The organism is Bacillus inaquosorum KCTC 13429 (assembly GCF_000332645.1).
GTDB lineage: Bacteria > Bacillota > Bacilli > Bacillales > Bacillaceae > Bacillus > Bacillus inaquosorum.
Genome location: NZ_AMXN01000002.1, coordinates 454752 through 512422 on the forward strand (window position 1 = coordinate 454752; position 57671 = coordinate 512422).

54 protein-coding genes, 1 tRNA gene, 1 riboswitch and 1 other annotated feature (2 of these 57 cut by a window edge) are annotated in these 57671 nt (G+C 45.0%); of the genes, 11 read left to right on the forward strand and 44 right to left on the reverse strand.

The genetic code is table 11. The annotated features are described in order from the left end of the window. Positions 1–38: the end of a hypothetical protein gene (locus BSI_RS14215; protein WP_003237604.1), read on the forward strand. 460 nt of this gene lie to the left of the window's left edge; 38 of the gene's 498 nt are visible here — the last part of the coding sequence; its start codon lies off the left edge, out of view; it ends in the stop codon at positions 36–38. A 23-nt stretch (positions 39–61) separates the two neighbouring features. Here the strand turns inward: BSI_RS14215 and yihA are convergent, their stop codons facing one another. The 13 genes from yihA to ilvB all read right to left on the reverse strand — a co-directional run bounded on the left by yihA (position 62) and on the right by ilvB (position 17154). Next, positions 62–649 (reverse strand): ribosome biogenesis GTP-binding protein YihA/YsxC, encoded by a 588-nt coding sequence (yihA, locus tag BSI_RS14210; protein ID WP_003229621.1) that lies wholly within the window; start codon positions 647–649, stop codon positions 62–64. Beyond that, the gene (gene lon / locus BSI_RS14205; RefSeq protein WP_003237606.1) at positions 646–2970 is read right to left on the reverse strand and encodes an endopeptidase La; all 2325 of its coding nucleotides are present in this window, start codon (positions 2968–2970) and stop codon (positions 646–648) included. The genes yihA and lon overlap by 4 nt, the downstream gene beginning before the upstream one ends. Before the next feature lie 180 nt (positions 2971–3150). Beyond that, positions 3151–4809, reverse strand: coding sequence for an ATP-dependent protease LonB (gene lonB, locus BSI_RS14200; protein WP_003237608.1), 1659 nt, complete (start codon positions 4807–4809; stop codon positions 3151–3153). 153 nt (positions 4810–4962) lie between these two features. Further along, complete coding sequence (clpX, locus tag BSI_RS14195; RefSeq protein ID WP_003222561.1) at positions 4963–6225, reverse strand: ATP-dependent protease ATP-binding subunit ClpX; 1263 nt, start codon at positions 6223–6225, stop codon at positions 4963–4965. 271 nt (positions 6226–6496) lie between these two features. Then, entirely contained in the window at positions 6497–7771 is a 1275-nt protein-coding gene (tig, locus tag BSI_RS14190) for a trigger factor (protein ID WP_003237610.1), read from the reverse strand. A 227-nt stretch (positions 7772–7998) separates the two neighbouring features. Continuing rightward, the gene (ddcA, locus tag BSI_RS14185; RefSeq protein ID WP_003237612.1) at positions 7999–9003 is read right to left on the reverse strand and encodes a DNA damage checkpoint antagonist DdcA; all 1005 of its coding nucleotides are present in this window, start codon (positions 9001–9003) and stop codon (positions 7999–8001) included. A 118-nt stretch (positions 9004–9121) separates the two neighbouring features. Then, a complete protein-coding gene (leuD, locus tag BSI_RS14180) occupies positions 9122–9721 on the reverse strand; it encodes a 3-isopropylmalate dehydratase small subunit (RefSeq protein WP_003237614.1) in 600 nt (199 codons plus the stop codon). Positions 9722–9733: 12 nt separating this feature from the next. Further along, entirely contained in the window at positions 9734–11152 is a 1419-nt protein-coding gene (gene leuC / locus BSI_RS14175; protein ID WP_003237616.1) for a 3-isopropylmalate dehydratase large subunit, read from the reverse strand. Between the two features lie 49 nt (positions 11153–11201). Further along, on the reverse strand, positions 11202–12299 hold the full coding sequence (gene leuB, locus BSI_RS14170) for a 3-isopropylmalate dehydrogenase (protein WP_003237618.1): 1098 nt from the start codon (positions 12297–12299) through the stop codon (positions 11202–11204). Positions 12300–12319: 20 nt separating this feature from the next. After that, positions 12320–13876, reverse strand: a complete 1557-nt coding sequence (locus BSI_RS14165) for a 2-isopropylmalate synthase (protein WP_003237620.1) — start codon at positions 13874–13876, stop codon at positions 12320–12322. Next, the gene (gene ilvC, locus BSI_RS14160) at positions 13863–14891 is read right to left on the reverse strand and encodes a ketol-acid reductoisomerase (RefSeq protein ID WP_003222549.1); all 1029 of its coding nucleotides are present in this window, start codon (positions 14889–14891) and stop codon (positions 13863–13865) included. The genes BSI_RS14165 and ilvC overlap by 14 nt, the downstream gene beginning before the upstream one ends. Positions 14892–14914: 23 nt before the next feature. After that, positions 14915–15433, reverse strand: coding sequence for an acetolactate synthase small subunit (gene ilvN / locus BSI_RS14155; RefSeq protein ID WP_003237622.1), 519 nt, complete (start codon positions 15431–15433; stop codon positions 14915–14917). Continuing rightward, positions 15430–17154, reverse strand: coding sequence for an acetolactate synthase large subunit (gene ilvB / locus BSI_RS14150; protein ID WP_003237624.1), 1725 nt, complete (start codon positions 17152–17154; stop codon positions 15430–15432). Before ilvB ends, ilvN begins: the two co-directional genes overlap by 4 nt. A 122-nt stretch (positions 17155–17276) precedes the next feature. After that, positions 17277–17523: a binding site (T-box leader), on the reverse strand. 445 nt (positions 17524–17968) lie between these two features. On the opposite strand from ilvB, the gene cotQ reads away from it, so the two are divergent. Together cotQ and BSI_RS14140 are read left to right on the forward strand one after the other, a co-directional pair. Further along, entirely contained in the window at positions 17969–18298 is a 330-nt protein-coding gene (gene cotQ / locus BSI_RS14145) for an inner spore coat protein CotQ (RefSeq protein ID WP_003237628.1), read from the forward strand. A gap of 187 nt (positions 18299–18485) precedes the next feature. Continuing rightward, positions 18486–18941 carry a GNAT family N-acetyltransferase gene (locus BSI_RS14140; protein ID WP_003237629.1) on the forward strand — a complete coding sequence of 152 codons (456 nt, stop codon included), beginning with the start codon at positions 18486–18488 and terminating at the stop codon, positions 18939–18941. 141 nt (positions 18942–19082) lie between these two features. Here BSI_RS14140 and BSI_RS14135 read toward each other — a convergent pair whose 3' ends face one another. Then, entirely contained in the window at positions 19083–20387 is a 1305-nt protein-coding gene (locus BSI_RS14135; protein WP_003237631.1) for a Kelch repeat-containing protein, read from the reverse strand. Between the two features lie 220 nt (positions 20388–20607). Here BSI_RS14135 and BSI_RS14130 point away from each other — a divergent pair, with 220 nt between their 5' ends. Then, positions 20608–21420 carry a YsnF/AvaK domain-containing protein gene (locus BSI_RS14130; protein ID WP_003237633.1) on the forward strand — a complete coding sequence of 271 codons (813 nt, stop codon included), beginning with the start codon at positions 20608–20610 and terminating at the stop codon, positions 21418–21420. A gap of 62 nt (positions 21421–21482) precedes the next feature. Here BSI_RS14130 and BSI_RS14125 read toward each other — a convergent pair. The 12 genes from BSI_RS14125 to sdhC all read right to left on the reverse strand — a co-directional run bounded on the left by BSI_RS14125 (position 21483) and on the right by sdhC (position 30410). Then, positions 21483–21556: transfer RNA gene (locus BSI_RS14125), tRNA-Arg, on the reverse strand. A 130-nt stretch (positions 21557–21686) separates the two neighbouring features. Further along, entirely contained in the window at positions 21687–22196 is a 510-nt protein-coding gene (locus BSI_RS14120) for a metallophosphoesterase (protein WP_003237634.1), read from the reverse strand. 15 nt (positions 22197–22211) lie between these two features. Further along, positions 22212–22808 (reverse strand): XTP/dITP diphosphatase, encoded by a 597-nt coding sequence (locus BSI_RS14115; RefSeq protein ID WP_080030799.1) that lies wholly within the window; start codon positions 22806–22808, stop codon positions 22212–22214. A 12-nt stretch (positions 22809–22820) separates the two neighbouring features. Next, positions 22821–23558, reverse strand: coding sequence for a ribonuclease PH (gene rph, locus BSI_RS14110; protein ID WP_003237639.1), 738 nt, complete (start codon positions 23556–23558; stop codon positions 22821–22823). 110 nt (positions 23559–23668) lie between these two features. Next, positions 23669–24769: a spore germination protein GerM gene (gene gerM / locus BSI_RS14105; protein ID WP_003237641.1), complete on the reverse strand. Its 1101-nt coding sequence runs from the start codon at positions 24767–24769 to the stop codon at positions 23669–23671. A gap of 114 nt (positions 24770–24883) precedes the next feature. After that, complete coding sequence (racE, locus tag BSI_RS14100) at positions 24884–25702, reverse strand: glutamate racemase (RefSeq protein WP_080030800.1); 819 nt, start codon at positions 25700–25702, stop codon at positions 24884–24886. Positions 25703–25709: 7 nt separating this feature from the next. After that, complete coding sequence (locus BSI_RS14095; protein WP_003237645.1) at positions 25710–26150, reverse strand: MarR family winged helix-turn-helix transcriptional regulator; 441 nt, start codon at positions 26148–26150, stop codon at positions 25710–25712. A 250-nt stretch (positions 26151–26400) separates the two neighbouring features. Beyond that, a complete protein-coding gene (gene gerE / locus BSI_RS14090) occupies positions 26401–26625 on the reverse strand; it encodes a spore germination transcription factor GerE (RefSeq protein ID WP_003184172.1) in 225 nt (74 codons plus the stop codon). Positions 26626–26740: 115 nt separating this feature from the next. Next, positions 26741–27184, reverse strand: a complete 444-nt coding sequence (locus tag BSI_RS14085) for an acyl-CoA thioesterase (RefSeq protein ID WP_003237647.1) — start codon at positions 27182–27184, stop codon at positions 26741–26743. 59 nt (positions 27185–27243) lie between these two features. Continuing rightward, a complete protein-coding gene (gene sdhB, locus BSI_RS14080) occupies positions 27244–28005 on the reverse strand; it encodes a succinate dehydrogenase iron-sulfur subunit (RefSeq protein ID WP_003222517.1) in 762 nt (253 codons plus the stop codon). 2 nt (positions 28006–28007) lie between these two features. Beyond that, on the reverse strand, positions 28008–29768 hold the full coding sequence (gene sdhA, locus BSI_RS14075; RefSeq protein WP_003237649.1) for a succinate dehydrogenase flavoprotein subunit: 1761 nt from the start codon (positions 29766–29768) through the stop codon (positions 28008–28010). A 33-nt stretch (positions 29769–29801) separates the two neighbouring features. Beyond that, positions 29802–30410, reverse strand: a complete 609-nt coding sequence (gene sdhC, locus BSI_RS14070) for a succinate dehydrogenase cytochrome B558 (RefSeq protein WP_003237652.1) — start codon at positions 30408–30410, stop codon at positions 29802–29804. Positions 30411–30701: 291 nt separating this feature from the next. On the opposite strand from sdhC, the gene BSI_RS14065 reads away from it, so the two are divergent. After that, the gene (locus BSI_RS14065) at positions 30702–31148 is read left to right on the forward strand and encodes a YslB family protein (protein WP_003237653.1); all 447 of its coding nucleotides are present in this window, start codon (positions 30702–30704) and stop codon (positions 31146–31148) included. A 45-nt stretch (positions 31149–31193) separates the two neighbouring features. Here BSI_RS14065 and BSI_RS14060 read toward each other — a convergent pair whose 3' ends face one another. The 14 genes from BSI_RS14060 to zapA form a co-directional block, all read right to left on the reverse strand. After that, positions 31194–32423 (reverse strand): aspartate kinase, encoded by a 1230-nt coding sequence (locus BSI_RS14060; RefSeq protein WP_003237655.1) that lies wholly within the window; start codon positions 32421–32423, stop codon positions 31194–31196. Between the two features lie 127 nt (positions 32424–32550). Next, positions 32551–32730, reverse strand: a riboswitch (Lysine riboswitch). 64 nt (positions 32731–32794) lie between these two features. Further along, entirely contained in the window at positions 32795–34567 is a 1773-nt protein-coding gene (gene uvrC / locus BSI_RS14055; protein ID WP_003237659.1) for an excinuclease ABC subunit UvrC, read from the reverse strand. Between the two features lie 135 nt (positions 34568–34702). After that, positions 34703–35017, reverse strand: coding sequence for a thioredoxin (gene trxA / locus BSI_RS14050; RefSeq protein ID WP_003222500.1), 315 nt, complete (start codon positions 35015–35017; stop codon positions 34703–34705). 326 nt (positions 35018–35343) lie between these two features. Continuing rightward, positions 35344–36831 carry an alpha-L-arabinofuranosidase AbfB gene (abfB, locus tag BSI_RS14045; protein ID WP_003237661.1) on the reverse strand — a complete coding sequence of 496 codons (1488 nt, stop codon included), beginning with the start codon at positions 36829–36831 and terminating at the stop codon, positions 35344–35346. A gap of 213 nt (positions 36832–37044) precedes the next feature. Continuing rightward, on the reverse strand, positions 37045–38022 hold the full coding sequence (etfA, locus tag BSI_RS14040) for an electron transfer flavoprotein subunit alpha (RefSeq protein WP_003237664.1): 978 nt from the start codon (positions 38020–38022) through the stop codon (positions 37045–37047). Positions 38023–38057: 35 nt separating this feature from the next. Continuing rightward, entirely contained in the window at positions 38058–38831 is a 774-nt protein-coding gene (gene etfB, locus BSI_RS14035; RefSeq protein WP_003237666.1) for an electron transfer flavoprotein subunit beta, read from the reverse strand. Between the two features lie 14 nt (positions 38832–38845). Beyond that, complete coding sequence (locus tag BSI_RS14030; RefSeq protein WP_003237668.1) at positions 38846–39622, reverse strand: enoyl-CoA hydratase; 777 nt, start codon at positions 39620–39622, stop codon at positions 38846–38848. Positions 39623–39636: 14 nt separating this feature from the next. Beyond that, positions 39637–40221, reverse strand: a complete 585-nt coding sequence (gene fadR, locus BSI_RS14025) for a fatty acid metabolism transcriptional regulator FadR (protein WP_003237670.1) — start codon at positions 40219–40221, stop codon at positions 39637–39639. A gap of 110 nt (positions 40222–40331) precedes the next feature. Beyond that, a complete protein-coding gene (lcfA, locus tag BSI_RS14020) occupies positions 40332–42014 on the reverse strand; it encodes a long-chain-fatty-acid--CoA ligase LcfA (protein WP_003237672.1) in 1683 nt (560 codons plus the stop codon). 188 nt (positions 42015–42202) lie between these two features. Then, positions 42203–42607: a DUF350 domain-containing protein gene (locus BSI_RS14015; protein ID WP_003237674.1), complete on the reverse strand. Its 405-nt coding sequence runs from the start codon at positions 42605–42607 to the stop codon at positions 42203–42205. 14 nt (positions 42608–42621) lie between these two features. Then, positions 42622–44979, reverse strand: coding sequence for an endonuclease MutS2 (locus BSI_RS14010; protein ID WP_003237676.1), 2358 nt, complete (start codon positions 44977–44979; stop codon positions 42622–42624). 20 nt (positions 44980–44999) lie between these two features. Further along, complete coding sequence (gene polX / locus BSI_RS14005) at positions 45000–46712, reverse strand: DNA polymerase/3'-5' exonuclease PolX (RefSeq protein WP_003237678.1); 1713 nt, start codon at positions 46710–46712, stop codon at positions 45000–45002. Between the two features lie 72 nt (positions 46713–46784). Beyond that, entirely contained in the window at positions 46785–47318 is a 534-nt protein-coding gene (locus BSI_RS14000; protein ID WP_003237680.1) for a CvpA family protein, read from the reverse strand. Between the two features lie 6 nt (positions 47319–47324). Beyond that, the gene (gene zapA / locus BSI_RS13995) at positions 47325–47582 is read right to left on the reverse strand and encodes a cell division protein ZapA (protein WP_003237682.1); all 258 of its coding nucleotides are present in this window, start codon (positions 47580–47582) and stop codon (positions 47325–47327) included. Between the two features lie 133 nt (positions 47583–47715). Between zapA and rnhC the strand changes: the two genes are divergently transcribed. Next, positions 47716–48657, forward strand: coding sequence for a ribonuclease HIII (rnhC, locus tag BSI_RS13990; RefSeq protein WP_003237684.1), 942 nt, complete (start codon positions 47716–47718; stop codon positions 48655–48657). Between the two features lie 35 nt (positions 48658–48692). On the opposite strand, the gene pheT is transcribed toward rnhC, so the two are convergent. Both pheT and pheS read right to left on the reverse strand, forming a co-directional pair. Further along, on the reverse strand, positions 48693–51107 hold the full coding sequence (gene pheT / locus BSI_RS13985) for a phenylalanine--tRNA ligase subunit beta (protein WP_003237686.1): 2415 nt from the start codon (positions 51105–51107) through the stop codon (positions 48693–48695). Between the two features lie 15 nt (positions 51108–51122). Continuing rightward, positions 51123–52157: a phenylalanine--tRNA ligase subunit alpha gene (pheS, locus tag BSI_RS13980; RefSeq protein WP_003237687.1), complete on the reverse strand. Its 1035-nt coding sequence runs from the start codon at positions 52155–52157 to the stop codon at positions 51123–51125. A gap of 81 nt (positions 52158–52238) precedes the next feature. Here pheS and BSI_RS0120950 point away from each other — a divergent pair, with 81 nt between their 5' ends. Next, on the forward strand, positions 52239–52445 hold the full coding sequence (locus BSI_RS0120950; protein ID WP_032731923.1) for a hypothetical protein: 207 nt from the start codon (positions 52239–52241) through the stop codon (positions 52443–52445). Between the two features lie 66 nt (positions 52446–52511). Here the strand turns inward: BSI_RS0120950 and BSI_RS13975 are convergent, their stop codons facing one another. Continuing rightward, positions 52512–53258 carry a TrmH family RNA methyltransferase gene (locus tag BSI_RS13975; RefSeq protein WP_003237689.1) on the reverse strand — a complete coding sequence of 249 codons (747 nt, stop codon included), beginning with the start codon at positions 53256–53258 and terminating at the stop codon, positions 52512–52514. Positions 53259–53377: 119 nt separating this feature from the next. Between BSI_RS13975 and sspI the strand changes: the two genes are divergently transcribed. The 4 genes from sspI (at position 53378) to BSI_RS13955 (ending at position 57613) form a co-directional block, all read left to right on the forward strand. Beyond that, positions 53378–53593 (forward strand): small acid-soluble spore protein SspI, encoded by a 216-nt coding sequence (gene sspI, locus BSI_RS13970; RefSeq protein ID WP_003222464.1) that lies wholly within the window; start codon positions 53378–53380, stop codon positions 53591–53593. A 68-nt stretch (positions 53594–53661) separates the two neighbouring features. After that, a complete protein-coding gene (locus tag BSI_RS13965; protein ID WP_003237691.1) occupies positions 53662–54768 on the forward strand; it encodes a CdaR family transcriptional regulator in 1107 nt (368 codons plus the stop codon). Between the two features lie 101 nt (positions 54769–54869). Further along, positions 54870–56282: a glycolate oxidase subunit GlcD gene (gene glcD / locus BSI_RS13960; protein ID WP_003237693.1), complete on the forward strand. Its 1413-nt coding sequence runs from the start codon at positions 54870–54872 to the stop codon at positions 56280–56282. Continuing rightward, entirely contained in the window at positions 56279–57613 is a 1335-nt protein-coding gene (locus tag BSI_RS13955; protein ID WP_003237696.1) for a (Fe-S)-binding protein, read from the forward strand. Before glcD ends, BSI_RS13955 begins: the two co-directional genes overlap by 4 nt. Positions 57614–57649: 36 nt before the next feature. Here the strand turns inward: BSI_RS13955 and BSI_RS13950 are convergent, their stop codons facing one another. Next, positions 57650–57671, reverse strand: partial view of a VOC family protein gene (locus tag BSI_RS13950; RefSeq protein WP_249033935.1) — the end only. It continues 347 nt past the right edge of the window; only the last 22 of its 369 coding nucleotides appear in the window; its start codon lies beyond the right edge, outside the window; the stop codon is at positions 57650–57652.

Consider the following 57671-nt stretch of genomic DNA (forward strand, 5'->3'; position numbering starts at 1 on the left):
TGTTATTATTGATAAAACGAAAAAAATCTATACGATAAATAAAACCGGCAGAGAGTATTCTCTACCGGTTTATCATTTTTTTGATCGCTCCCCAAGCTTCATCTTTCCCCTTTTTCGTTTCTGAGGAGAAGAGAATCAGTTCGTCTTCCGGATCAATATTTAATGTCTGTCGGACAACCTTCGCGTGTTTGTCCCATTTTCCTTTCGGGATCTTATCCGCCTTTGTAGCGATAACAATAACAGGAATGCCGTAATACTTTAAGAATTCATACATCTGCACATCATCATTAGACGGCGCATGCCGCAAATCAACGATCTGCACCACTGCTTTCAATTCCTCGCGTGTCGTGATGTATGTTTCAATCATTCTGCCCCAAGCTTCACGCTCAGATTTTGACACTTTGGCAAAACCGTAACCCGGTACATCCACAAAATGCAACTCATCATTGATAATGTAGAAATTGAGCGTTTGTGTTTTTCCCGGTTTAGATGATGTTCTCGCAAGATTTTTGCGATTGATTAATGAATTGATAAAAGATGATTTTCCCACGTTCGATCTTCCGGCCAGTGCAATTTCCGGAAGCCCGCCCTCAGGGTACTGTTCCGGCTTAACTGCACTGATCACGATTTCTGACTTTGTGACTTTCATTTCTTCTCTCCTACTAAGGCATGTTCCAAAACTTCGTCTAAGTGGGACGCCAATATAAATGTCAGCCCTTCTCTGACGCTTTCCGGAATATCCTCTATATCTTTTTCATTCTCTTTAGGCGCAATGATGGTCGTTAATCCCGCTCTATGCGCGCCAAGCGCTTTTTCCTTCAATCCGCCGATCGGCAGCACACGTCCGCGTAGCGTGATTTCCCCAGTCATGCCGACTTCGCGTGAAACCGCCCGCCCAGTTAAAGCAGAAACAAGCGCTGTCGCCATCGTAATACCGGCTGACGGACCATCTTTAGGCACCGCACCCTCAGGTACATGTATATGAATATCATACTTCTCATGAAAGTCAGGTTCAATGCCAAGTTCTTCTGTTTTTGAACGCACATAGCTAAATGCAGCCTGAGCTGACTCTCTCATTACATCTCCGAGCTTTCCTGTCAGGATCAATTTTCCTTTCCCCGGAGAAAGCGATACTTCAATAGACAGCGTATCTCCGCCGACGGTTGTATAGGCAAGCCCTGTAACTACACCTATCTGGTCTTCTGTTTCAGCTTGTCCGTATCTGAAAATCCGTTTTCCGATAAAGTCCTGAAGATTCTTCTCAGTGACCGTAATCCGTTTTCGCTCTTCAGCAACAATGGCTTTTGCGGCCTTACGGCAAATCGCGGCAAGCTGGCGTTCAAGACTTCTCACACCCGCTTCTCTCGTATAGTAGCGGATGATATCGAGAATCGCCTGGTCACGAAGCTGCAAGTTGCTTTTCTTGAGCCCGTGTTCCTTGATTTGCTTTGGAAGCAGGTGGTCTTTTACAATTTCGAGCTTTTCTACTTCTGTATAACCCGCAATATTAATAATTTCCATTCTGTCTCTAAGCGGGCCCGGGATCGTGGCCAAATTGTTCGCCGTTGCGATAAACAGCACTTTTGATAAATCAAAGGTTTCTTCAATATAGTGATCACTGAAGGTGCTGTTTTGCTCTGGATCAAGCACTTCAAGCATAGCAGATGACGGGTCGCCTCTGAAATCAGATGACATTTTGTCAATTTCGTCTAATAAGAAGACCGGATTCAGCTTGCCGGCTTTTTTCATGCCTTGAATAATGCGTCCAGGCATTGCTCCGACATAGGTCCGTCTGTGTCCGCGGATCTCTGATTCGTCACGCACGCCGCCGAGTGAGATTCTGACGAATTTCCGGTCCAAGCTTTTTGCAATTGATTTGGCTAAAGACGTTTTCCCGACACCAGGAGGTCCCGCCAAGCAGAGAATCGGACCTTTCAGGGATTTTGTCAGCTTCTGGACAGCCAAATATTCTAAGATACGTTCTTTCACTTTTTCAAGTCCGTGATGCTCTTCGTCCAAGAGGCGTCCTGCCTCTTTCAAATCAAGCTTATCATCTGTCTCATCCGTCCACGGGAGAGCAATCAGCCAGTCGATATAGTTGCGGATGACAGAGCTTTCTGCGGAACTTGACGGAATTTTTTCGTATCTGTTCAATTCCTTAAGCGCGGTTTCCTTCACATGGTCAGGCATGCCTGCTTCTTCGATTTTTTCCGTCAGTGTCTGAACTTCGCCTGTTTTGCCTTCTTTATCGCCAAGCTCTTTTTGGATCGCCTTCATCTGTTCGCGCAAGTAGTATTCCTTCTGCGTACGCTCCATCGAACGTTTGACGCGCTGGCCGATCTTTTTCTCGATCTCAAGCACTTCTTTTTCATTATTAATAAAATCAATAACCTTGTTCAGCCTGTCTTTGACGTCAGCCGTTTCTAAAATATCCTGCTTATCCTTTAGTTTAAGGGGCAGGTGAGAAGCAACGATGTCTGCCATTCTCCCTGGCTCTTCGATATCAGTAACCGCGGCGTATGTTTCGGCCGAGATTTTTTTAGAAATTTTTATGTACTGATCAAAGTGATCTAACAAAGTCCGCATCAATGCTTCGTCTTCTGTATCTTTCGATTCATCTTCATGAATCAGCTGAATGTCGACCGACGTGTAATCCTCATGCTCATTGTATTTGACAATTTGGGCGCGCTTAAGGCCCTCAACTAACACACGAATCGTACCGTTCGGAAGCTTCAGCATTTGCTTAATTTTTGTATAGGTGCCGACAGTAAAAATCTCATCTTCACCCGGTTCGTCTATCGAAATATCCTGCTGAGTGGCTAAAAATATCATATGATCATGCATCATTGCCTGTTCAAGGGCCTGAACCGACTTGTCACGTCCTACATCTAAATGCAAAACCATCGTCGGGTACACTAATAAACCTCTTAAAGGGAGGAGCGGGATGCTGCGTTTTAATTCTTCTGCCATGTGACTGACACCTCCGTGACTTTAGTATGAACCATTATAATACAACTTTTTCATCCTTGTACAATAAACGGCATGGTTCCATTTTCTATAAAACAGTCTCCTCGTAGTATACCCTTTCTTTCTGATATGAAAAAGGAAAAGATGTCCTTCATGAAAAAAACCCTATTTTAAAAAATAGGGTTAAACGGATTCTTTATTGATTTCAATATTAAACGGTTTTTGTTCCGTTGGCGGATTCACTAAAATTTCATCAAGCACTTCCTGGAACGTCTTTACTGCAATAATCGTGATTCCATCAATCTGCTTTAAAATCGACTGCTGATTTTCATATGGGATAATCACCTTTTTCGCACCGGACTGCTTGGCCGCTTTTATTTTCGGAATCACGCCTCCAATGGGTTTCACAAGACCGTTCAAGCTGATTTCACCCGTCATTGCAATGGTATTGTCAATTGGAATTTTGTGAATCGCCGAGAAAATTCCTGCAGCCATCGCGATGCCCGCCGACGGACCGTCAATTGGAATCCCTCCTGGGAAATTGATGTGAATATCATAATCAGACGGCTTCATTCCCATTGTCCGGAGCACGGTTAACACATTTTCAACCGAACCCTTCGCCATGCTTTTTCGCCGGATTGATTTTGATTGGCTGCCGATGCTTTCTTCTTCAGCTATTCCCGTGATATTAATTGACCCTTTATCCTGAGCCGGGGTTACACTCACTTCGATTTCCAGCAGCGACCCGCTGTTAGGTCCATATACGGCAAGCCCATTTACAATGCCGACCTGCGGTTCAGCACCGATTTTCTGCTCGTGCTTTGGAGTAAGCTGGCTGGAATGAATGACCCATTCAATATCCTCAATCGTAATGTCTTTCCGATTCTCCGTTACCGCCATTCCCGCTGCGATTTGAATCATATTAACAGCTTCCCGCCCGTTCCGTGTATAGCTGGTCAGCAGATCCAGGCTTTCATCGGAAATGTTTTTTTCAATTTTATCCGCTGCTGTTTTGGCAACGGTTTTCAGCTCATCCTTTTCAAGCTCACGGAAAAACACCTCTAAACAGCGGGATCGGATAGCTGGCGGAATTTCGTTCGGCATTCTTGTCGTCGCGCCAATCAGACGAAAATCAGCCGGCAGCCCATTTTGAAAAATATCGTGAATATGATTCGGGATTTGTGTGTTTTCCTCACTGTAATACGCACTGTCTAAAAAGACTTTTCTGTCCTCAAGCACCTTCAGCATTTTATTCATTTGAATAGGATGCAGCTCCCCTATTTCATCAATAAACAGCACACCGCCATGGGCATGGGTAACAGCTCCCTGCTTCGGCTGCGGAATCCCCGCCTGTCCCATTGCTCCGGCCCCTTGGTATATGGGGTCATGGACAGAGCCGATGAGCGGATCGGCAATTCCTCTTTCATCAAAACGAGCTGTTGTCGCATCGAGTTCCACAAAAACAGCCTGTTCTTTAAACGGTGATTGTTTATGTTTTTTCGCTTCTTCTAACACAAGCCGTGCAGCAGCTGTTTTCCCGACGCCCGGAGGTCCATAGACAATGACATGCTGTGGATTCGGCCCGCATAAAGCCGCCTTTAATGCTTTAATGCCGTCTTCCTGTCCGACGATATCTTGAAAGCTTTTGGGGCGGACCTTTTCAGATAATGGCTCAGACAAGCTGATAGCGCGCATTTTCCGAAGCTGCTCCATTTCCTTCTTTGATTCCTTATCTATCGTGACCTTTTGTGTCCTTTGATTTTTAAGCAAATTCCAAAAATACAAACCAATGATGATCCCAAAAAACAGCTGAATAAATAACGCGATCCCTGTCCAACTCATGATGGTCCCTCCTGAAAAACAATTTATGTATCCAATTCATTCCTCTGATTGCTAGTATCTCCCATAGAAGACGGGAATAAACGTTTTTCCGGAAGAGTTTGCAGGACAAAAAAACCTCCTGAATGTCACCACTCAGGAGGTTCGTGCTTATCTTTATGCAGATGTTTTATCTTGGCTTACCTCAGTGCCGTCTTTTAATAAGAGGCGAGGAGGCTCTCCGTGTGTTACAGTTGCCCCGGTAATCACACATTTTTCAATGTCATCACGGGAAGGCAGCTCAAACATCACATCAAGCATAATACCTTCAATGATAGAACGGAGTCCGCGCGCTCCAGTCTTGCGTTCAATTGCTTTTTTAGCAATTTCAGAAAGCGCTTCTTCTTCAAACTCAAGTTCAACATTGTCAAGCTCAAGCATTTTCTTGAATTGCTTAACAAGAGCGTTTTTCGGTTTTGTTAAGATCGCAACCAACGCTTCCTCGTCGAGCTTTTCAAGGCTTGCAATAACCGGAAGACGTCCGATAAATTCAGGAATTAACCCGAAGCGAAGCAAGTCTTCAGGAAGCACTTTTGAAAGAAGGTCTTCTTTCTCCAGATCAGCAGCTTTATTGTCCCCACCGAATCCAATCACTTTTTGGCCTAAACGGCGTTTGATGATTTGTTCGATACCATCAAAAGCACCGCCGCAAATGAACAAAATATTTGTTGTGTCAATTTGAATGAATTCTTGATGAGGATGCTTACGTCCTCCTTGAGGCGGCACGCTTGCCACTGTACCCTCAAGAATTTTAAGCAACGCCTGCTGAACACCTTCACCTGACACGTCACGTGTAATAGACGGGTTTTCTGATTTTCTTGCCACTTTATCGATTTCATCAATATAGATAATGCCTTTTTCGGCTTTTTCTACATCATAGTCAGCAGCTTGGATGAGCTTCAAGAGAATATTCTCTACATCTTCACCCACGTATCCAGCTTCAGTCAAAGACGTAGCGTCCGCAATCGCAAACGGCACATTTAAAATGCGAGCCAATGTTTGCGCCAGAAGGGTTTTACCGCTTCCTGTAGGACCGATTAATGAAATATTACTTTTCGAAAGCTCAACATCATCAACTTTGCTGTTGGAGTTAATGCGCTTATAGTGGTTATACACAGCAACAGCGAGTGATTTCTTCGCTTGATCCTGGCCGATGACATATTCATTCAGAATTTCGCGGATTTCCTGAGGCTTCGGTACGTCTTTAAATTCTACTTCTTCTTCAGTTCCGAGTTCTTCTTCCACAATTTCAGTGCAGAGTTCGATACATTCGTCACATATATATACACCAGGTCCGGCTACAAGCTTACGAACCTGATCTTGTGTTTTTCCACAGAACGAGCATTTTAATTGTCCTTTTTCCTCGTTAAATTTAAACATTCTTTCACCCCTTAATCTTGTCTCACTTTTTCTTTTACCGGCAGAGCAAAAGAAAATGATTCTTGAAACGAACGAGTATGTATTGCATTTTACCATACTTTCCAAAAAGACGGTAACAATGTGTTTCTGACTTGCACATTCTATATGTATGACAAAAAACAGCCTTGCATTAACTATCTTGCCCCAAGAAAAAGAGATATATCATAATTGTACAAAACAAGGCACGAATCATTCGCGCCCTGTTTTATTATTACTATTATTATGCACCATATTAACGGTTTTCTACAAGAAAATCAATTGCTTTGCGAACTTTTAAATCTTCCTTCATCGCGTCAGTAGAACCGATGGCTTGTTTAATATTTTCAACAGGCATGTTGTATGCTTCAGCCATTTTAGAAAGCTCAGCATCAACTTCCTCATCTGATACTTCAAGGTTTTCCGCTTTCGCAATCGCCTCAAGAGTCAGGTTAGATTTTACGCGTTTTTCAGCATCTTCTTTCATTTGCTCTTTTAACGCAGCTTCATCTTGGCCTGAGAATTGAGTGTAAAGCTCAAGGTTCATGCCTTGCATTTGCAGACGCTGTTCGAATTCTTTCAGCATGCGGTCAAGCTCAGTGTCGACCATCGCTTGCGGCACATCGATTTCAGCATTTTCAGAAGCTTTCAGAACAAGCTCTTCACGCAATTTAGCGTCAGCTTCGTTTTCTTTTGCTTCTTCTAAACGTTTCTTTGTTTTTTCAGTTAATTCAGCAAGTGTTTCCACTTCTTCATCGATATCTTTTGCGAATTCATCGTCAAGCTCAGGAAGCTCTTTCGCTTTGATTTCGTGAATTTTCACTTTGAACACAGCTGGTTTGCCTGCAAGCTCTTCAGCGTGATACTCTTCAGGGAATGTCACTTCAACATCCTTCTCAGCACCTGCTTCAAGGCCGACTAACTGATCTTCGAAGCCAGGGATGAATGAACCAGAACCAACTTCTAGAGAGTAGTTTTCAGCTTTTCCGCCTTCGAACGCTTCGCCGTCAACGAATCCTTCGAAATCAAGAACAACTGTGTTTCCTTCTTCAACAGCGCCTTCTTCTTTTACAACAAGCTCAGCTTGACGCTCTTGAAGCGATTTTAGTTCATTTTGAACATCTTCGTCAGTTACAGCTGTGTCGTCTTTTTCAATGCCTAAGCCTTTGTAGTCGCCAAGCTTCACTTCAGGTTTTACTGTTACTTTCGCAGTGAAGATTAAGCTTTCGCCTTTTTCGATTTTTTCAACATCGATTTCAGGACGGTCTACCGGCTCGATTCCAGCTTCTTCAACCGCTTTAGGGTATTCTACAGGAAGAAGAATATCCAAAGCATCTTGGTAAAGAGCTTCTACGCCAAAGCGCTGTTCGAATAATCCGCGAGGAATTTTACCTTTACGGAATCCAGGAATTGAAACTTGTTTTACTACTTTTTTAAATGCATCATCAAGTGCTGTTTTAAACGTTTCAGCATCAACTTCAACCGTTAAAACGCCTTCGTTGCCTTCTTGTTTTTCCCATTTTACAGACATGTGTTTCCCTCCAAAAATCTATTCAGGTTGTGTCGGTCTTCCATTCTAAAGCAATCATTCGGCTTCGTCCAACAAAAACAAAGCTGCCAAAGATCAGAATCATTATGTATAGATGTTAATAATGAACTGCAAAGCCTGTCCAACCGTATTTCTTATAACCCGTTATACACAAATACAACCATTATATTATAACATAACACATAGCGCTTTCAACTATATGGCGCGATTTACAAATAAGAAATTTCTTCAATATCTTTTATCATTGTGCACGCTTCATCGAGTTCTCTGTCGGTAAACTCATACATCATATGAAGTTCTTCTCTTTCAATTTCAATCCCGTGCATCTCGTAACCGACTTTATGCAGGGCAGCCGCCCAAAGATCGGCCGATAGCAATTTCGGCTGGAACGGATATAAAACGTACAGATGTCTTCTCCACAGTTCTTCTACTGCCGCGTATAAGGTTGGATTTTCATTTCCAAGCGTCTCATCCAGCACCCGGAGCACACGGTGTAAAATCGGAGCGGCATCAGGCGGGACAATCTCAGACGGTTCAATTGTCAAAGACTCGCCAAATTTAGTAATGTGCACCGGTTTGCTATACTCGTGCTCCGCCAATAGCATGACAATCATCGTTTTGATAATCGGGTGAGCTGAAGGGTCTTGAAGGATTGTTTTCAGCAGTCCTGTATACTTCGCTACATTGCGGTCTTTTAAGGAATGAATTAAATTCATTTGCTCCTCAGGGCTTGCCAGCACTTTCTCAGTGTCAATGGTATCCTCATATTCCTCGGCCCAAGCCTCGTCCTCACGCTCCGGATCAGTCATTTTACGGCTGAAATCAAGCAGCTTATAAAATTGCTCTGCACTTTCTGCAGGCAGCTGGTTTTCTTCTAAAACGGCTTCAATGGTGCTTTTGACTTCTTCGTATTTTTTGAGCTGAATTAAGATGGTCATGTACACCTGCAAAACCGTAAAATAATGGCCATAGCCTTCTTTGAGCATCTTCTCGCACACTCTTTTTGCCTCTTCCAATTCGCCCAGCTCTAAAAAGCAGATGGCCATCCCTAAGTGAAGATCGGATTCAGTATCATCATATTTCATTGCTTCCGAAAACAGCTCAAGCGCTTCTTGATACTTTTTTTCCTTCAGTGATGCCATCCCTTTTTCCACAAGACGGTCTTTCAGATGAGGAAAAGGAATAATTTTTGCGTTCTTCTTGTCATGCGTCATACCTATATTCCTTTCAGGCATTTATTTTGTTCAAGTGTATCAACACCTGTGAACAAACACAAGAAATGAAAGGTTTCATCAGGCAAAAAAAGCCGCCGGACAAATGCCGGCAGCTTTTTCAGGCTTTAAGCCACGAACTTCTTTGTGATTCAAATTCCTTGATTTCGTCTTCAAGCAAAAGCGTTAATGAAATTTCATCATAGCCGTTGATGAGCATCTCTTTCCAATGCGGATCTACTTCGAATGAAATTTGATTGCCTTCCCTATCATGAATAAGCTGATTTTCAAGTTCAACAGTCATCTGTAATGACTGGTTTTCATACTGACCGACAAGCTTTTTCCAATTGTCATATGGCATGCGAATCGGCAGCATACCGTTTTTAAAGCAGTTCTGGTGGAAAATATCAGCAAATGACGGCGCAATAATGATTTTAAATCCATAATCATCAAGTGCCCACGGAGCGTGTTCTCGAGATGATCCGCAGCCGAAGTTTTCTCCTGCTATTAAAATGGAAGCGCCTTGATAAGCCGGCTGGTTTAATTCAAATTCAGGGTTCGGTTCACCGTTCGCATCATATCTCCAGTCAAAGAATGCAAAACGGCCGTAGCCTGTTCTTTCAATCCTCTTCAAAAATTGCTTAGGAATAATTTGGTCAGTGTCAACATTGATTCGATTTAATACGGCCGCTTTCCCCGTATGAGTTTTCAAAGGTTCCATCTCGCGCACTCCTTACACAACTGTTTTTTCCTGATAAAACTTTCTGACATCAACGAAGTGTCCGTGAATGGCGGCCATCGCAGCCATTGCCGGGCTGACGAGATGTGTTCTTGCACCTTTTCCTTGTCTGCCCTCGAAGTTGCGGTTAGAGGTTGACGCACAGCGCTCTCCCTCAGGAACAACGTCATTATTCATGCTTAAACACATGCTGCAGCCTGACTCTCTCCATTCAAATCCAGCTTCCAAGAAAATTTGGTCAATCCCTTCTTTCTCAGCCTGTAGCTTCACGCTTTGAGATCCGGGAACAACAATGGCTCTTACGCTGTCAGCTACCTTCTTCCCTTTGATCATATCAGCAGCCTGGCGAAGGTCAGTCATGCGAGAATTTGTGCAAGAACCGATAAATACGTGCTCCACTTTGATATCTTCTATTTTCTGATGAGGAGTCAGCCCCATATATTCATAAGCGCGAATCGCTTCTTTTTTGTCATCTTCCGCGGAAAAGCTTTCCGGCGCAGGAACCTCGGAATCGACAGGAAGAACCATTCCCGGGTTGATGCCCCATGTCACCATAGGAGAAATGTCGTTGCCGTCAAGGACGATAGATTTATCGTAAACAGCGCCCGGATCTGTGCGCAGCGCCTTCCATTCCTCTACGGCCTTGTCAAATTCTTCGCCTTTTGGCGTGTATTTGCGGTTTTTGCAATATTCAAATGTCACCTCGTCAGGTGCAATCAAACCTGCTCTTGCCCCTGCTTCAATTGACATGTTACAAACGGTCATCCGCTCATCCATCGTCATATTTCTGAATACTTCCCCAGTGTATTCAATGACATAGCCAGTGCCGAATTTCACACCGTATTTGCCGATGACAGCAAGAATGACATCCTTTGCCGTTACCCCTTTTTGAAGCGTTCCGTCTACGCGCACTTCAAGTGTTTTCGGACGCTGCTGCCACAGTGTCTGTGTGGAAAGAACATGTTCAACTTCACTCGTCCCGATTCCAAATGCAAGGGCGCCGAATGCACCATGGGTTGATGTATGGCTGTCGCCGCATACAATCGTTTTCCCCGGAAGTGTTAAGCCCAGTTCAGGACCGACGACATGGACAATCCCTTGATCCACACTGTGAAGATCGGCAAGGCGCACGCCAAATTCTTCACAGTTTCGTTCAAGCGCCGTCACCTGGCGTTTCGCAACTTCATCCTTTATCTCAAAACGATTGACGGTCGGGATGTTGTGGTCCATTGTCGCAAATGTGTTTTGCGGTCTTCTGACCTTCCTTCCCTTTTGTCTCAACCCTTCAAATGCCTGAGGAGACGTCACCTCATGAATAAGATGCAAATCAATATAGAGAAGATCCGGTTTTCCCTCACCATGTTTTACAATATGCTGATCCCAAATCTTTTCGATGATTGTTCGAGGCATCATCTTTTATTTCCTCCCTCTACCTATGAACTAAGACCGCTTAACAAAGCTGTCACACATTAGAAATTGTATTTTCACTCATTATTGCTGCCTTAACTTCCTCTGTAATGGCCTGAGTGCTGCTGAACTCTTCGCCTCGTGCCAAGTCTCTTGTTCTTTTTCCGGAAGCCAAGACTTTGTTAACCGCATCCTCTACAGCTTTCGCTTCCTCTTCAAGCCCGAAAGATGTTCTCAAAAGCATTGCCGCTGACAATATGGCCGCGAATGGATTAGCCATCCCTTTGCCGGCTATGTCAGGCGCGGAGCCATGAACAGGCTCAAACAGATGAAGGCCTGAGCTTGATAGGCTGGCTGACGGGAGCATTCCGAGTGAGCCTGTAAGCATGGACGCTTCATCGCTTAAAATATCACCGAACATATTTTCAGTCACCACGACATCAAATTGATTCGGCGCATAAATCAGCTGCATGGCCGCGTTATCCACAAGCATGTGCTCCAGCTTCACATCAGGAAAATCTTTTGCAACGTCTTCAGCCACTTCACGCCAAAGCCTGCTTGATTCAAGTACGTTCGCTTTATCAACAGAGGTCACTTTGCCTTTTCTGGCTGCCGCCATTTTAAAGCCCTCTCTGATCACGCGTTCAATTTCCGTCCGCTTATAAAACAGCGTATCTACAGCTTCCTGCTCGCCTTCAGTGTTAACATAGCGTTTGCTCGGCTGGCCGAAATACAAGCCGCCTGTCAGCTCACGGACGATAACAAAATCAACGTTATCTATATATTCTTTTTTCAAAGGCGAAGCGTCAGAAAGGCTTTCAAACACCTTCACAGGCCGCAAATTCGCAAACAAATCAAGCTGTTTTCTGATGCTGAGCAGCCCTTTTTCAGGTCTCAGCTCCGAAGGATTTTGATCCCATTTCGGTCCGCCGACAGCGCCAAGCAATATAGCGTCCGCTTTTTTACAAGCCGTAACTGTTTCCTCCGGAAGGGGATTGTTATGTTCATCAATCGCCGCCCCTCCAATCAGGCCATATTCAAATTCAAATTCATGGTTAAAGCGTTCGGCAACACTTTTCAGTACGTCTGTCGCTGATTCTAATACTTCAGGGCCGATCCCGTCTCCGGGCAATAGAGCAATACGTTTCTTCAAGTTAACCGTTCTCCTTTCTTTTATGATCCGACAGCTGTATGGTTTTTAAGTCCGCTCATATTCGACTGAAAAACCAGTTGACGGTTGACTGCATTCAAATAGGCTTTCGCTGAAGCTTCTAATACGTCTTGCGCTATGCCCCGCCCTGCTGATTCTTTTCCGTTCACCAAAACTCTTACATAAACCTGGGCAAATGCGTCTTCGCCTTTTCTGTTGGACTGAATGCGGTAGTCCAAGAGCTCCACGTCTTTATCGATGCAGCGCTCAAGCGTGTTGTAGATCGCTTCCACGCTTCCGGCTCCAGTTGCCGCTTCCTGAATAAGCTCTGCGTTTTCTTGATTTTTCAAAGAGAGTGTAGCCGTAGGAACCTGACTTGTTCCGTAATGTACTTGCAGGGAAAGAAATTCATACCCAATCTTGCGATCTGTTACTTTTTCTTCTAAAATAAGAGAAACAAGATCCTCATCAGTGATTTCTTTTTTCTTCTCAGTCAACTCTTTGAACATCGTAAAGAATTTATTAATCTCTTCACTATCAAATTGGAATCCTAAAGCAGTCAGCCGGTCTTTAAATGCGTGGCGTCCGGAATGTTTCCCTAGGACAAGCGCATCTGCTGTTACGCCGACAAGCTCCGGTGAAATAATTTCATAAGTCGATTTTTCTTTTAAGAAGCCGTCCTGATGGATGCCTGATTCATGAGCAAATGCATTATCGCCCACAACCGCTTTATTGCGCGGAACAGCCATGCCTGTCAGCTTGCTTACTAAATCGCTTGTTCGCTTAATCTCGTTCAATGTAATGCCTGTTTCAACTTGATAGAAATCTTTTCTGATATGAAGGGCAACGGCAATTTCCTCTAATGCCGCGTTTCCGGCTCTTTCACCGATTCCGTTCACAGCGCATTCAATTTGATCAGCGCCATTTTCAATCGCAGCAAGAGAGTTTGCGACTGCCATTCCCAAATCATCATGACAGTGGGCCGAAAGCTTTGCTTGATGAATGTTCGGAACGTTTTCCTTCATATATTTAAAGATATTTCCGTATTCCGCTGGGGCCAGGTAGCCGACCGTGTCCGGAAGATTAATAACACTTGCGCCTGCGTCAATGACTTTCTCAACGATTTCCGCTAAAAACGGCAGTTCAGTGCGGCAGGCATCTTCAGCTGACCATTGCACAACAGGAAAACGTTCTTTTGCGTATTTCACCATTTCAACCGCTCTTTCAATCACTTGCTCACGAGTCATTTTCAGCTTGTGTTTCAAATGAATGCCCGATGTAGCGATAAATACGTGAATTCTAGGGTAAGCACCGTCCTTTAACGCTTCCCAAGCAGCATCAATATCACCTTTTACACAACGGGCAAGACCAGTCACTGAACAATTTTTAATGGTTCTTGCAATTTCCTGAACAGCTAAAAAGTCACCTCGGGACGAAGCGGGAAACCCCGCTTCAATGATATCTGCCCCGAGTCTTTCGAGCTGCTTTGCTATGGCAAGTTTCTCCTGAGTATTTAAGTTCACGCCAGGGGACTGTTCACCATCACGAAGCGTCGTATCGAAAAAATTAATTTTGCGCAACGGAGACCACCGCTTCCTTCTTCTTGCCTTGTTTCACAAACGGCATCATTTCACGAAGCTTTCTTCCCACCACTTCGATTTGATGTTCGTTCTCGCTCGCATTGATGGCGTTGAAACGAGGACGGTTTACTTGGTTTTCGACGATCCACTCTTTTGCGAATGTACCGTTTTGGATGTCTTTTAAAACTTCTTTCATAGATTCTTTTACTTTAGCGTCAACAACGCGAGGTCCTGATACAAAATCTCCCCACTGCGCTGTGTCAGAGATTGAATATCTCATTCCTGCCAGTCCTTCTTCGTACATAAGGTCTACGATTAATTTCAGCTCGTGAAGACACTCGAAGTATGCAAGTTCAGGCTGATAACCCGCTTCAGTTAATGTTTCAAATCCGGCTTTTACAAGTGCACTTAATCCGCCGCAAAGAACTGCTTGCTCACCGAACAAATCTGTTTCTGTTTCTTCTTTAAATGTCGTTTCCAAAACGCCTGCTCTTGCGCCGCCGATTCCTTTTGCATATGCAAGGGCTTTGTCTCTTGCTTCTCCAGTCACATCTTGATAAATCGCGAACAATGCCGGTACGCCAGCTCCTTGCTCATATGTTCTTCTTACCAAGTGTCCCGGACCTTTAGGCGCTACCAAGAATACATCTACATCCGCCGGAGGAACAATTTGATGGAAATGAACGTTAAATCCGTGAGCGAACACCAATGATTTTCCAGCTGTCAATTCATCTTTGATTTCAGCTTCGTATACTTTTTGCTGCTGTTCATCCGGAAGCAGAACCATGATGATTTCGGCTTGAGCTGCCGCTTCTTTTACTGAAAATACTTTATGTCCGTCTTCTTGGGCCTGAGTGAAAGATTTTCCTTGTCTAACACCTACGATAACGTCAACGCCGCTTTCTTTTAGGTTCAGGGCATGCGCGTGGCCTTGCGAACCGTACCCGATAACCGCTACTGTTTTTCCAGCCAATACGTTTTCTTTGATATCACCGTTATAATATACTTTTACCATTTCAATCTCTCCCTTGTTATGTTTTATACAATAGATATTGTTTTATTGGATGACGCCTTTTGCTGGGTTCCCCTCGCAAAAGCCGTTGTACCTGTTCTCGCGATTTCTTTAATACCATAAGGTTTTAACAGTTCAATAAGCGCTTCAATTTTGTTAGATTCGCCTGTCACCTGAACAACGATGCTGTCTCTGCTGACATCAACGACAGAGGCTCTGAACGGCTCTATGATTCCATTTATCTCTGTTCTCGTTGACGGTGCGGAAACGACCTTAATTAAGGCCAGTTCCCTCTGGACAATCGATTGATTAGTGATGTCTGTGACTTTCAGCACATCAATCTGTTTGTTGAGCTGTTTTGTCAGCTGTTCAACATCATTTTCTCCTTCAACGTGAACAACAAAGGTGATTCTGGAAACGCCGGTTGTTTCTGTGTGTCCAACTGTAATGCTTTCAATGTTGTAATGTCTTTTTGTAAATAGACCGGTAATCCGGTTTAACACGCCGGAACGGTTCACTACAGTCAATGTGATAATTCTTTTCAAGGTTTCACCCCCACCATTTCATGCAGCCCTTTTCCCGGAGCCACCATCGGGAATACTTTTTCTTCGCTGGCAACCCGCACGTCAATGACAACCGGTTCTTTTGATGTTAATGCCTCTTCCAGCTTTTCTTTCGCTTCCGCTTCGGATGAAATTCTGATGCCTTTAATGCTGTATGCTTCTGACAATTTGACGAAGTCAGGCTGAGAAGCAAATTTAGACTCTGAATAGCGTTCTTCATAGAAAATTTCTTGCCACTGTCTGACCATTCCGAGACAAGCGTTATTTAAAATCACGACTTTGACGGGAAGATTCAATTCGCGAATGACATCTAGTTCTTGGAGCGTCATTTGAAAACCGCCGTCTCCGAGTACCGCGACTACAGTAGCATTTCTATCTGCCAGCTGTGCGCCAATCGCTGCCGGAAGGCCGAATCCCATCGTTCCAAGTCCGCCTGATGTGACCCATTTATCTGCTTTTTGGAACGGATAAAATTGCGCTGACCACATTTGATGCTGGCCGACATCCGTTGCGACAATGGCCTCGCCATTTGTAAATTGATGAATATATTCAATCAATTTCTGAGGTTTAAAGCCCTCTTCTTCATTATCTACATACCAGAGCGGGTACTCTTCTTTCCATTCGGCAAGCTGTTTTTTCCATTCGCTTGAATCACTTTGTTTGCCGTCTTGTTTGATCAGCTCTTGGAGGACAATTTTGCTGTCTCCGACTACAGGAATTTGTGTTTTCATGATTTTTCCGATTTCAGCCGGATCAATATCGATGTGGGCAATCTTTGCATTTCTTGCAAAGTGCTTCAGGTTTCCTGTGACGCGGTCATCAAAACGGGCGCCGATACTGATTAAAAGATCACAATCATGAAGGGCCATATTGGCTGTATAAGTACCGTGCATTCCGGCCATTCCAAGGAAAAGCGGATGGTCAGCCGGGAAGCCTCCGAGCCCCAAAAGGGTGTGTGCCACAGGGATTTGCTGCTGCTCTGCATAATTTTTTAATTCTTCTGACGCTTTTCCGTGCAGTACGCCCGCACCCGCCAGGATCACCGGTTTCTTTGCGCTGCTTACGGCTTCTACAAGCTTGCGGATCTGCAAATAATTCGGTTCTGTTGTCGGCTGGTATCCCGGGAGATTCATCTCATGATCGTAGCTGAATTCTCCTTCGATTGTTGCTACATCTTTCGGAATATCAATCAGTACAGGTCCGGGTCTCCCAGTTGTTGCAATATGGAACGCTTCTTTAATAATGCGCGGCAGATCTTCCGGCTGGCGAACCTGGTAGCTGTGTTTTGTCACCGGCATGGTAATTCCTAAAATGTCCGCTTCCTGAAATGCATCGCTGCCGATAACGGAGGTCGCTACCTGCCCTGTAAAGACCACTAATGGCAATGAATCAATCATGGCATCCGCAAGGCCTGTAACGAGGTTTGTCGCCCCCGGACCTGACGTGGCAATGACGACACCAGGTTTTCCAGATACTCTTGCGTATCCTTCCGCTGCATGAATCGCACCTTGTTCGTGACGGGGAAGGATATGTACCATCCCTGAATTGTAGAGTTTATCGTAGATCGGAAGCACTGCCCCGCCCGGATAACCGAATATCATTTCTACTTTCTCTTTTTTTAATGATTCAATCAGCATTAATGCTCCGCTCATCGTCTGTGTACATTTGGCAGATGCTGAATCCACCTGTACATTAGTCCCCATTTTCAGTTCCTCCTTTTGGATTTTCATCCTCTAAAGATCATCTTTAAATTAGCTTGATAGCTGATTATTCAATAAAAAAAGCCCTTCCGCCCACAATCAGCCGCGCAGTGAATGCGATAGCTAAAAGGGGCGAAAAGGCTCTTCTTTCCGCGGTACCACCCTTGTTTACGGCCTTAAAATCGGCCGTCTCATGGATATTTCTATCCGCTTTAATAACGAGTGAATCAAGTTCACCCGGCCAAGTCCTACTATGATTTCAGACTGGCACTCTGAGGCGAGTTCACCTTGTAAAGCTTCACCGGTTCTCAGCTAACCCGGTTCTCTGTGGAAAACTTCAGCAAGGCTACTTATCCTCATCTGCGCTTTTCATATTCAGTCTCCTGAACGGCTTTTCAGCAGTTCAAGAGGGTCAATTGTTTTTTGATTTTTCAGAATCATATTGCGATCATTTTTGCTTGTGAAGCTTGCGTTTATCTTTTGTTGAACTCATATTACGCCGCTTTGGACGCAGTGTCAACAGCATTTTTTAAAATTATTAGACAATTTTGATTAATCAATCTATATTGTATACGCTTTCATTATTGGTATGTAAGGAATTGCAAATGTTAAAAGTTTTTATAATTTTTTTATTAATCTATCAAGGATACACCAGAATTTTTCAATCTGATATAAACATGTCATAAAATATGACGTGCTATTATTTCGATGAGATATATGTATGAAAGATCATCTTGCAAACATTTTCAATTCGGATAGGCTCTTTCATCAATTCCCGGCATAGACTGGTGATATCTTGCATAGAAAAGGTGATACGATGAATAAATCATTAGCAGACATCCAAGGATTCCCCGGAGGTTTTCCAAGCTTTCCGCAGCCATATTATCCGACGGCTCCTGCCTTTTATCAGCAAAGCTATCAGCCGTTTGGAGGCTATGGATACGGACAGCCGTACAGCCAGGCATACAACCCGCTAAGCACTCCATCTGCTATGATGTACTCCTCATTTCCATATGCTTCAGGATTTTACGGACAGCAATTTGCAGGTGGCGGCTATAGCAGCCATGGCGGCGGTTTCAGTATCCCGGCAACGCACGCCGGCGGATTCAGCGGAGCAGCCGGTGTACACGGAGGCTTTAGATATTAAAGAAAACCACAAGGGGCCGAACATCTATTTCGGCTCTTTTTTTTGCTTTGAAACGTCTTATCATTCTAAACAATAATCCCATACTGTCAGATTTTCTGTCTTTCTATTTGGAAACAGGACGGAATATGATTAAGATGAAATGAAAATACGTTCTGCAAATCAACAAGTTTCTGAGGAGGAACTAGAATTGTATATAAAAATAGATGATTTAACTGGACATCAAGTGATCTCACTTGTGAAGGAGCATTTACATAGTATGACACTCATGTCCCCGCCCGAAAGCATCCATGCCTTAGGCTTAGAAAGACTGAGAAAGCCTGAAATAACATTTTGGAGCGCATGGGAGGGAGATGAACTAGCCGGCTGCGGAGCGCTTAAAGAACTGGACAGCCGGCACGGAGAAATCAAATCAATGCGGACGTCTGCATCCCATTTAAGAAAAGGCGTTGCCAAACAAGTTCTTCAGCATATCCTAGAGGAGGCTGGGAAGCGAGGCTATGAGCGGTTAAGCTTAGAAACGGGTTCAATGGCATCATTTGAGCCGGCAAGAAAATTGTATGAAAGCTTCGGTTTTCAGTACTGTGAACCGTTTGCAGACTATGTTGAAGATCCGAACAGTGTGTTTATGACGAAGAAGCTGTGAGATATTTTTATGAGAGTAGATAAGCGCAGAAGGAATTCTGTCTATCTCTTATATAAATTTCATTAGTTTTCCCTGCTAAAATTTAATAGAGTAAGTCAACAAAAACCATCCAGCATTGCACTGGATGGTTTCTGTATGATTTTATTTATATTTATTTACTTCGTACATTAAAATGTTTTTAAACACAACATAATCCTTTTTACTTTCAAAAGGCCCTTTGTTGTTGTCATGCTCATCTATTTCATAAAAGCCTGGTCCCTCTCCAGCATCACGCTGCTTGTACCATTTGAGGAATCCGTTCACTTCTTTCATAGACAGCTGATATTCTTTTTGCAAACCGTTTACCATGGTGACAACAAGAAGGGCGTCTCCGTCTTCTGCTGAGTTATCCTCAGAAGGGGTTGTTGATCCTTTGTCTATATCTCCTGAATTGCCTTCAGAAGGGGTTGTTGATCCATTATCCTTATCTCCCGGAGTATCCTCCGAATCGGATGGTATGTTTAAATCCTTTAACGAAATAGATATAACTGATTTAATTTTAGAATTTGCATATCCACCAACAAAACTTGATGTCTCCTCCCTTCCACCGATGACGTAAAGCGTATCATCAATAATGGCAGAAGAATGCGCCATTCTGTATAGTTCTTTCGGATTTGTCACTGCTGTAGCTGATTGACTTTTAGGATCGTACACCTTAATTCGGTTTACACCTCCAGTCATCAGAATTTTTCCTTTGTAAGCAAGAGCAGAATAATACCCTGCTGTGAATCCGGTACCATTTTTTACCCACGTATCTTTTTCTGGATCATAAACATAAACGATTTGGGGAATATAATGCGTTCCGCCAAGTAAATATAGTTTATTATCAATTACTGCTGTAGAAGCTCCAGTTACTTCATAATTTTTTAATGTCTGTTTTTTCTCCCATTTCTTCGTTTCGAGATCATAACTGTAAGTGGTTCCATCAAACCTATTTTCAAAGCCTACCACGTAAATTTTCTTCCCTATAACTTCAGCGTATATTTGATAGGCTGGAACCTTTTTTTCAAAGGGTAGGTCATCCAGTTTTTCCCACGTATCTTTTTTTGGATCATATGCTTCTATTGTGTTGACGGCTCCATCGTTTGACATTCCACCCAAGACATAAATTTTCCCATCCACAGTAACTGATGCAGCTCCCCCCCTTGCTGTGGGCATGTCGGCTTTTCTTGTCCATTCATTTGTTTTAGGATCATAGACAAACGTTTGATTCCCATAAGTACCTGGTTTTACTGTTCCGCCACCTATCATATATATCTTTCCATCTACTACACCGCTGCTTGCGCCGACACGCGGCTCAGGCAAATCTGCTCTTTCTTTCCATTCAACTGTTTCCGCGCTAACTGTTTGGAGCGATTGAAACAGCGTCATAACGAATATAAAAAAAACAACGAACCATTTTTTCAAAAGAAAACACTCCTTTATTTAATTGTTTCACATAACAAATATCGGCATGGCTATAAATTTTTTCATATCTTTTCCTGTATATTCATTTTTCAGGAAATTCTATAATAAAAGTTTTCTCTAAAAAACTCGGATGTTTTCAATCTTGTTTATTTTAAAGAGCAACGGGAATTAAAGACGACATGAACGATAAAATTCAAAATGAATATAGGAGGAGATTGATATGAAAAATATAATTGGTGTATACGAAACTCCGCAGGAAACCATCGCAGCAATTGAAGGCTTATTAACAAAAGGGTATGATTCTGACGACATTTCTGTTGTGACAAGCCGTCGAGATACAGATTATCTTGAATCACGCACAGGAACAGAAGTCAATCAGGCCATCGATGCACATGAGGGCGATTCTGAATCTTTTTTCGATAAACTGAAAGATTATTTCACAATGGATGATACTGCTGCACATAGCAAGGCATTATCCGATTTGGATATCACAACTGACGAAATCGACAAGTATCAAGAGGATCTGGATGACGGAAAACTCCTTGTGGCCGTTGATACAGATGCAGATGTAAATACTCCTATTGATATTTCAGGCGGCTTTTCAAGCACAAATGAAATGGCGGATTATACAACGAAAGAAGAAAAAACCATGCCGCTGCGCGAAGAACAGCTAAAAGTCGGTAAGGAAGACGTTCAAACTGGAGAAGTAGAGATAGGAAAAGAAGTGAAAACAGAACAAAGAGATATGGACATCCCAGTGAGACACGATGAAATTTATGTTGAACGCCGCCCAGTGGATGAAAACACAACGGACGCTTCTCCTGTCAATGATTCAGAAACGGTCAGAGTTCCAATCGTTGAGGAAAAGCTGGAAGTGACTAAAAAACCGGTTGTCACTGATGAAGTAGTTGTTGGAAAACGTACTGTTGAAGAAAATGAACATATTTCTGAAACTGTGAAGAAAGAAGAACCTCGCCTGAATAAAGAAGGAAAAGTTGACGGCTTGGATGATGATCCGTTAAATAACAAATAAAAATTATAAACCGACAACAAAAAACCTCAAATCCTTAAGGATTTGAGGTTTTTCTTTTGGTACGTCCCAGGAGAGATTCGAACTCCCGACCGACGGCTTAGAAGGCCGTTGCTCTATCCAGCTGAGCTACTGGGACATGTTTTGTTTTTTCGTTTTTCGCTTTAACTATCAGCGACAAGATTTATTATATATGGGATGCAACAATAAGTCAACGGTTTTTTAGAATTTTTTTCATGAGGAAGAAAATTTTCTTCCTCATGACATTTTCATAGTGTGACTCGGTTTTGCAGATCCTCAATTTCATGGCCTGCTTGGTCGTAAAAACGCACGGTTGCGGCATCATTTTCTAATGTCAGTATAGCATAGCTTTCTGTCCTGCGCACCCTCGGAAGGCGGATGCTGCCAGGGTTAATCATCAGTTTTCCGCGCAGCACTTCGCTTCCCGCGATGTGCGAATGCCCGAAGCAGATGATATCCGCTCCGAGCTCCTCTGCACGATAGTATACGTTTAACAAGGTTTGTTTTATACCATGAAGGTGGCCGTGCGTGACCAGTATTTTTTTTGAACCGGCAGTCAGAAGAAGCTCGTCCTTAAAATTGCCGGTGAAATCGCAATTGCCTTTTACAACCTCATAAGAATCCAATGCGGGATGCCCGGTTTCAAGCTCAGAGTCTCCGCAGTGAATCATGAGATCAACTTCTGCTTCATGTCGTTTCGCGATGGTTTGGAGTTCTTCTTCAAGCCCATGGCTGTCACTGATAATCAGCACGTTCATGTACAAGCTTCCTCCTTATGCCTCCAAAAGCTTAGACAGCTTTTTAAGCGCGTCAGCCCTATGGCTGATTTTATTTTTTTCATCACTTGTCAGTTCAGCCATTGTCTTATCTTTATCTTTCACGATAAAGATCGGGTCATAGCCAAAGCCGTATTCCCCTCTCGGTTCTTCAGCAATATACCCTTCAACATGGCCTTCGACTGTTTTTGTTTCCTCTCCAGGGATACTCACAGCCAGCGCGCAGCGGAAACGGGCCGTGCGCTGTTCTTTTTCGATTCCTTTCAGCTCACTAAGAACTTTATCGATATTTGCCTGATCGTCTTTCTGTTCCCCTGCATAGCGGGCAGAATAAACGCCGGGTCTGCCTCCAAGATTATCGATGGAAAGACCGGAGTCGTCCGCAATCACTATTTTGTTCACTGCTTTGGCAACAGCTTCTGCTTTCAGAATGGCATTTTCTTCAAACGTATGGCCTGTTTCCTTAATTTCTTCAGTGAATCCAATTTCAGCTAACGATTTGACATCATAGCCTTTTGGCTCAAGGATTTCTTTAAATTCCTTTACTTTTCCCGGATTATGTGTCGCAATAATTGCTTCTTTCATGATGATCAAGCCTTTCTGTCTTTATTTCAGTTCTGGCAGAGAATCACCCAGCACTTCTTTTTGCTTGTCAATCAGCTCTTGAATGCCTTTTTCTGCAAGACCGAGAAGTCCGTTTAGATCTTCCCTTGAAAAAGTCGCCTCTTCCCCAGTTCCCTGCAGCTCCACAAAACGGCCGCTGCCTGTCATAATGACATTCATGTCAACTTCAGCGGAGGAATCTTCTTCATAGTTTAAATCTAACAAAATTCTCTGTTCCTTATCAATTCCGACAGAGATCGCGGCGAGAAAATCCGTGATCGGGTTTGCCTTGATTGTTCCCGCTTTGAGCAGCTTGCCAATCGCAATCGACATCGCAAGAAATGCTCCTGTAATGGAAGCGGTTCTTGTTCCGCCATCAGCCTGAATAACATCGCAGTCAATCCAAATCGTCCGTTCACCGAGCTTTTCTAAATCTACGACTGCCCGAAGCGCGCGGCCGATCAGGCGCTGAATTTCCATTGTTCTGCCGGAAATTTTCCCCTTAGAAGATTCTCTGATTGTTCTTTGGTTTGTTGCCCGCGGCAGCATGCTGTATTCAGCAGTAATCCAGCCTTTTCCCCCGCCCCGCAAAAACGGCGGCACGCGATCCTCAACAGATGCGTTGCAGATTACTTTTGTATTTCCCGCTGTTATTAGAACAGAACCTTCTGGATGGCTGATAAAATCCAAATCGAATGTGATTGGACGCAGCTCATCATGTTGTCTTCCGTCATGTCTCATGTTTTACCTCCGATTATATGTACATAAACCATTTTTGTCCCGGAATTGAATAAAGAAAGAGGCAGCCGGAACGCTAACCTCTTTCTTTCTAGTATATCAAAAATCCCAATTTAAAAACTACCCGTATTCACTTGAGAAGGTCTGGAGACCGGTTCTGTAAGTTTTTCACCTTTTTCATTTACAAGCTCTGATTTCCCGTTTACTTTAACAGAGACACTTTTTACATCCGGCTGCTCCGTTAACGTCAGCACAATGCTGTTCAGCACTTCTGAAGAAATCATTTTCGTCTTTTCATCGGCGCTGCCGAATATAGATTGATTAAAATCTAACGTCACCCGTCCGTCTTTGATCTTCGGCTTGCTGACCAGCTTTACGTCTTCACTGAAGTCTGTTAACAGTCCGCTCACCTTGCTTGGGCCTTTAGCCAATTCATTGATAGCTGCTGTGATGTCGTCTTTTTCCGAATTGTCGATCCGTTTTGTCACCGGCACATAGTACTCACTGTCATCGTTTTCCGCCAAATAGTAGACTGTCAGCGGATGGGTTGCAGTGAGGTCATTTACACCGGCTGTTTCCAAATTAATGCCGTCCTTACGGCTTAAATCATCTGAGATCGGCGTCCCGCCTACAGGCATCTCCTTCAGTTCATGGCCGTTTATTCTCAGCTTCACTTTATCTATCGAACTGAATTGTGTAAGCGTCCACGTCACAGATTGAACAATTTTCTGTTCGTCTTCCTTCTTGTAATTTTTAAATTCATTAGAGAAATCAGCTATTGCAGTCCCATCTTTTTTGATGTCAACGTTAACGGTTGTGTCAGCCGGCAATACGGCTCTGAAGCCATTCGGAAGAATTTCTGACACAGGTCCGCCCTGAACGAGGTATTCAAGCGCCTGTTTGGCCGTGCCTTCACTTTTCGGAAGGGGCAGCGTTTGCGCAACGACATACCCGTTTTTATCAATGAGATAAAGCTCCCTCATGACTGCAGATGAGGCTTGATCCGCTTTGGCGGTATCGCTTTTTTCACTTTCTGTTTTTTCGGCTGCTGTTGTATTTGAATCGGCCCCCGCTTCATCGTTCACGTATGTAACGTCTTGAGGCGGATCAATTTCCTCGGCTGCCTTATCAGATTGAAACAAACCGCATCCGGATAAAAGCAAGACAGAGGTGAGACAAGTGGCACCAATGACTGCAGGTCCTTTTTTCAGCATACTTTTCCCTCCTAAGGCTGTTTGTACTATTATGTATACGAGCCTCTTTAGGAAATAGACCGAAGAATTCCGGCAAAACAGAAAAAACCCGCAACATACCGTTGCGGGGGAAAACTATCTTCTAATCGGTTCTTGCAGTGAGATGCATTCCACATGACCCACCTCATGGCCAAACCAGTCGTCTGCGATTTTCGCAAACTGATCACGTGCTCCTGTTGTCAGGAATTGATGATCCGGGACAAACGGAGACTGGTTCAGCAGCCCTTTATATGAGAGAATTGTGCTGACTTCCCGGGCTGTTTCATCACCGGATGATATAATGTTCACGTGCTCTCCCATATATCTCTGAATGGATTCTTTTAAAATAGGATAGTGGGTGCAGCCTAGAATCAGCGAATCAATCGATGTGTCTTTTAACGGATTCAGCGATGTTTTGACAATCTCGTCTGCTGTTTTGTCGAGAAACTTTCCGCTTTCCACAAAAGGCACAAGCAGCGGACAGGCAAGGTTCTCAACCTTCAGATCAGGATTTAATGCCAAAAGCGCCTCTTCGTACGCATTGCTCTTAATCGTATTCTCTGTGCCGATGACACCGATATGCTGGTTCTCCGTCACTTTTATCGCTGCTCTCGCACCCGGCTGGATCACTCCGACCACCGGTATACCGACGCTGCGCTGGATGTCCTCCAATGCGATCGCTGTTGCTGTGTTGCAGGCGATCACGAGCATTTTGATGTGGTGGTTTTCGAGTAAATAATTCGTCAGCTCCCACGTATATTGAAGCACTTCTTCTTCAGGACGCGGCCCGTATGGACACCGTTTCGTATCCCCGACGTAGATAATATTCTCTTTTGGTAGCTGTCTCATGATTTCCTTTGCAACGGTTAAACCGCCAACCCCGGAATCAATGACTCCTATTGGTTGCTCCAACAAAATCGCCTCATTTTCTCTTCATTTCATGCTGCAGTTTCATTAATGATTTTTCGAAGATGGCTATTTCTTCATCTGTAAACGTTTCGAACATATCACGCAGATATTCCTGCCTTTTTGTAATGACCTCTTGGATAATCCGTTCTCCTTCAGGCAGCAGATGTATCCGGACAACACGTCTGTCCGCCGGGTCCTTGACCCGCTCGACAAGCTGATTTTTTTGCATGCGGTCGATTAAATCCGTCGTTGTGCTGCATGCCAGATACATTTTGCCCGATAGTTCGCCGATTGTCATATCTCCTAATTCATAAAGCCATTGCAGGCCGACAAATTGCGGCGGCGTAATCGCATATTGGTTAAGGATTTCTCGTCCTTTTTGCTTAATGATCGCGGCAATGTGGCGGAGTGACTTTTCAATATCCGCAACATGCTCCAAAGGTTTTGATGTCATTTGTCCATCCCTCACTCAAGGATCTCTTACGCACAAAAGCGTTCCGTGTCTATTTTCCTTCTTTTTTGAAGAAAATGCAAGACTCGCGGAAGAGAAATAGAGGACTTTAGGCAAACAACATCAAAATAGAAAAATTTGTTTTATGCCCTCGCTATCCAAGTTTTGCATAGCATTCCAAATATGGTTTTGAACTTTCCAAACAAACAGCAATAACCGGCTCCTTCCTGAAAAGAAGGAATACCGGCAAGGATTAAAGCTCTAGCTCACCCATTCTAAGAAGCTCAACAACGGCTTGCGAACGCCCTTTCACACCCAATTTCTGCATGGCATTTGAAATATGGTTTCGAACGGTTTTCTCACTGATAAATAGCTCGCTTGCAATCTCCTTTGTTGTCTTATCTTGAACGAGCAATTCGAACACTTCTCTTTCTCTTTTCGTTAGCAGCGGCTTCGATTGAAATTCTTTCTCCTTCAAGTATTGTAACCCTCCTTGCTAAGGTGAGAGCGAATCAGAAACGAATGGGTTTTGATATAGTCGAGATATCATATGTAAGAAGGGCGCAGGAGGTGACGTTTACAAGAGAATTAGTTTATGGTGTATGGAGAAGCGTTTCTTTCTCCTCATTCGTCCAGCTGACAGCCTTGCCGCTTTCCTTTGAGACCTGGACCATCACAACCGCTCCGGTAAAGCAGGGCTCGCCATTGCGGTTCTCTCCGAGATAATGCAAGGTAAGGGATGAGCTGCCGACGGCACTTGTTTTCACATAGATGCGCAACTCTTCATAAGGCATGACTTGGCGCAGATAATCGCATTGCTGGCTTGCCACGACTGTCATGGTCTGTTTGTTTTCATTCATCATATTCAGCTTTTTAAAATAAGAAATCCGTGCCTCCTCAAAGTATATAAAAGGAGTTACATTATTCATATGCCCAAACATGTCCGTCTCGGAAAATCGCACGGATACTTCATAAAAAAAAGAAAAGGTTGTTTTCCATTCTTGAAACGGCATATCAATATAAGCGGGAAGCTTCATCTTTCCTCATCTCCTTATTGTTAAAAAAACCTCTCCCATGCGGAAGAGGTTTTTTCTTCTTATACTCTGTCGCTTCCGAAGAAATTGCGGAACGCTTGTAAGTTTGTATCTCTGTTTAAGGCTGCAATCGAAGTAGTGAGCGGGATGCCTTTCGGGCAGGATTGAACACAGTTTTGCGAGTTGCCGCAATCTGCTAGGCCGCCTTCATCCATCAGTGCTTCTAACCGATCAGACTTATTCATGGCGCCTGTCGGATGTGCGTTAAACAGGCGGACTTGAGACATCGGTGCAGGCCCCATAAACTTCGATTTGCTGTTCACATTCGGGCAGGCTTCGAGGCAGACACCGCACGTCATGCACTTTGATAATTCATATGCCCATTGACGGCGTTTTTCCGGCATTCTCGGTCCCGGTCCTAAATCGTACGTACCGTCAATCGGTATCCACGCTTTTACTTTTTTCAATGAATCAAACATTCTGCTTCGGTCGACCTGCAAATCACGCACGACCGGGAATGTTTTCATTGGTTTTAAGCGGATCGGCTGCTCAAGCTGGTCTATAAGTGCCGTACAAGACTGGCGGGGTTTTCCGTTTATGACCATTGAACATGCGCCGCATACTTCTTCAAGACAGTTCATATCCCATGTGACAGGAGTTGTCTTTTCACCTTTCACGTTAACCGGATTCCGGCGAATTTCCATCAGAGCGGAAATGACGTTCAGGTTCGGGCGGTATGGAACCTCAAATTCTTCATCGTAAGGCGTGCTGTCGGCTGTATCTTGACGTGTGATAATAAATCGTATGGTTTTTTGTTCACTCATGATTATTTCGCCACCTTCTTCTTCGAGTAATCCCGTTTCCGAGGCGTTATCAGTGATACATCAACATCCTGATACTCAAATTCCGGCGCTTCATACGGGCTTACATGTTTAGCCATTGTTGTTTTGAGCCATTCATCATCATTACGTTCAGGATAATCCGGTTTATAATGGGCGCCCCGGCTTTCGTTACGGTTGTATGCACCAAGGGTAATCACCCTTGCAAGCTGAAGCATGTTCGAGAACTGGCGTGTGAACATTGCCCCTTGGTTGCTCCATTTTGTCGTGTCATTGATGTTAATCTTTTTAAACCGCTCCATTAATTCCTGAATTTTGTCATCCGTTTTCAATAGCTTGTCGTTATGGCGGACAACCGTGACATTCGCCGTCATCCACTCACCGAGTTCTTTGTGAAGAACATAGGCATTTTCGGTTCCGTCCATACTCATAATCTCAGACCATTTTTCTTCTTCTTTTTTGACGTGAGCGTCGAATAAAGAGGAAGACATGTCTTCTGCTGAAGATTCCAAACCGTTTACATATTTCACTGCATTCGGTCCGGCCACCATTCCTCCGTAAATCGCAGAAAGCAGTGAGTTTGCTCCCAAACGGTTGCCGCCGTGCATAGAGTAATCACATTCCCCAGCTGCAAACAGTCCCGGGATGTTTGTCATTTGATCGTAATCCACCCATAAACCGCCCATTGAATAATGGACTGCCGGGAAGATTTTCATCGGAAGCTTCCGCGGGTCGTCTCCCATGAATTTCTCATAAATCTCAATGATGCCGCCAAGCTTAATATCAAGCTCTTTCGGATCTTTATGAGACAGATCGAGATACACCATGTTTTCGCCGTTAATGCCGAGCTTCTGGTTGACACACACATCAAATATTTCGCGTGTCGCAATATCACGCGGCACCAGGTTTCCGTAAGCCGGATATTTTTCCTCTAGGAAATACCATGGTTTACCGTCTTTATATGTCCACACGCGTCCGCCTTCACCGCGCGCTGATTCACTCATCAGTCTTAGTTTGTCATCGCCCGGTATGGCTGTCGGGTGGATTTGAATGAATTCTCCGTTTGCATAGTACGCTCCCTGCTGATAAACGATCGACGCAGCAGAGCCTGTATTAATCATGGAGTTAGTTGATTTTCCAAAAATGATTCCCGGTCCGCCCGTCGCCATAATGACCGCGTCTGAGCGGAAGGATTCAATTTGCATGTTTGTCAGGTTTTGCGCAACAATTCCGCGGCAGGTTCTGTCATCATATAATACAGCGCCAAGGAATTCCCAGCCTTCGTATTTTGTGACCAGACCCGCAACTTCGTATCTGCGCACTTGCTCGTCCAGTGCGTAAAGCAGCTGCTGCCCCGTCGTCGCACCCGCATAAGCTGTTCTGTGATGCTGTGTACCCCCGAATCGGCGGAAATCAAGCAGCCCTTCAGGCGTCCGGTTAAACATGACGCCCATCCGGTCTAATAAGTGGATGATAGAAGGCGCCGCTTCACACATCGCCTTGACCGGCGGCTGGTTGGCAAGAAAGTCTCCCCCGTATACAGTGTCATCGAAATGTTCCCACGGAGAGTCGCCTTCCCCTTTTGTATTGACCGCTCCGTTTATGCCGCCTTGGGCACAAACCGAATGAGAACGTTTGACAGGAACGATGGAAAACAGCTTAACCGCCATTCCTGATTCCGCTGCTTTAATTGTCGCCATGAGGCCGGCAAGACCCCCGCCGACTACGATAATGCTTGATTGACTCATGATAGCCCCTCTCCCTCTAGTAATCTAGTACTCTTATACAAATGCAAAAATCGCTTTTAAGCCTACGTATGACAGTGCAACAAAAATAATCAGCGTAACGTATGTCGAAATTCTTTGAGAACGAGGCGTTACCGTGATGCCCCATGTAACAGCGAAAGACCATAAACCGTTCGAGAAGTGGAAAATTGTTGATAAAACACCGACAATGTAAAAGCCAAGCATAGCCGGAGAGCTCAAAATATTCGCCATCATGTCGAAATTGACCTCAGCGCCCATTTGTGCTGCAATGCGGGTTTCCCACACGTGCCAGCTCACGAAAATGAGGGTGATGATACCGGTTACACGCTGCAGGACGAAGAGCCAGTTTCTCATATAGCTGTATTGGCCTGCGTTATTTTTTGCAGTAAACGCTATGTACACACCATAAACTGCATGATAAATTAATGGTAAGAAGATAATAAAAATTTCCAAGGCATACCTGAAAGGCAGACTATCCATAAAATGAGCAGCATTATTGAATGCTTCAGCGCCCCTTGCGGCAAACTGGTTGACGACTAAATGCTGAATGAGAAAGATGCCGACCGGTATGACGCCAAGCAAGGAATGCAATCTTCGAAAATAAAACTCTCTGTTCCCAGACATTACTTTACCCCCTGTTTGATAAGTGCGAAATGTGCTAAATCTCTTCCCCCACTTCTTTCAATTGTAAGCACTTTATTAAGATTTATTGACAATTTCATTTTACTCCTCCCTCAAAAGGGCGTCAAGAAAACGCGTACATAAATTATAATTTTCCGAATTGAATAGTTGATTTAAAAATTTTATTTTATCAATATATATTTCTGCTTAATTTTTCATTAGAATTACAGGATCATTCTGTAATCCTCCCCCCTGTTTGGGCTATAATATACGAAGGAGAGAGGGGAGACAGATATGAAGTCTAAATTTGAAGCATCTATTGACAATCTAAAAGAATTTGAAATGAACGCCTATGCCTACGAACTAATACGAGAGATCGTTCTCCCAGATATGCTTGGCCAAGATTACTCTTCCATGATGTATTGGGCAGGGAAGCATCTCGCCCGTAAGTTTCCTCTTGAATCATGGGAGGAATTTCCGGCCTTCTTTGAAGAAGCGGGCTGGGGAACCCTCACCAACGTAAGCGCTAAAAAACAAGAGCTTGAATTTGAACTTGAAGGGCCGATCATTTCCAACCGGCTTAAACATCAGAAAGAACCATGCTTTCAGCTGGAAGCTGGTTTTATTGCTGAACAAATTCAATTGATGAATGACCAAATTGCCGAATCATATGAACAAGTGAAAAAGAGAGCCGATAAAGTGGTTCTGACTGTGAAATGGGATATGAAAGACCCAGTGTAATCAAAAAAGGCGGTGACTGCATAGTCCCGCCTTTTTTGATTGTCATTACACAGCTGAAGGGTGTTTTGAAAGCTCAAATGCATCGTGCAGCGCTTCGACTGCTTTCACCATGTCATTTTCGCTTACGACTGTTGATACTTTGATTTCAGATGTGCTGACCATTTTGATTAAAATGTTTTTTTCCGCCAGTACAGCAAACATTTCAGCGGCTACACCAGGGTTTGAGACCATGCCGGATCCGACAATGGATACTTTAGCCAATTTGCTTTCTGTCTCGATTTTCTCGAATTCAAGCGCGTCTTTATACTCTTCAAGCACCGCAACGGTTTGGTCTGTGTCTTCTGTTTTGACAGAGAAGGAAATTCCGGTCTGATTGTCTCCGGCCTGCGTTTGGATAATGATATCGACGTTAATGTTTCTTTTGGCAAGTGTTGTAAAAATAGTAGACAAAGTTGTCAGGCCGCCAGTCAGCCCGTAAATGGTTACCCTTGTGATTTGATCTTCAAACGCAATGCCTCTGACAATTAAATTTTGCTCCATGGATGATTCCTCCTCAATTAATGTTCCCGCTTCTGTTTCTGTACTTGAACGCACTTCTAACGGCACTTGGTAATTTTTCGCGAATTCAACGGCTCTCGGATGAAGAACGCCGGCGCCTAAATTGGCAAGCTCAAGCATTTCATCGTATGAGATGCCGGCAAGCTTTCTCGCAGATTTCACATAGCGCGGATCGGTAGTAAACACTCCGGGCACGTCCGTGTAAATGTCACATTTATCCGCTTTTAATGCGGCAGCCAAAGCGACTGCTGTTGTGTCTGACCCGCCACGGCCCAATGTCGTGATTTCACAGTCCTCTGTCATGCCTTGGAATCCTGCGACAATGACAATCTTTCCTTGCTCGAGCTGGTCTCCTAAAACCGAAGTGTCGATATCTGTAATTCTGGCGTTTCCGTGAACGGCTTCCGTGCGGATTCCCGCCTGCCAGCCAGTATAAGACACAGCGTCATAGCCTTTTTCCTGCAGCGCCATAGAAAGCAGGGAAATTGTAACCTGCTCGCCTGTCGCCAGCAGCATATCCATTTCGCGTTTGCTCGGCTGGTCAGTAATTGCTTTTGCAAGGCTGACCAATTCGTCAGTGGATTTCCCCATAGCTGAAACGACAACAACGACTTGATGGCCCTTCTGTTTTTCTGCAATCGCGCGGTTTGCCGCATTTTGAATTTTTTCAACTGAGCCGACGGAAGTACCTCCGAATTTTTGTACGATAAGACCCATGTATTACCACCCTTTACATTTTGGTTCGTGCGGGTGAGGAGAAAGAGCGCTTTGTCCACAATAAAAAAAGCAATGAGAGGAATTGCTCTCATTGCTTATCAATTAATCATCATTGAATGATTATGAACAACGAGATAGCCCTCCAAGAAAATGATTTCTTGACAACCTTACATTTATTCAATGCACGGCCAGCAAATAATACCGATGGGGTTTTATTTGCTTCGGCGACGCTCCCCTTTCAGCCTTTTTCACAGAATCCATCTTTCTCCAAAGGCTTACTCTTGAAGTTCGCACCTCTATCTTCACCATATAACACGATCTAACTATGAAATTAGTTCACATTTTATCAGATCTTTTTTAAAAGGACAACATTATTTTTGCAATTTATCGTAAAGCAGCTGAGCCGCCGCTGCGGGAACACCCGCTTTTTTGATGTCCTCAAGGCTTGCTTCCTTCATTTTTTTTACGGAACCGAAATGCTTTAACAGCATTTTCTTTCTTTTCTCTCCGATACCCGGGATGTCGTCCAAGACGGATTGAAACGCGCTTTTTCCGCGGATTTGTCTGTGAAAACTGATCGCAAACCGGTGCACCTCGTCTTGAATACGCTGCAGGAGGTAAAATTCCTGGCTGTTCCGTTCCAGATACACCGCCTCCAGTGGATCCCCGATTAGTAAATTTGAAGTTCTGTGTTTTTCGTCTTTCGCTAGACCGGCGATCGGGATATCCAAGCCGAGTTCGTTTTCAATGACATCCCTTGCAGCGTTGATCTGCCCTTTTCCTCCGTCAATGATGATCAGATCAGGCAGCGGCAGGTTTTCGCGAAGCACTCTCGTATAGCGCCTTCTGACAACCTCTCTCATAGAACCGTAATCATCCGGCCCTGTAACGGTTTTGATTTTATATTTGCGGTATTCTTTTTTGTTCGGTTTGCCGTCGATAAACACGATCATCGCGGAAACCGGGTTTGTCCCCTGTATGTTTGAGTTATCAAACGCTTCGATTCTGTGAGGCGTATAAATATTCAATGCTTCTCCGAGTTTCTGCACAGCCCCGATTGAGCGCTCCTCGTCCCGTTCGATTAAGGAGAATTTTTCTTTCAGCGCGATTTTCGCATTTTTATGAGCCAGCATGAGCAGTTCTTTTTTCGGGCCCTTCTTCGGCTGGTGGACGTTTGTTTCCAGAAGCTGCTCAATCATAGATTGATCTACGCTGTCCGGAACTAAAATTTCCTTCGGAAGGAAGTGGTTGTTTTTCGAATAGAACTGTCCGATGAACGTAAGAAACTCATCATCTGCTTCCTGGTAGAGCGGGAACATGCTGACATCGCGTTCAATGAGCTTTCCTTGGCGGATGAAAAAGACCTGTACGCACATCCAGCCCTTATCATATGCGTACGCGAATACGTCACGGTCGACTAGATCGTTCATCGTCATTTTTTGTTTTTCCATCGTTGATTCGATATGAGCGATTTGGTCACGAAGCTCTTTTGCCCGTTCAAACTCAAGATTCTCGGCAGCTTCATGCATTTTCTCTTCAAGCTCTTTTTTGACCTCATTATAGCCGCCCTTTAAGAAACGGGTAATGCTCTCAACCAGCTCTCTATTCGTCTCTTCGGAAATGTCCTTTACGCACGGAGCGAGACATTGACCCAGATGATAGTATAGACATACTCTGTCCGGCAGCTTGGAGCATTTTCTGAGAGGATACAGACGGTCGAGCAGTTTTTTAGTTTCCCTTGCGGCCTGCACGTTCGGGTACGGCCCGAAATAGCGCCCTTTGTCTTTTTTGACATTGCGGGTGACGATCAGCCTTGGGTGGCGTTCATGGGTGATTTTTATGAAAGGATAGGTTTTGTCGTCTTTGAGCATGACGTTGTATTTCGGATCATGCTTTTTGATTAGATTCATTTCTAAAATAAGCGCTTCAAGATTGGAGGACGTCACGATATATTCAAAATCCTCGATTTCCGTCACAAGCCTTTGTGTTTTCGCATCGTGAGAACCGGTGAAATAGGAGCGCACTCTGTTTTTCAGCACTTTTGCTTTTCCTACGTAGATCACAGTCTGCTGCCGGTCCTTCATGAGATAACATCCGGGCTGATCGGGAAGGAGGGCGAGTTTTTCTTTCAGTTGTTTGTTCATATGTTACCCTTCCTTATGTTTAATCCTTTGTTTCCAGTTTAACACGAACGTTTGTTTTTCTCTATGATTCACGATTGGCGAATAAAAAAAGCGATCCCTCAATCGGAATCGCTCTGGCATGTAAGCAGCCGAAAATTAAAGATGTTTGTTGACAAGCTCTTGAAGCGCTTCTTTTGGTTTGAAGCCGACAGAAGTTTCAACTACTTCTCCGTCTTTTAACACAAGAAGTGTCGGGATGCTCATAACGCCGTATTTTCCGGCTGTTTCTTGGTTTTCATCCACATCGATTTTTACGATCTTCAGTTTGTCTCCCATTTCTTGATCCAGTTCTTCAAGAACAGGTGCAATCATTTTGCAAGGTCCGCACCAAGGAGCCCAGAAGTCTGCCAGTACGACGCCTTCGCTTGTTTCAGCTGAGAAAGATTGATCAGTTGCTTTTACGATAGCCATTATTGAATTCCTCCAATTGTGAAATGATGATTTTTAGTATAGCATCTCCCATTCGTTCACGCTATTTTAATGCTTGTAAATTATTTTTTCCTGATCACAATCGGTTTACTCATTTTTATCTGGATTGAATGGGATATGTCATCTTTCATTAAAACACGAATCTGATAATGGCCCCGATCACTACAATAGCCCCGATGATCATTAAAATGGTACGAAGCATAGGATAACATCTCCTCTTCACTGTCATGTACTTTACCATGCCCTGCCGGAGCTGTTTTAAAACATGAAAGAGAGCGCCGGCATGAAGCTCCGGCGCTCTCGCTCGATTAAGAATCAGCACGCAGTGTGAGTAAGACGACTGACATTGGCGGCAGTTTTGCTTTCAATTTGTTTTTGTTGAGCGTATATCGGCTGAAAGACTCCGGTTTGACGTGATGAGGATCGGCAAACGTGTTATGCGCATTCATTTTTTCTGCCGTGAGAATGACTCCGGAATGGTCCGCTGTCTTGTGAAGGCCTCTCAGCTCAATCTCAGCCTCCGCTTTGTTTTGGTGGTCGATGTTGCAGATCGTGATATTGATATCGCCTTCTGCATGTTTCGATGCTGAAAGACTGATTTGCGGCAGCGTTTCACCTTTCCATTCATAGTCAGCAGACTTTGTGTCAGTCTCTAAAAGAGAAGCGTCCTGGTGTACCTTAAACATATCAAATACATGGTACGTCGGTGTCAAAAGCATCCGTTCTCCCTCAGTCAAAATCATCGCTTGAAGAACGTTTACCGTTTGGGCGATGTTGGTCATTTGCACCCGGCGGCAATGCTGATGGAAAATGTGGAAATGAGAAGCCGCCACCAGTGCATCACGAATGGTGTTTTGCTGATAAAGGAAACCAGGGTTCGTGCCTGGCTCAGGATCAAACCACGTGCCCCATTCGTCAATGATCAGCCCGACCCGCTGCTCCGGATCGTACCGGTCCATAATCGTTCCGTGTTTTTGAATCAATTCATCAATGTATTTGGCTTTTTTCATTGTAATAAACCATTCATCCTCCGTGAATTCTGTGGCTGATCCTTTGCCCTTCCAGAAATCACCCGGAATCGTATAATAATGAAGGCTCAATCCGTCCATCAGGCCAGCAGCTTTTTTCATGAGCACGTCTGTCCAATTAAAGTCATCTACATTTGCGCCGCCTGCAATTTTATATATTTCATTGCCGCTGTAATTGCGGACATAGGTTTGAAAACGCCGGTACAGATCAGCATAGTATTCAGGATGCATGTTGCCGCCGCAGCCCCAGTTCTCATTGCCCACGCCGAAATATTTCAGCTTCCAGGGCTCCTCTCTTCCATTTTGTTTTCTCCAGTCTGACATCGGCGTGCCGGCTTCAAACGTCATATACTCGATCCATTCTGCCATTTCCTGAACGGTTCCGCTTCCGACATTGCCGCAAATATAAGGCTCGCATTCAAGCAGCTCGCAAAGCATCATAAATTCATGCGTTCCGAATTCATTTGATTCAATTGTTCCGCCCCAGTGAGTGTTAAGCATCGTCTTACGGTCACCGACACCGTTTGCCCAATGGTATTCGTCCGCAAAGCACCCGCCCGGCCACCTGAGGACAGGGATATGAAGCTGCTTGAGCGCTTCCAGCACATCCTTTCGAATTCCGTTTATATTGGGAATGCTTGACTCCGTTCCGACCCAAATCCCCTCATAAATCCCTCTTCCTAGATGCTCTGCAAAATGACCGTATATATTTTTGTTAATAGTTCCTTTTACAATATCCGTCTGGATCACTGCTTGATGTTCAGACATGCTTGATCATTCCTTTCATACGAATATGAAAAGCACCACAGTCAAATATGTGATCTGTCTTTTGCCTGAGGAGTCAGCATGAATGTAAGCGCTTTTAAAGTAACCATATTATATATGTTCGTACATGTCAATGACATTTTTTATAAACTTTATATTTGTACGTATGTATTTGAAAATGTAAAAACCCCGAACTTCAACAGTCCGGGGTTTTCTTTACGAGTGTATATTTAATTGTTTGAATTCCTCAGTTAATAACGGGACAACTTCAAATAAATCGCCTACAATGCCGTAATCCGCTATTTTAAAAATATCTGCTTCGGGATCTTTATTGATGGCGACAATCACCTTGCTGTTTGACATGCCGGCCAAATGCTGGATGGCGCCGGAAATGCCGCAGGCAATATACAAATCCGGGGTAACGACTTTTCCGGTCTGTCCGATTTGGAGAGCGTAATCGCAATAATCAGCGTCGCATGCCCCGCGAGATGCCCCGACTGCGGCCCCCAGCACATCTGCAAGCTCCTGCAGCGGCTGAAATCCTTCCTTGCTTTTGACTCCGCGGCCGCCCGCAACAATAATTTTTGCTTCGGAGAGATCAACGCCGTCCGCTGTTTTTTTCACGACTTCTTGGATAACGGTGCGGAGGTCTGTAAGAGAAACATCAATGCTATCGATACTCCCCGACCTGCTGGCGTCTTTTTCTGCAGCTTGAATGTTATTGGGGCGAATCGTTGCAAAAATCAGCGGATCGGTTGAAATGACGCGTTCAAATGCTTTCCCCGAGTAAATTGGCCTTGTAAATACGATATTTTCTCCGGTAACGCTTACATCTGTAGCATCAGAAATTAAGCCTGTTTGCAGCCGGGCGGCAAGCTTCGGTGAAAGATCCTTTCCCATTGCCGTGTGCCCGCATATAACGGAATCGGGCTTTTCTTGGTCAATAATGGCCCTCATGACCTGGCTGTATCCATCTGCCGTATATGCTTTCAGCCTCGGATCCTCGGCTGTGAGAACTTTATCGGCTCCGTAATGGATAAGCTCCTGTGCAACGCTTTGTACATTTTCTCCAATCAGAACACCGATGACTTCTCCATCGCCTGAAATGGTTCTTCCTGCAGCTATTGCTTCAAAGGTGACATTCCGCAATTCTCCGTCGCGAATTTCTCCGAGTACGATCACTTTTTTTCCCATTCTAACATCCCCCTGTTTCTTTGAATGTCCAAGCTTTAAATGACTTTAGCTTCGCTGCGGAGCAAATAGACGAGCTCTTTTGCCTGTTCGGCAGGCTCACCTTGGAGAAGCTTCCCGGCTTCTTTTTTCGGCGGCAGAAAACGTTCGATCGTTTTCATCTTTGGTTCAGCATCCTCTTCGTCAAGATCAAGATCATCAAGTTCAAGCTCTTCAAGCGGTTTTTTCTTGGCCTTCATAATTCCCGGAAGCGATGGGTAGCGCGGTTCGTTTAAGCCCTGCTGAGCTGTGATAAGCAATGGGAGTGTCGTTTTGATTTTTTCAACATCCCCTTCGACGTCCCTTTCTGCTTCTGCATCAGTGCCGTTGATTTCGAGTTTGGTGATCGTTGTGATGCACGGAATGTCCAGAAGCTCGGCAAGCCGCGGCGCCACTTGTCCTGATCCTCCGTCAATGGCAACATTTCCGCCGAGAATCAAATCAAACTCCTGATCCTTCATATAGTGGTATAAAACTTGAGAAATGGAATATTGGTCGGGTTCTTCGAGATCATCTTCTATGTTGATTAAAACGGCTTGGTCACATCCCATGGCAAGCGCCGTACGCAATTCCTTCTCCGCATCTTCACCGCCGACAGTGACGGCAGTGATCGTTCCGCCGTGCTTTTCCTTCAACTGGATGGCTTCTTCTATCGCGTACTCGTCGTATGGATTAATGATCCATTCCGCTCCGTCATCCTGAATTTTTCCTGCTTCAATGACGATTTTTTCTTCTGTGTCAAACGTCCGTTTCATCAGTACAAATAGATTCATGATCATATCCCCTTTTATTCGCCTTTGAACTGAGGCTTTCTTTTTTCGAGAAATGCCTGGATGCCTTCTTTGGCGTCCTCTGACTCAAATGCTTCTCCAAACCGCTTCGCTTCAAGCTTTAAGCTGCCTTCATAGGAATACACCTTGTTTGAGTAAAGAAGCTCAAGCAGTGATGCCAGCGTTTGCGGGCTTTTTTCTGCAAACTTAGCGGCAAGTGCTTTTGCTTTTTCAAGCACTTCTGCTTCATCCTTTGCTCCAATTGACACAAGCCCGAGATCAAGCGCTTCTTTTCCGGATATCGGTTCTCCAGATCCGATGAGCTCAAGCGCTTTGGCTGTACCGATATATCTTGGTAGACGCTGTGTCCCCGCAAAACCCGGTATAATACCGAGGTTAAGCTCCGGGAGCCCCAGTTTGGCATCTTCTGCCGCAATTCTGATATGACAAGCCATCGCAAGCTCCAGCCCTCCGCCAAGAGCAGCACCGTGAATCGCTGCGATAATCGGTTTCGGGAAGCCTTCAATTCTTTCCATCAGCTGCTGGCCGCGCTCAGCCAGCAGTGAGGAATCCTCATTGCCTTTAAGTGATGTAAATTCTTTAATATCAGCGCCGGCTGAGAAAAATCTTCCCTCACCGTGAATGATAATGCTTCGTACGCCTGCATCTGTCTCACATTGATCAAGACAGGAGGACAGCTCTTCTAATATCCGGCTGGAAAGCGCATTTGCCGGCGGATGGTGAATCGTCAAAACTGCCACAAATTGATCAACTGCCAGTGATATTGCATTCATAGGACAGAACCCCTTTACTTATTGTGAATTCCGGACACCAACAATTCTAAAACGCTGTCTGACAAGGCAGCGAGATCGTACTTTTGGTCATTCATAACCCAAGTTGTCACAGTTTCGTCAATCGTTCCAAAAATCATCTGCCGGGCGAGGCGGACATCGAGGCCCTCTTTTAATTCGCCTGATTGTATGCCTTCGGTCAAGATGCCATCTAAAATATTTAAGTAGCCTTTTAATATTTCATTGATTTTCTGGCGCAGCTCCAAGTTTGACTGGCGGAGCTCAAGCTGAGTGACAATCGCGAGATTATGGTCATCGGCTAAAAGGGAAAAATGCTTTGAAATCACAAGCGCCAGTTTCTCTTTCGCTGTTGTCTTTTCTTTTATGTCCTCTTCCATCCGCTCAATAAATTGGCCCATTTTTTCTTTGAAAAGAGAAATTAAAATGTCTTCTTTGTTTTTGAAATAGAGATAGATGGTGCCGTCCGCTACTCCGGCTTGTTTGGCAATTTTGGATACCTGTGACTGGTGGTAGCCGTTTTCCGCAATGACTTCTACTGCTGCATCAATAATCTGCATATACTTTGGCCGTTTTTGCTTCAATGTTCATCGTTCCTTCCTATAGAAATGAATGACTATTCATTCATAATTTCATGATAAAAAGGATTTTCGGCTTTGTCAAGTTTATTCACAGGTGTTCTCTTTTTCTTCTGTTATTTGATGTGATGATTTTCAATTTCTTCTTCGAGTAAACGCCTTCTTAAAATTTTCCCGACCGCTGTTTTCGGTAGCTCTTTTCTGAACTCATAGGCTTTCGGCACCTTGTAAGGAGCGAGGCGGGATCTGGCAAATGCGTCCAGTTCTTCTGCATCGGCTTTTGCATCTTTCTTTAACACGACAAATGCTTTTACTGTTTCTCCCCTGTAGGAATCGGGCACACCTGCAACCACAATTTCCTGGATGGCTTCATGTTCATAAAGCACCTCTTCGACTTCACGCGGGTAAATATTATAACCGCCGGCGATAATGATGTCCTTCTTCCTGTCGGCAATATAGAAAAAGCCCTCTTCATCCATATAGCCCATGTCTCCGGTGAACAGCCAGCCGTCTCTTAGTACAGCGGCGGTTTCCTCCGGTTTGTTCCAATATCCTTTCATAACTTGCGGACCTTTTACAATGATTTCTCCATGCTCATATGGAGCGGCAAACTCACCCGTCTCCTCAGAATAGATCGCTGCGTCAGTACCCGGCCAAGGACAGCCGATACTGCCCGGCTTGTTTTTCCCCCAGATAAAATTGGCGTGCGTCACTGGTGATGCCTCAGACAAACCATAGCCTTCCACAAGCTTTCCGCCAGTCACCTTTTCAAATTTCTGCTTTACCTCAACAGGCAGCGCGGCTGATCCGCTAAGACAGCTTTTAATGGATGACAGATCATAATGCTGCAATTCGGGGTGATGCAAAAGGCCGATGTAAATCGTCGGTGCGCCTGGAAAGAGCGTCGGTTTTTGTTTGTCGATAATTTTGAGCGTATCGAGCGGATCAAACTTAGGAAGAAGAATCATTTCGAAGCCTAGTTTAATCGAATAATTCATCACTGCCGTCAGACCGTAAACATGAAAAAACGGGACGATGCCAAGCACTTTTTCAGCGCCTTCGTTCACATCGTGCATCCAAGCGGCGCACATTTCAGTATTGGCCAAAATATTTTGGTGCGTGAGCATAACCCCTTTTGGAGCCCCCGTTGTTCCTCCGGTATACTGAAGAACAGCAATATCATGTTCAGGATCGATCTTCGGGATTGTCAGAAGTTCCATTTTTTCCTGCTTCATGCTGGAGGCGAACGTGTGAATGTGATCTTTTTTGTCAAAATCGATGTGCACTTTTTGTTTTTGCGTCAGCGGGTAAAGAATATTTTTCGGAAAAGGCAAATAGTCTTTTATGCTGGTTATCAAAATCTGATCGACAATTGATAACGTTTTCATTTTTATTGCCTTCGGGAAAAGTAAATCTAAGGTGATGATCACGCTTGCCTCAGCATCTCTCAGCTGGTATTCTAGCTCGTGCTCGGTATAAAGCGGATTCGTCTGCACCACGATGCCGCCGGCAATCAAGACGCCATAATAGGAAATGACCGATTGCGGGCAATTGGGCAGCATAACAGCCACTCTGTCTCCTTTTTGCAGGCCATTGCATTGCAAAAAAGCTGCGAGTTTAAGAGCATCCGTCAGAATGTCATGAAAGGTGAGTTTTTTTCCATAAAAAGATATTGCGGTTTTGTCAGGGAATTGTGCGGCGGAGTCTGTCAGGATGGATTGCAGGGTTTTGTTCGGCAATGGAAGCTCATGTGGGATATCGTCGGGATACTCGGCAAGCCACGGCTTTTGAGACTGCATAAAACCTCCCCTTTCGGTTTTAGAGTTCCACCCTATCATTATAGCAGATGGACGGCAAAAAAAAGAAAAAGAAAGGTAAATCTTTCTTTTTCTCATGATGCGAACAGATATATAAGACCAATTACCAAAAAGATTCCCGCCGCGGCGAGCAGTACTTTTGCAAGCTTTTCCATCTATTCTCCGTCCCCTTATATTCCGGCTGCCACCACAAATGAAAGCCCGACAGAAATGACAAATGAAATAAAGCCGACAGCCCGGTTATCATTCTCGATTTCCTGATCAATTTTAAACCGCGGAGTCAAAAACTCAAAAATAAAGTAACTGATCAGAAGCATAACAAACCCGTAAACGCCCCAGCCGATCATTTGCAGCAGAGAATTGTGCTGGGAGATGGAATGCTGAAACACGTTTGCGATTCCTAAAATTTTTCCGCCGGTCGCCATTGCCACCGCAAGATTTCCTTTTTGAATCTCTTCCCAGTTTTTATAAGCCGTCACCAGCTCAAACACAGTCAAAAAGAGGACGAGGCAGAGAACCGCGACACTGTAATATGCCGCGATTTCCACAAGCTCGTTTTCCCAAAAATCACTCATGGCCATACTCCCTTTTATTTTAGTTCAACAACCGTAACGCCTGATCCTCCCTCACCTGCTTCACCGAAACGGGAGCTTTTAACGCTGCGATGGTTTTTCAGGAGATCCTGCACGCCTTTTCTTAAAGCGCCGGTTCCTTTTCCGTGGATGATTGACACTCTTGGATATCCGGCTAATACTGCATCATCCAAGTATTTTTCAACACGGCTGAGGGCATTTTCATAGCGTTCGCCGCGAAGGTCAAGTTCAAGCGATACGTGGTAGTCCTTCCCTTTGACCGCCGTAATGATTTTTTCTTTTTTTGGTTCTGGAGCTGATTTGATAAACTCCAGGTCTTTTTCTTTTACTTTCATTTTTAAAATTCCGATTTGAACATTCCATTCATTGCCGCCGGTTTTTTCAAGCAGTGTTCCTTTTTGCCCGAAGGTGAGGACTTTCACCTCATCACCAGGCTTGAAGTCGCGTTTTTGCGTTTTCGGTTTTTCTGGTTTTTTGGACTTTTCAAAAGTAGGAACTGCGCCTTCTAACCGTTTCTTCGCGTTGATCAGCTCGTGATCCTTGAAAGATTTGTGTTCTTCTTTTATTGAGCGCAATTCATGAATAATATCTTCGGCTTCTTTCGTTGCCGCTTTTACTTTTTCAGCCGCTTGCTGTTCAGCCTCTTCGAGCATTTTGTCTTTTTTGCTGTTGAGCTCGATAATTTGCTGCTGCAGCTCTTTATGCAGCTTTTCTGCTTCTTTTCTGATTGATTCCGTCTCAGAAAGTTCTTCTTCCGCGCGTTTTTTGCTTTGTTCGAGCGACGCAATCATCGTGTCGACTTCGTTATGCTCGGCCGTCATTTCTGATTTGGCCTGCCCGATAATATGGTCCGGGAGTCCGAGGCGTTTTGAAATTTCGAAGGCGTTGCTTCGTCCCGGCACACCAATTAAAAGTTTATAGGTTGGTGACAGTGTTTCAATGTCAAATTCGACGCTGGCATTCATGACGCCTTCTCTGTTATAGCCGTACGCCTTCAATTCCGGGTAATGCGTCGTGGCTAACACTCTAGCATTGGTGCGATGCACGTCATCCAAGATGCTCATGGCGAGAGCCGCCCCTTCCTGCGGGTCTGTCCCTGCGCCCAGTTCATCGAAAAGCACAAGACTGTTTTCATTGACATGTTCTAAAATGTCGACAATGTTCACCATATGGGATGAGAACGTACTTAAGCTTTGCTCAATCGATTGTTCATCGCCGATATCAGCAAACACATGCTCAAATACGGCGGCTTCTGACCCTTCATCTGCCGGAATATGAAGTCCGGATTGCGCCATCAAGGTTAACAGGCCTAACGTTTTAAGGGTGACTGTTTTCCCCCCGGTGTTTGGCCCTGTAATGACAATGGTTGAAAAATCGCCGCCAAGCTCGATGTCATTAGCAACCACTTGATCAGGCGGAAGCAATGGGTGGCGTGCCTTTTTCAAACGGACAAAGCCGTTGTCGTTCACGATCGGTTTTGTCGCTTTGACCGCTTTTGCATATCTTGCTTTTGCAAAAATAAAGTCAAGCGTCTGCAGCACTTGCAAATCTTGAAAGAGCTCTTCTGTGTGCTCCGCCGTATGCTCTGTGAGCACGCGCAAAATCCGTTCAATTTCTTGCTTTTCTTTCACTTTCGCCTGCTGAAGCGAGTTGTTCATATCTACGATCGCCTGCGGTTCAATGAACAGTGTCGCGCCTGAGGAAGAGGTATCATGCACAATTCCTCCGTAGCTTGATCTGTACTCTTGTTTGACCGGGATCACAAAACGGTCATTCCGAATCGTAACGATCGTATCAGACAGCATTTTTGAAGCGGAGGAGGAGCGCAGCATGGACTCTAACCGGTCTCTGATTCTCGATTCGAGTGTTTTGAGCTGTGTGCGGATTCCTCTTAATGTTCCTGATGCATGATCAAGCACTTCTCCGTGATCATCAATGCAGGAATTAATGTCCCGTTCTAAATCAGAAAGCGTGATAAGCTGTTCAGCATGCTGATGGATCAGCGGAATGTCGACGCCGTCTTCAGCCATTTGGCTGATAAAATGTTTCATTTGTTTAACTGCGTAAAGCAGACCTGAGATCTCAGTGAATTCTGAAGGACTGAGAACACTGCCGATTTCCGCCCGTCTTAACGCTCCTCTAATATCAGTAAGGCCGCCAAATGGCGCCTGCCCTCTCAGCCGGATAATGGCGGAAGCTTCATCTACTTCATCAAGCTGTTTTTTGATTTCGTCTATAGAAGCAGAAGGCTTAAGCTCGAGAAGCATTTCTTTTCCGAGCGATGAAGCGGCGTGCTCAATAACCTGTTCTTTCACTTTATGAAATTCAAGAGCTGATAATACTTTTTGCTGCACGATTGTGTGAGCCTCCTTACTTAATCGTTGCGCTTCAGGAATGCCTCTACGTCTTTAAGCGACCGGGCATTCAGAACGTTTTTCGTTTCCGTCCATCCTTTGCGCGCGGCAGTAACGCCGGTTTTCATATCGTCTAACATCTCAATATTATGGGCATCGGTATTAATGACCAATGTGACCCCTTGTTCGTTTGCTTTGATTAAATGTTCTGTGCGCAAATCGAGGCGCGCAGGGTTGGCGTTGAGTTCAAGCGCCGTATTTGTTTTCTTCGCAAGCTCAATCAGCTTATCAATATCGATTTCGTAACCGGCCCGTCTGCCGATCAGGCGTCCGGTCGGATGTGCGATAATGTCAACATGCTTGTTGGTCAGTGCCGTCTCAAGCCGTTTCATAATGACGTGTTCCGGCTGATTAAAGCTGGAATGAATCGATGCAATAACGATGTCCATTTCGGCCAGCACGTCGTCATCATAATCAAGCGTACCGTCAGGCAGAATATCCATCTCGACGCCTTTCAAGATCCGGAAATTCTCGAACTCAGCATTCAGTGCGTCAATTTCTTTTGCCTGCTGCTTGAGCCTTTCTGCAGTCAGCCCGTTGGCAACCTTTAAATATTGCGAGTGATCGGTGATCGCCATATATTGATAGCCTTTTTCCATGCATGCTTCAGCCATCTCTCTGATAGAAAACGCCCCATCGCTCCACGTTGAGTGCATGTGGAGATCTCCCTTGATTTGCTCGGGCTCTATCAATTCAATGCTGTCGCTGTAGGTTTCCACTTCTTGCCCGCTTTCACGGAGCTCCGGCGGAATCAGTGGCAGGCCGAAGTGCGCATAAAATTCACGTTCACTCGGAAATGTTTTGATATCTCCGGTTTCAACTGTCTCGACGCCGTATTCACTGATCCGCTCGCCGCGTTCTTTCGCGATTTGGCGCATCTTAATGTTGTGATCCTTTGATCCCGTAAAATGATGGAGTGTTGTCGGAAACTGCTCTTCCGTGACAAGACGGAAATCAACGCTTGTTTCATATTCAAAGGAAAGGATAACGGACACCTTCGTATCTCCGCTCGCGATCACGCTTTTGATGTTTGGCAGTGCAAGCAGCTGCTCTCTTACTTCAGCAGGGCGATCTGTGGCAATGATATAATCCAGATCCTTCACCGTTTCCCGCGCTCTGCGGAGACTTCCGGCACGGGAAAATTTGATGATATCCGTAAATTGAGAAAGATGCTCTTCAATGTCCCGGGCGATCCGGAGGGCGTAGCCGATCGGGAACCGTTCAGGCTGTTTTCCGGCTTCCCCGAGCGCCTGTAATATTTTTTCTTCTGATTTTTTGCCAAAACCCGCAAGACCTTGTACCTTTTGCTGTTCACAGGCTTCCTTCAGAGATTCTGCATCATGTACGCCGAGCTCTTTATACAGCTTTGCGATTTTTTTGCCGCCGAGGCCCGGTAGCTTCAATAAAGGCACGAGTCCTTCCGGCACTTCTTTCTGCAGCGATTCGAGTGTGCTTGACTTTCCTTCATCTATATACTCTTTAATGACGCTGTACGTTCCTTTTCCAATGCCGGACAGCGACATCATATCGTCCATTTCTGATAAACTGCGGTCATCCTGTTCCAGGGCTGCCGCTGCTTTTCGGAAGGCGGATACTTTAAACGGGTTGTCCCCTTTGAGTTCCATGTAGACTGCAATGGTTTCAAGCAGCCGGATAATATCTTTTTTATGCATACAATAACCCCCAGACGTTCACATATGTTTCCATCATACTTGAAAAAAACTTCTCCGGACAAGAGAAGTTTTTTATGCCCCGTACTGTGTCCACAGCTCTTGTAGGAGCCCTGACAAATACGGTGTATGGTTAATGATCACATTTGCGAGAGACGATTGCCCCATCATTTGCTGCAAAGCATCTACCGGAAGCACGGATGCAACATACAGCAACACAAATGTAAATAAATAGACTTCAAGAAAACCGAGAACGGCGCCCAGCACCTGGTTGATTTGTTTAATCACCGGAATGCCGGCTACAATACTCAAGAATGAGCCTATGATTCTCAGTAAAATTTTAGCGATAATAAATAAAACGATAAACGCAATCGCATTATAGTAGGCTGCTTCCAAATTTCCCGTGAAAAAAGAAAGAGCCGGCTGTCCCGCTGAAAAATCGGGTGCGGGAATCCACTTTAAATGCGGCGCCACATTTTTATAGAATAAAGCCGCAAAGGCGATCGATAAAATAAAGCTCGTCAAGCGGATAAACTGCAGAATAAAACCGCGTTTTAATCCCAGTAAAGTCCCCATCAGGAGCAAGATTAAGATGATGATATCTAGCATAGTTGTTCAATCCTTTTCTTTAAGCTGACGCTCCAGTTTCTCATATTTTTCTTGTAATTTGACATAATCGTGCACCACATTTACCGCTGTCAGCACTGCAAGTTTATTTATATCAAGGTATGGATTTTTTTCATTGATTTCTCTCATTTTATCATCAACAATTCCGGCGACATACCTCATATGGGCTTTGCTTTCTTCACCGACAATCGTGAAGTGCTGGCCGTAAATGTCAACGGTTGTTTTTGTTTTTTTGCCGTCAGACAACGTTTCTCCTCCATTCCGCGAGAATCCTAGTTCTTATCATAACACGTTTATTAAATGAATGGAAAGACGAGCCTCCCGCTGTTATGATACACTGGTATATACAGCGAAAAGTGTAAAAAAAGGAGATTATTACGTGTCCCATTCTGTGATAAAAGTACCGTTGTCTGCTATTGACCAAATGAAAATGACGTATAGCGGTTCGCTTACTGCCTCTGTTCCGCAGGGAGCCGTTTTTCAGGCGAAACCGCCAGGCTGTACCATTACAGCATATAAATCCGGCAAGGTCTTGTTTCAAGGCAAAAACGCAGCGGCAGAATCAGCGCGCTGGGGAACAGCAGAGCCGCAGGAAAAGAAGAAAACGGCCAAAAAACCGGCTGATCCCCGCTATGTTCCTCCGGCAAATATCGCCGGAATGTCTGTTATCGGCTCTGACGAGGTCGGAACTGGAGATTACTTTGGCCCGATGACGGTTGTATGCGCGTACGTCGACAAAACCATGCTTCCTTTAATGAAGGAACTCGGTGTTAAGGACTCTAAAGACTTAAAGGACCCGCAAATCATTGAGATTGCCCGAAACCTGATCAAAACCATTCCGTACAGCCTGCTTGTGTTAAAGAATGATAAGTACAACAGCATGCAGGAAAAAGGCATGAGCCAAGGGAAAATGAAAGCCTTGCTGCACAATCAGGCCATCACCCATTTGTTAAGAAAAATGGACGGGGTAAAGCCTGAGGCCATTTTGATTGACCAATTCGCTGAGCCTGGCGTCTACTTCAATCATTTAAAGGGCAGAGACATTGTGAAGGAGCGGACCTATTTTAGCACAAAGGCTGAAGGCATTCACCTGTCAGTCGCCGCTGCTTCAATCATTGCAAGATATTCGTTTTTAATGGAAATGGATAAACTATCGCGTGAGGCAGGAATGACGCTTCCGAAAGGGGCCGGCCCGCACGTGGATGAGGCGGCTGCCAAGCTGATCCTTAAAAAAGGGGCATCCGCTCTCAGAGCCTATACAAAACTCCATTTTGCCAATACGCAGAAAGCGCAGCGCCTTGCCGCTAAAAAACGTTCATAGAAAAAAGCTTGCAGATAAATCTGCAAGCTTTTTTATTAGCCTCTTAAAACGGCCTGATATTTGTCTTCTAACGCCTTCAGCACTTTGCTGTGCGCCTTTGTCACTTCTTCTTCAGTCAGGGTTTGTTCAGGGTTTACATATTGAAGTGAGAAAGCAACTGACTTTTTACCTTCCTCCATATGCTCGCCTTCGTATACGTCAAAGACGGATACTTCTTTCAGAAGCTTTCCGCCAGTCTCTTTAATGACGCTTTCGAGCTGGCCGCTTGTGACGGATTTATCTGTTACAAGCGCGATATCACGTGTCACAGACGGATATTTTGGAATCGCCGTGTAAACAAGCGGCGCTGTTTCCGCTGCGAGTAACGCATGAAGATCAAGCTCAAACACGTATGTCTCTTTTATATCCAGTTCTTTTTCCAATGAAGGATGGACTTGGCCGATGAAGCCGATAAGAGAACCATTCAATAGAATGTTCGCTGTTCTGCCTGGGTGCAGCTGTTTGCGTTCAGACTGAACAAATTCAATGCTGTCGAGGACGTTCAGTTTTTCTAACAGCCCTTCTACAATTCCTTTGGCGACGAAGAAATCAACCGTTTTTTTCTCGCCCTGCCACAGCTGCTTGCGCCATAATCCGGTAACAGCTCCTGCCACGCGTTCTGTTTCAACAGGTTTTGTGTCCTCTTCCTTCGTCAGGAAAACGGAGCCGACTTCGTACAGTGCGACTGAGTCAGTCTGTCTCGCCAGGTTGTAAGAAACGGAGTCAAGCAGATTCGGAACTAGACTGTGTCTGAGAATGCTTCTTTCTTCACTCATCGGAAGCGCAAGCACAGTGTTCAGTGATTTTTCAATCGCAAACGCTGCCGCTTTCTTCTCGTTTGTCAGTGAGTAAGTGATGGCTTGTGACAAGCCTGCGCCTTCAAGAAAACGTCTGACTTTACGGCGTTTTGCCTGATATGGCGTTAATCCGCCTGTTGTTCCCGCTGTCTCAGGAAGCGTAGACGGAATGTTATCATAGCCGTACAGTCTTGCTGCTTCTTCAATTAAATCCTCTTCGATTGTAATGTCACCGCGGCGTGATGGAACTGTCACGACGAGCAAATCATTTGCTTCACCGACAGTAAAGCCGAGACGATTATAAATGCTGATCAGTTCTTCTTTGCTGATTGTCATGCCGAGGACGCTGCTCACTTTGTCAGCAGAAACATGAATGTTATTCGCTTCGATTGTCAGGTGATCTTCCTCAACCGTTCCAGCGAGCACTTCACCGCCTGCATACAGATGGATTAGCTGTGCAGCCCGTTCTGCCGCAAGACGTACGCGCGCCGGATCAATGCCTTTTTCAAATCTTACGCTTGATTCACTTCTCAAACCAAGATCTTTGGAAGCCTTGCGAACCGTCTGTCCGTTGAAGTACGCAGCCTCAAGCAAAATCGTTTTCGTATCTTCCTGAACCTCTGACTCTGCTCCTCCCATGACACCGGCAACGGCTTGCGCTTTCGTTCCGTTCGTAATAACAAGGTGATCGGCAGACAGCTTACGTTCTTGATCATCAAGGGTTAAGATCGTTTCATTTTCAGCTGCTTTTCTTACTACGACTTCCTTGGAGCCGAATCTGTCATAATCAAACGCGTGAAGCGGCTGTCCGTATTCCAGCAGGACAAAGTTTGTGATGTCAACAACGTTGTTGTGCGGGCGAATGCCTGCATTCATCAGCTTTGTCTGCATCCAAAGCGGTGACGGAGCAATCGTGACGTTTTTAATGATTTTTGCAGTATACAGCGGGTTCGCTTCTTGATCTTCGACTTTGACAGCGATGTAATCAGACGCTTGTTCTGAAGCAGCCGGATAATCCGTTTGCGGAAGTTTTACCTCTGTATCTAAAATCGCCGCAACCTCGTAAGCAACACCAAGCATGTTCATGGCATCCGCGCGGTTTGGCGTTAAACCAAGCTCAAGGATCGCATCGTCAAGCTGTAAAGCCGCTAAGGCATCGTTTCCTGTTTCAGCGTCATTCGGGAATACAAAAATGCCTTCCGCATACTCCTTCGCCACAAGCTTGCTTTCAATGCCAAGCTCCTGTAAAGAACAGATCATGCCGTTTGATTCTTCACCGCGAAGCTTTGCCTTTTTGATTTTGAAATTGCCCGGCAGCACCGCTCCGACTGTTGCAACTGCGACTTTTTGTCCTTTATCCACATTCGGCGCGCCGCAAATGATTTGTACAGGTGCTTCCGCTCCGATATCAACAAGGCATTTATTCAGCTTATCAGCATTCGGATGCTGCTCGCGCTCCAGCACGTGGCCGATGACAACGCCTTTGATGCCTTCCCCTTTGTATTCAATTCCTTCAACCTCAATGCCGGCTCTTGTAATTTTCTCAGCAAGAACAGCCGGATCCATGCCTTTTATGTCAACATAATCCTCTAACCATTTATAAGAAACAAACATCCTAGCATCCTCCTCTTACGCCTGTTTAAACTGCGAAATAAATCTGACATCGTTTGTATAGAAGTGGCGGATATCATCAATGCCATATTTCAGCATTGCGATGCGCTCAACACCCATTCCGAATGCGAAGCCCTGATATTCCTTCGGATCAAAGCCAGCCATTCTCAGCACGTTCGGGTGAACCATGCCGGCGCCGAGGATTTCGATCCAGCCTGTTCCTTTACATACTGAGCAGCCGTTTCCTCCGCATTTAAAGCATGTCACGTCTACTTCTACTGAAGGCTCAGTAAACGGGAAGAAGCTTGGGCGGAGTCTGATTTCGCGGTCTTCCCCGAACATTTTTTTCGCAACGAGTTCAAGCGTTCCTTTTAAATCACTCATGCTGATGTTTTTGTCAACGACAAGCCCTTCAATTTGCATAAATTGGTGAGAGTGCGTCGCATCATCGTTATCACGGCGGTATACTTTACCCGGACAAATGATTTTAACCGGCCCTTTGCCTTCGTGCTTTTCCATCGTCCGTGTCTGAACTGGAGAAGTTTGCGTTCTCATCAGAGTTTCCTCTGTAATGTAAAAGCTGTCCTGCATATCGCGCGCAGGGTGTTCTTTCGGCAGGTTGAGCGATTCGAAGTTGTAGTAATCCGTTTCAACCTCTGGTCCTTCCTCGACTGTGTAGCCCATACCGATAAATAAATCTTCAATTTCTTCAATGACAACTGTGAGCGGATGGCGGCCGCCGACTGCGACAGGGTTCCCCGGCAGCGTGACGTCGATTGTCTGTCCCGCAAGCTTCTGCTTCATTTCTTCTTCTTCAAGCTTCTCGTTTTTGATAGCAATCGCATTGGCGATACGCTCTCTTACTTCGTTCGCGAGCGCGCCCATTTTCGGACGTTCCTCAGCAGAAAGTTTGCCCATTCCGCGCAGCACTTCTGTAATCGGCCCTTTTTTTCCGAGATATTGCACCCGAATATCATTGACAATCTTTAATGAGCTTGCCGCTTCTACTTGTTCTAAAGCTTCTTGTTCCAGCTGTTTTAGCTTTTCTTCCATTTTGCATCCTCCTTTTATGTAAACAAACCGTTATATGTCTTTGGAAAACAAAAAAAACTCGTCCCTTGTACAAGGGACGAGTTGTGGCCGCGGTACCACCCTTATTTCAGACAGACTGATGCTGTCGTCAGCTTCATTGACATAACGGAATCAGATTCCGGTTCACCTTTACGCGCAATGTGCGCGGTCCCGGCGACAACTCAAGAGGTGAAGACAATTTCCGGCTGCGTTAAAAATGCTCTCAGTCAGCGGCATTTTCTCCCTGGAAAGCAGTTGATCAGAAATTGAGGTCCTCTGTCACGGTTTTTCAAATATTATGTTCTATTATAGAGAAATCCAACGCTTCGCGCAACACTATCCTCGCAAGTGATACACGAGGATGGCAGCCGCAATCGCAACGTTCAGTGATTCAGCCTGTCCGTAAAGCGGCACGTACAGGTTCAAATCCGTTTTTTCCAGCAAGGCGGCATCCACCCCTGCCCCTTCATTTCCTACAATGAGCGCAAAGGATTCAGCCTGAGGCATATCCCTGTAAGGCGCTCCGTTTTGCAGCGCCGTGCCGTACACTTTTACCCCCTCTGCTTTCAATTCATCCACATATGTATGCAGGTTTCTTCTCACAACAGGAATATGAAAGTGAGAACCTTGTGCGGATCGAAGCGTTTTTCCGTTAAAGGCGTCCGCCGTGCCGTCACCGAGCACAACCGCATCTAAACCGGCCGCATCTGCCGTCCGAATCATCGTGCCGAGGTTTCCCGGATCTTGAACAGCGTCAATCAGCAGCACCCGCTGAGGCGACGCCAGTTTTTCTTCAGGCATATGGCACACAGCGGCGATCTGCTGCGGCGTTTCAGTTTCAGTAACAGCTGAAAACGCATCTTCACTCAGCACGTAGCACTGGATGCTTACATCAAGTTCTGACGGAATTTTCGTTTCATCCTTTACAAGGATTTCTTTCACCGTGCCCGGGCTCTTGAGCGCCTCTTCAACAAGATGTTCTCCCTCAATCAGAAATGTATTCGTTTTTGTTCGTTCTTTTTTCGTGTGAAGCTTTTTCCAATCCTTCACTTTTTGGTTTTTTGCGGATTCTATTTGTTTCACTGTCTGTGTGGCTCTCCTTTTTTTAACATGATGTTATTATATCGCAAGAACAGCACATAATAAACCAGGTGCAGGGTTAGAATATACGTATAACATTTTAGGAAAAGGAGCGTTTTTACATGGATCTTAATTTACGTCATGCCGTCATTGCCAATGTAACCGGCAATAATCAGGAGCAGCTTGAACATACAATTGTGGATGCGATTCAAAGCGGTGAAGAAAAAATGCTTCCGGGGCTCGGCGTTTTATTCGAAGTCATTTGGCAGCACGCATCCGAGAGTGAGAAAAACGAAATGCTAAAAACGCTTGAAGGCGGATTAAAACCCGCCCAATAAGACATGAAACCGGGTGACAGCGCCCGGTTTTTTTCTTATATAATAAAAACATGATGAGGGGGATCGCCATGTTTTTACAACCGTTATTAGCGAAAAAAATCATTGCTGAAGTCAAAAAAATGTACGAACGTGAAGTCATTATTGTGAACACAGACGGTCTCATTATGGCAAGCACAAATGATGAGCGGGTCGGACGTTTTCATGAGGGAGCGCTCATCTGCGCAAAAGAGAAGCGCAATGTCATTATTACAAAAGAAGATGAAAAGAAATTAAAAGGAGTGAAGGCAGGCCTGAATCTCCCTGTATTTTCTGACCGTGATGTGATCGCCGTCTTCGGGCTGACAGGCGAGCCCGCTGAGATTCAGCCATACGGGGAGCTGCTTCGGAAAATGACAGAGCTGTTCATTAAGGAATCGTGGCATTTAGAGCAGTCCCAGTGGCGTGAGAGAATGCTGGAGTCCTTTATGATTGATTGGCTGCAATTAAAAGAATGGTCACCCGGTTTTCTGGAGAAAGCCCTGCTTCTTGGTATTGACCTTGCCTCCCCGCGCCAAATGATTCTCATTCAAGGATATGAGTGGTCACGCTATGAAATTGAACAAATGACACATATCTGGAAATCAGCGTACCCTTCGGATTTGTTCATCAGGTGGGGAAATGAACGGATTCTGATTAATCACGAAGTGCCAAAACATGAACAGAGGGATCGGCTTTTACGGCAGATTCTTCTCATTTGTTCGTTTGCTCATACCGCAAACAGCCGATATGCAGCAGCTGGCGCCGGAAGGGCTGTTGCAAGCTCCAGCCTGACAGACTCATACGAGCAAGCGGAAAAAGCGCTGGCTGTCAGCCTTAAGCGAAAAACGCCCATCTTCGAAGAGGATCTGAAGCTTGATATGTGCCTGACTGAGATCAGCCCTGGTACCCGTAATGAATTTCCGCAAAGGGTATTCCGTGAGGCACTTCAACGTCTGGAGCTTATGAATACGATACGGACTTTCTTTCATCACGATTTGTCTTTGAAACAAACCGCTGAAGACATGCATATACACATCAATACATTACGTTATCGTCTGTCTAAGGCTGAACAGCTGACAGGTTTGCGTTTTGACCGCACTGAGGACATCGTCACAATGTATGTTGCACTCTATTTTTTAGATCAAGATACAAAATAAAGAGAGTTTCAGTTTCATTATTTATATGTTTCTCCATGGAAGGCTTTGCTTTTTTTCTTTTACAATAGATTAAAAGCGTTTTTTGACAGGGGGATGGGTGAATGATCACCAAAGATGTAAAAAAACAGCTGATACAAATCGTCGGACCGGAAAACTTTGATGACTCCAATGCCGGGCGTCTCGTCTATTCATATGATGCGACGCCGCAGTTTCAGTCTATGCCTGATGCCGTGATTGCACCGAGGAATACAGATGAAGTATCACGAATTTTAGCGATTTGCAGCGAACATCAAGTGCCGATTGTTCCAAGAGGATCAGGGACAAACCTGTGCGGCGGCACGTGCCCGACTGAAGGCGGACTTGTTCTTCTCTTTAAGCATATGAACCGGATTCTTGAGATTGATGAAGAAAATTTGACCGCCACAGTCCAGCCGGGCGTCATTACGCTGGATATGATCCGCGCGGTTGAAAGCAAGGGTTTGTTTTATCCGCCTGATCCGAGTTCTATGAAAATATCAACCATGGGCGGAAACATCAATGAAAATTCCGGCGGGCTCCGCGGATTAAAATACGGCGTCACCCGCGACTATGTTATTGGGCTGGAGGTTGTGCTCGCAAATGGTGACATCATCCGCACCGGCGGAAAACTCGCAAAGGATGTGGCCGGATACGATCTCACACGTCTTTTTGTCGGCTCAGAAGGAACACTCGGCATTGTGACAGAGGCAATCGTCAAACTCGTTCCAAAGCCGGAAACAAAGAAGACGCTGCTTGCCCTTTATGAAAATATCGACGCCGCTGCTCAAACGGTATCAGACATCATTGCCGCAAAAATCATACCCGCCACGCTTGAATTTCTCGACCAACCTACACTTTTGGTGATTGAGGATTATGCCAGAATCGGCCTTCCGACAAACGCAAAGGCGGTTCTGTTAATTGAGCAAGACGGACCGCTTGAAATCGTAGCACGGGATATGGAAAAGATTGAGGCGATTTGCAAAAAAGGCGACGCCGTTTCCGTTCAGACCGCACAAACAGAGGAGGAAGCGTTTGCCCTGACTGAAGCCCGGCGTTCTGCACTTTCTGCCCTAGCCCGCCTCAAGCCGACGACGATTTTAGAGGATGCGACCGTTCCTCGCTCAGAAATCGCCAATATGGTAAAAGCGATTAATGATATTGCTGCTAAATATGATATTTCCATCTGCACCTTCGGCCATGCGGGAGACGGGAACCTTCACCCGACATGCACGACAGACATAAGAAATGAGGATGAAATGGAACGTGTCGAACAGGCTTTTGCCGAGATTTTTGAGAAAGCGATTGAACTTGGCGGGACGATAACCGGGGAGCACGGAGTCGGGGCCATGAAGGCGCCTTACTTGGAAATGAAGCTGGAAAAAGAAGGTATTGCCGCGATGAAAGCGCTGAAAGCGGCATTTGATCCCCGTAACATATTAAATCCCGGCAAAATATTTGCGAAAGACGCCAGAAAACGTGTGGTGACGGAAAGATGACAACAGAAAAAGAAATGAAACAGATCCAATATGAGTTTAAAGAGCGCATGGATGAAGGCGAGCTTTTGAATTGTATGCGCTGCGGCTTCTGTCTTCCTTCCTGCCCGACCTATATCGAATCGGGATTTCAGGAAACTCACTCTCCGCGCGGGCGCATCGCCTTAATGAAAGCCGTAGCCGATGGTATGATTGAACCGGATGAAGATGTCGAACGGTCGCTGTCACTTTGCCTCGGCTGCCGCGCCTGTGAACCTGTATGCCCGTCAGGCGTGAAATACGGACAGCTGCTTGAGGAAGCCAGAGATATTATCCACCAAAATAAAAAACACTCGCTCGGCGCACGTGTCATGCGAAAGGCGGCTTTTCACGAGCTGTTTCCGCATCAAAACCGCATGCGCTCAGCTGTAAGCCTTATCGGTTTGTATCAGCGGTCAGGGCTGCAAACCGCTGTGCGTAAAACCGGTATGCTTCGCGTCCTGCCGGAGCATTTGCGGACGATGGAAGCTGTTCTTCCTGATGTTCCCAAAAGCAAAGACATGAAGCATCGGCCGCGTTTACTGCCGTCAATTGGCCCCATGAAAAAACGAGTTGCCTTTTTTTCGGGCTGCTTAATGGATACAATGTTTTTACCGACCAACAATGCCACACTAAAACTTTTACAGCTGGCAGGCTGTGACATTGTCATCCCGCCTGAACAGGCTTGCTGCGGTGCCCTTCATGGACACAGCGGTGAAAAAAACGCAGGCAAGGAGCTCGCGAAACAAAATATCGCTGCTTTTGAAGCGTTAGACGTGGATGCTGTCATTACAAACGCAGGAGGATGCGGAGCCTTTCTCACTGAATATGATCATTTGCTGAAGGATGACCCCGAGTGGTCGGAACGGGCTGCTGCGTTTGTTCAGAAGCTGAAAGATTTTTCGTCCGTTTTGGTTGAGCTCGATTTCCATCAGATGGACCTAGCACTCGAGACGCCGCAGATCATTACCTATCAAGATTCATGCCATCTAAGAAATGTGATGCATACGTCGCTCGAGCCCCGCCAGCTTCTTCAAAGCATCAAGGGAACCGAATTCAGAGAGATGGATAAAGCGGACAGCTGCTGCGGATCAGCGGGAATTTATAACATCGTGGAAGCTGAGATGTCTATGAAAATACTGGACAGTAAAATGGCTGCCGTCAAAGCAACCGAAGCGATCGTCATTGTGACAGCAAATCCAGGCTGTTTGCTGCAGATGAAACTCGGCATTGAACGCGAAGGACTAAGCGGTAAAGTCAAAGCCGTTCACCTGGCTGATTTGCTGCTGGAAGCAGCTGGACACAGGACATCATAAGAAAGCCCAAAACAGAAATTGTTTTGGGCTTGTTCGTTATTCCATCGGACTGCAAATT

Coding starts and splice junctions, on each gene's coding strand:
- yihA (WP_003229621.1), bottom strand. CDS start 649: ATGAAAGTCACAAAGTCAGAAATCGTGATCAGTGCAGTTAAGCCGGAA.
- lon (WP_003237606.1), bottom strand. CDS start 2,970: ATGGCAGAAGAATTAAAACGCAGCATCCCGCTCCTCCCTTTAAGAGGT.
- lonB (WP_003237608.1), bottom strand. CDS start 4,809: ATGAGTTGGACAGGGATCGCGTTATTTATTCAGCTGTTTTTTGGGATC.
- clpX (WP_003222561.1), bottom strand. CDS start 6,225: ATGTTTAAATTTAACGAGGAAAAAGGACAATTAAAATGCTCGTTCTGT.
- tig (WP_003237610.1), bottom strand. CDS start 7,771: ATGTCTGTAAAATGGGAAAAACAAGAAGGCAACGAAGGCGTTTTAACG.
- ddcA (WP_003237612.1), bottom strand. CDS start 9,003: ATGACGCATGACAAGAAGAACGCAAAAATTATTCCTTTTCCTCATCTG.
- leuD (WP_003237614.1), bottom strand. CDS start 9,721: ATGGAACCTTTGAAAACTCATACGGGGAAAGCGGCCGTATTAAATCGA.
- leuC (WP_003237616.1), bottom strand. CDS start 11,152: ATGATGCCTCGAACAATCATCGAAAAGATTTGGGATCAGCATATTGTA.
- ilvC (WP_003222549.1), bottom strand. CDS start 14,891: ATGGTAAAAGTATATTATAACGGTGATATCAAAGAAAACGTATTGGCT.
- ilvB (WP_003237624.1), bottom strand. CDS start 17,154: ATGGGGACTAATGTACAGGTGGATTCAGCATCTGCCAAATGTACACAG.
- cotQ (WP_003237628.1), top strand. CDS start 17,969: ATGAATAAATCATTAGCAGACATCCAAGGATTCCCCGGAGGTTTTCCA.
- BSI_RS14130 (WP_003237633.1), top strand. CDS start 20,608: ATGAAAAATATAATTGGTGTATACGAAACTCCGCAGGAAACCATCGCA.
- BSI_RS14120 (WP_003237634.1), bottom strand. CDS start 22,196: ATGAACGTGCTGATTATCAGTGACAGCCATGGGCTTGAAGAAGAACTC.
- rph (WP_003237639.1), bottom strand. CDS start 23,558: ATGAGACATGACGGAAGACAACATGATGAGCTGCGTCCAATCACATTC.
- gerM (WP_003237641.1), bottom strand. CDS start 24,769: ATGCTGAAAAAAGGACCTGCAGTCATTGGTGCCACTTGTCTCACCTCT.
- BSI_RS14095 (WP_003237645.1), bottom strand. CDS start 26,150: ATGACATCAAAACCTTTGGAGCATGTTGCGGATATTGAAAAGTCACTC.
- BSI_RS14085 (WP_003237647.1), bottom strand. CDS start 27,184: ATGAAGCTTCCCGCTTATATTGATATGCCGTTTCAAGAATGGAAAACA.
- sdhB (WP_003222517.1), bottom strand. CDS start 28,005: ATGAGTGAACAAAAAACCATACGATTTATTATCACACGTCAAGATACA.
- sdhA (WP_003237649.1), bottom strand. CDS start 29,768: ATGAGTCAATCAAGCATTATCGTAGTCGGCGGGGGTCTTGCCGGCCTC.
- sdhC (WP_003237652.1), bottom strand. CDS start 30,410: ATGTCTGGGAACAGAGAGTTTTATTTTCGAAGATTGCATTCCTTGCTT.
- BSI_RS14065 (WP_003237653.1), top strand. CDS start 30,702: ATGAAGTCTAAATTTGAAGCATCTATTGACAATCTAAAAGAATTTGAA.
- BSI_RS14060 (WP_003237655.1), bottom strand. CDS start 32,423: ATGGGTCTTATCGTACAAAAATTCGGAGGTACTTCCGTCGGCTCAGTT.
- uvrC (WP_003237659.1), bottom strand. CDS start 34,567: ATGAACAAACAACTGAAAGAAAAACTCGCCCTCCTTCCCGATCAGCCC.
- trxA (WP_003222500.1), bottom strand. CDS start 35,017: ATGGCTATCGTAAAAGCAACTGATCAATCTTTCTCAGCTGAAACAAGC.
- abfB (WP_003237661.1), bottom strand. CDS start 36,831: ATGTCTGAACATCAAGCAGTGATCCAGACGGATATTGTAAAAGGAACT.
- etfA (WP_003237664.1), bottom strand. CDS start 38,022: ATGGGAAAAAAAGTGATCGTACTCGGAGAAATTCGCGACGGAGAATTG.
- etfB (WP_003237666.1), bottom strand. CDS start 38,831: ATGAATCTATTTGTACTGATGAAACGGACGTTTGACACAGAAGAAAAA.
- BSI_RS14030 (WP_003237668.1), bottom strand. CDS start 39,622: ATGAATGCAATATCACTGGCAGTTGATCAATTTGTGGCAGTTTTGACG.
- lcfA (WP_003237672.1), bottom strand. CDS start 42,014: ATGCAGTCTCAAAAGCCGTGGCTTGCCGAGTATCCCGACGATATCCCA.
- BSI_RS14015 (WP_003237674.1), bottom strand. CDS start 42,607: ATGAGTGATTTTTGGGAAAACGAGCTTGTGGAAATCGCGGCATATTAC.
- polX (WP_003237678.1), bottom strand. CDS start 46,712: ATGCATAAAAAAGATATTATCCGGCTGCTTGAAACCATTGCAGTCTAC.
- BSI_RS14000 (WP_003237680.1), bottom strand. CDS start 47,318: ATGCTAGATATCATCATCTTAATCTTGCTCCTGATGGGGACTTTACTG.
- pheT (WP_003237686.1), bottom strand. CDS start 51,107: ATGTTTGTTTCTTATAAATGGTTAGAGGATTATGTTGACATAAAAGGC.
- pheS (WP_003237687.1), bottom strand. CDS start 52,157: ATGGAAGAAAAGCTAAAACAGCTGGAACAAGAAGCTTTAGAACAAGTA.
- sspI (WP_003222464.1), top strand. CDS start 53,378: ATGGATCTTAATTTACGTCATGCCGTCATTGCCAATGTAACCGGCAAT.
- BSI_RS13965 (WP_003237691.1), top strand. CDS start 53,662: ATGTTTTTACAACCGTTATTAGCGAAAAAAATCATTGCTGAAGTCAAA.
- glcD (WP_003237693.1), top strand. CDS start 54,870: ATGATCACCAAAGATGTAAAAAAACAGCTGATACAAATCGTCGGACCG.
- BSI_RS13955 (WP_003237696.1), top strand. CDS start 56,279: ATGACAACAGAAAAAGAAATGAAACAGATCCAATATGAGTTTAAAGAG.